At 45.3% G+C, this 57,671-nt stretch carries 53 protein-coding genes and 1 tRNA gene (1 of these 54 running past the window's edge); 14 read left to right on the top strand and 40 right to left on the bottom strand.

Features of this window, described 5'->3' with window-relative positions; translation table 11 throughout:
* Positions 1 to 190: the 3' end of an aminotransferase class IV gene (locus Q3W13_RS06180; RefSeq protein ID WP_302862166.1), read on the top strand. It extends 641 nt beyond the left edge of the window; the window shows 190 of its 831 coding nt (coding positions 642–831); its start codon lies off the left edge, out of view; it ends in the stop codon at positions 188 to 190.
* Positions 191 to 203: 13 nt separating this feature from the next.
* Here the strand turns inward: Q3W13_RS06180 and Q3W13_RS06175 are convergent, their stop codons facing one another.
* A complete protein-coding gene (locus Q3W13_RS06175) occupies positions 204 to 473 on the bottom strand; it encodes a helix-turn-helix domain-containing protein (protein WP_302862165.1) in 270 nt (89 codons plus the stop codon).
* A 115-nt stretch (positions 474 to 588) separates the two neighbouring features.
* On the bottom strand, positions 589 to 816 hold the full coding sequence (locus Q3W13_RS06170) for a hypothetical protein (protein WP_302862164.1): 228 nt from the start codon (positions 814 to 816) through the stop codon (positions 589 to 591).
* A gap of 200 nt (positions 817 to 1,016) precedes the next feature.
* Here Q3W13_RS06170 and rpsF point away from each other — a divergent pair, with 200 nt between their 5' ends.
* From rpsF to mtgA, 4 genes are all read left to right on the top strand, one after another.
* Positions 1,017 to 1,382, top strand: a complete 366-nt coding sequence (rpsF, locus tag Q3W13_RS06165) for a 30S ribosomal protein S6 (protein WP_302862163.1) — start codon at positions 1,017 to 1,019, stop codon at positions 1,380 to 1,382.
* Entirely contained in the window at positions 1,382 to 1,645 is a 264-nt protein-coding gene (gene rpsR / locus Q3W13_RS06160; RefSeq protein ID WP_295672178.1) for a 30S ribosomal protein S18, read from the top strand. Before rpsF ends, rpsR begins: the two co-directional genes overlap by 1 nt.
* Positions 1,646 to 1,662: 17 nt before the next feature.
* Positions 1,663 to 2,106 (top strand): 50S ribosomal protein L9, encoded by a 444-nt coding sequence (gene rplI, locus Q3W13_RS06155; RefSeq protein ID WP_302862160.1) that lies wholly within the window; start codon positions 1,663 to 1,665, stop codon positions 2,104 to 2,106.
* 138 nt (positions 2,107 to 2,244) lie between these two features.
* On the top strand, positions 2,245 to 3,006 hold the full coding sequence (gene mtgA, locus Q3W13_RS06150) for a monofunctional biosynthetic peptidoglycan transglycosylase (RefSeq protein WP_302862158.1): 762 nt from the start codon (positions 2,245 to 2,247) through the stop codon (positions 3,004 to 3,006).
* Positions 3,007 to 3,014: 8 nt separating this feature from the next.
* Here mtgA and Q3W13_RS06145 read toward each other — a convergent pair whose 3' ends face one another.
* Genes Q3W13_RS06145 through Q3W13_RS06125 form a run of 5 tightly spaced genes read right to left on the bottom strand, consistent with a single transcriptional unit; the run spans position 3,015 to position 4,975 of the window.
* Positions 3,015 to 3,629 carry a YdeI family protein gene (locus tag Q3W13_RS06145; protein WP_302862157.1) on the bottom strand — a complete coding sequence of 205 codons (615 nt, stop codon included), beginning with the start codon at positions 3,627 to 3,629 and terminating at the stop codon, positions 3,015 to 3,017.
* A gap of 21 nt (positions 3,630 to 3,650) precedes the next feature.
* Positions 3,651 to 3,938: a YciI family protein gene (locus Q3W13_RS06140; protein ID WP_302862155.1), complete on the bottom strand. Its 288-nt coding sequence runs from the start codon at positions 3,936 to 3,938 to the stop codon at positions 3,651 to 3,653.
* 6 nt (positions 3,939 to 3,944) lie between these two features.
* Positions 3,945 to 4,280: a type II toxin-antitoxin system RelE/ParE family toxin gene (locus Q3W13_RS06135; protein WP_302862154.1), complete on the bottom strand. Its 336-nt coding sequence runs from the start codon at positions 4,278 to 4,280 to the stop codon at positions 3,945 to 3,947.
* Positions 4,280 to 4,471 carry a hypothetical protein gene (locus Q3W13_RS06130; protein WP_302862152.1) on the bottom strand — a complete coding sequence of 64 codons (192 nt, stop codon included), beginning with the start codon at positions 4,469 to 4,471 and terminating at the stop codon, positions 4,280 to 4,282. The genes Q3W13_RS06135 and Q3W13_RS06130 overlap by 1 nt, the downstream gene beginning before the upstream one ends.
* An 18-nt stretch (positions 4,472 to 4,489) precedes the next feature.
* Positions 4,490 to 4,975: an ABC transporter ATPase gene (locus Q3W13_RS06125; protein ID WP_302862150.1), complete on the bottom strand. Its 486-nt coding sequence runs from the start codon at positions 4,973 to 4,975 to the stop codon at positions 4,490 to 4,492.
* A 139-nt stretch (positions 4,976 to 5,114) separates the two neighbouring features.
* Here Q3W13_RS06125 and Q3W13_RS06120 point away from each other — a divergent pair, with 139 nt between their 5' ends.
* Positions 5,115 to 5,504, top strand: a complete 390-nt coding sequence (locus tag Q3W13_RS06120) for a hypothetical protein (RefSeq protein WP_302862149.1) — start codon at positions 5,115 to 5,117, stop codon at positions 5,502 to 5,504.
* Positions 5,505 to 5,632: 128 nt separating this feature from the next.
* Here Q3W13_RS06120 and Q3W13_RS06115 read toward each other — a convergent pair whose 3' ends face one another.
* Entirely contained in the window at positions 5,633 to 6,454 is an 822-nt protein-coding gene (locus Q3W13_RS06115; RefSeq protein ID WP_302862148.1) for a (Fe-S)-binding protein, read from the bottom strand.
* A 45-nt stretch (positions 6,455 to 6,499) separates the two neighbouring features.
* Positions 6,500 to 7,801 carry a (Fe-S)-binding protein gene (locus Q3W13_RS06110; protein ID WP_302862147.1) on the bottom strand — a complete coding sequence of 434 codons (1,302 nt, stop codon included), beginning with the start codon at positions 7,799 to 7,801 and terminating at the stop codon, positions 6,500 to 6,502.
* A gap of 227 nt (positions 7,802 to 8,028) precedes the next feature.
* On the opposite strand from Q3W13_RS06110, the gene Q3W13_RS06105 reads away from it, so the two are divergent.
* Positions 8,029 to 8,101 (top strand) — tRNA-Phe (locus Q3W13_RS06105).
* Between the two features lie 166 nt (positions 8,102 to 8,267).
* Here the strand turns inward: Q3W13_RS06105 and Q3W13_RS06100 are convergent.
* The 24 genes from Q3W13_RS06100 to Q3W13_RS05985 all read right to left on the bottom strand — a co-directional run bounded on the left by Q3W13_RS06100 (position 8,268) and on the right by Q3W13_RS05985 (position 42,320).
* Entirely contained in the window at positions 8,268 to 10,589 is a 2,322-nt protein-coding gene (locus tag Q3W13_RS06100) for a restriction endonuclease (protein WP_302862145.1), read from the bottom strand.
* 277 nt (positions 10,590 to 10,866) lie between these two features.
* Positions 10,867 to 11,352 carry a hypothetical protein gene (locus Q3W13_RS06095; RefSeq protein ID WP_302862143.1) on the bottom strand — a complete coding sequence of 162 codons (486 nt, stop codon included), beginning with the start codon at positions 11,350 to 11,352 and terminating at the stop codon, positions 10,867 to 10,869.
* Between the two features lie 258 nt (positions 11,353 to 11,610).
* Positions 11,611 to 12,141 (bottom strand): Imm27 family immunity protein, encoded by a 531-nt coding sequence (locus tag Q3W13_RS06090; RefSeq protein WP_302862141.1) that lies wholly within the window; start codon positions 12,139 to 12,141, stop codon positions 11,611 to 11,613.
* A 215-nt stretch (positions 12,142 to 12,356) separates the two neighbouring features.
* Positions 12,357 to 13,619, bottom strand: coding sequence for a tetratricopeptide repeat protein (locus tag Q3W13_RS06085; protein WP_302862140.1), 1,263 nt, complete (start codon positions 13,617 to 13,619; stop codon positions 12,357 to 12,359).
* Between the two features lie 258 nt (positions 13,620 to 13,877).
* The gene (locus tag Q3W13_RS06080) at positions 13,878 to 14,099 is read right to left on the bottom strand and encodes a hypothetical protein (RefSeq protein ID WP_302862138.1); all 222 of its coding nucleotides are present in this window, start codon (positions 14,097 to 14,099) and stop codon (positions 13,878 to 13,880) included.
* A gap of 217 nt (positions 14,100 to 14,316) precedes the next feature.
* Complete coding sequence (locus Q3W13_RS06075; RefSeq protein WP_302862136.1) at positions 14,317 to 15,642, bottom strand: ATP-binding protein; 1,326 nt, start codon at positions 15,640 to 15,642, stop codon at positions 14,317 to 14,319.
* A gap of 6 nt (positions 15,643 to 15,648) precedes the next feature.
* Entirely contained in the window at positions 15,649 to 16,563 is a 915-nt protein-coding gene (locus tag Q3W13_RS06070) for a DUF4157 domain-containing protein (RefSeq protein ID WP_302862135.1), read from the bottom strand.
* Positions 16,564 to 16,570: 7 nt separating this feature from the next.
* The gene (locus Q3W13_RS06065; protein ID WP_302862134.1) at positions 16,571 to 17,554 is read right to left on the bottom strand and encodes a tetratricopeptide repeat protein; all 984 of its coding nucleotides are present in this window, start codon (positions 17,552 to 17,554) and stop codon (positions 16,571 to 16,573) included.
* Positions 17,551 to 21,060 (bottom strand): DUF4157 domain-containing protein, encoded by a 3,510-nt coding sequence (locus Q3W13_RS06060; protein ID WP_302862132.1) that lies wholly within the window; start codon positions 21,058 to 21,060, stop codon positions 17,551 to 17,553. Before Q3W13_RS06060 ends, Q3W13_RS06065 begins: the two co-directional genes overlap by 4 nt.
* Positions 21,057 to 22,505 carry a contractile injection system tape measure protein gene (locus tag Q3W13_RS06055; protein ID WP_302862130.1) on the bottom strand — a complete coding sequence of 483 codons (1,449 nt, stop codon included), beginning with the start codon at positions 22,503 to 22,505 and terminating at the stop codon, positions 21,057 to 21,059. The genes Q3W13_RS06060 and Q3W13_RS06055 overlap by 4 nt, the downstream gene beginning before the upstream one ends.
* Complete coding sequence (locus Q3W13_RS06050; RefSeq protein WP_302862129.1) at positions 22,505 to 26,620, bottom strand: PKD domain-containing protein; 4,116 nt, start codon at positions 26,618 to 26,620, stop codon at positions 22,505 to 22,507. Before Q3W13_RS06050 ends, Q3W13_RS06055 begins: the two co-directional genes overlap by 1 nt.
* A 12-nt stretch (positions 26,621 to 26,632) precedes the next feature.
* Positions 26,633 to 29,344, bottom strand: a complete 2,712-nt coding sequence (locus tag Q3W13_RS06045) for a hypothetical protein (RefSeq protein ID WP_302862128.1) — start codon at positions 29,342 to 29,344, stop codon at positions 26,633 to 26,635.
* The gene (locus tag Q3W13_RS06040) at positions 29,341 to 32,670 is read right to left on the bottom strand and encodes a baseplate J/gp47 family protein (protein ID WP_302862126.1); all 3,330 of its coding nucleotides are present in this window, start codon (positions 32,668 to 32,670) and stop codon (positions 29,341 to 29,343) included. The genes Q3W13_RS06045 and Q3W13_RS06040 overlap by 4 nt, the downstream gene beginning before the upstream one ends.
* A complete protein-coding gene (locus Q3W13_RS06035) occupies positions 32,670 to 33,092 on the bottom strand; it encodes a GPW/gp25 family protein (protein ID WP_302862124.1) in 423 nt (140 codons plus the stop codon). The genes Q3W13_RS06040 and Q3W13_RS06035 overlap by 1 nt, the downstream gene beginning before the upstream one ends.
* Positions 33,093 to 33,096: 4 nt before the next feature.
* Positions 33,097 to 33,387 (bottom strand): PAAR domain-containing protein, encoded by a 291-nt coding sequence (locus tag Q3W13_RS06030; RefSeq protein ID WP_302862123.1) that lies wholly within the window; start codon positions 33,385 to 33,387, stop codon positions 33,097 to 33,099.
* Positions 33,388 to 33,394: 7 nt separating this feature from the next.
* The gene (gene vgrG / locus Q3W13_RS06025) at positions 33,395 to 35,146 is read right to left on the bottom strand and encodes a type VI secretion system tip protein VgrG (RefSeq protein WP_302862121.1); all 1,752 of its coding nucleotides are present in this window, start codon (positions 35,144 to 35,146) and stop codon (positions 33,395 to 33,397) included.
* A 2-nt stretch (positions 35,147 to 35,148) separates the two neighbouring features.
* Positions 35,149 to 35,820, bottom strand: a complete 672-nt coding sequence (locus Q3W13_RS06020) for a LysM peptidoglycan-binding domain-containing protein (protein WP_302862119.1) — start codon at positions 35,818 to 35,820, stop codon at positions 35,149 to 35,151.
* Positions 35,820 to 36,008, bottom strand: coding sequence for a DUF5908 family protein (locus Q3W13_RS06015; RefSeq protein WP_302862117.1), 189 nt, complete (start codon positions 36,006 to 36,008; stop codon positions 35,820 to 35,822). Before Q3W13_RS06015 ends, Q3W13_RS06020 begins: the two co-directional genes overlap by 1 nt.
* Before the next feature lie 5 nt (positions 36,009 to 36,013).
* On the bottom strand, positions 36,014 to 36,463 hold the full coding sequence (locus tag Q3W13_RS06010; protein ID WP_302862116.1) for a phage tail protein: 450 nt from the start codon (positions 36,461 to 36,463) through the stop codon (positions 36,014 to 36,016).
* A gap of 4 nt (positions 36,464 to 36,467) precedes the next feature.
* Entirely contained in the window at positions 36,468 to 36,899 is a 432-nt protein-coding gene (locus Q3W13_RS06005) for a phage tail protein (RefSeq protein ID WP_302862115.1), read from the bottom strand.
* Positions 36,900 to 37,023: 124 nt separating this feature from the next.
* Entirely contained in the window at positions 37,024 to 39,045 is a 2,022-nt protein-coding gene (locus tag Q3W13_RS06000; protein WP_302862114.1) for a phage tail sheath C-terminal domain-containing protein, read from the bottom strand.
* Between the two features lie 6 nt (positions 39,046 to 39,051).
* Positions 39,052 to 40,482: a phage tail sheath C-terminal domain-containing protein gene (locus tag Q3W13_RS05995; RefSeq protein ID WP_302862113.1), complete on the bottom strand. Its 1,431-nt coding sequence runs from the start codon at positions 40,480 to 40,482 to the stop codon at positions 39,052 to 39,054.
* A gap of 10 nt (positions 40,483 to 40,492) precedes the next feature.
* Positions 40,493 to 41,677: a hypothetical protein gene (locus Q3W13_RS05990; protein ID WP_302862112.1), complete on the bottom strand. Its 1,185-nt coding sequence runs from the start codon at positions 41,675 to 41,677 to the stop codon at positions 40,493 to 40,495.
* 61 nt (positions 41,678 to 41,738) lie between these two features.
* Positions 41,739 to 42,320: a DUF4255 domain-containing protein gene (locus Q3W13_RS05985; RefSeq protein WP_302862111.1), complete on the bottom strand. Its 582-nt coding sequence runs from the start codon at positions 42,318 to 42,320 to the stop codon at positions 41,739 to 41,741.
* A 379-nt stretch (positions 42,321 to 42,699) separates the two neighbouring features.
* On the opposite strand from Q3W13_RS05985, the gene Q3W13_RS05980 reads away from it, so the two are divergent.
* Positions 42,700 to 43,449, top strand: a complete 750-nt coding sequence (locus Q3W13_RS05980) for an SDR family NAD(P)-dependent oxidoreductase (protein WP_302862110.1) — start codon at positions 42,700 to 42,702, stop codon at positions 43,447 to 43,449.
* A 76-nt stretch (positions 43,450 to 43,525) separates the two neighbouring features.
* Complete coding sequence (locus tag Q3W13_RS05975) at positions 43,526 to 44,107, top strand: TetR/AcrR family transcriptional regulator (protein ID WP_302862109.1); 582 nt, start codon at positions 43,526 to 43,528, stop codon at positions 44,105 to 44,107.
* Between the two features lie 14 nt (positions 44,108 to 44,121).
* On the opposite strand, the gene Q3W13_RS05970 is transcribed toward Q3W13_RS05975, so the two are convergent.
* Together Q3W13_RS05970 and Q3W13_RS05965 are read right to left on the bottom strand one after the other, a co-directional pair.
* Positions 44,122 to 44,751 carry a hypothetical protein gene (locus Q3W13_RS05970; RefSeq protein ID WP_302862107.1) on the bottom strand — a complete coding sequence of 210 codons (630 nt, stop codon included), beginning with the start codon at positions 44,749 to 44,751 and terminating at the stop codon, positions 44,122 to 44,124.
* Positions 44,752 to 44,875: 124 nt separating this feature from the next.
* Positions 44,876 to 45,259 carry a group III truncated hemoglobin gene (locus Q3W13_RS05965; RefSeq protein WP_302862106.1) on the bottom strand — a complete coding sequence of 128 codons (384 nt, stop codon included), beginning with the start codon at positions 45,257 to 45,259 and terminating at the stop codon, positions 44,876 to 44,878.
* Positions 45,260 to 45,396: 137 nt separating this feature from the next.
* Between Q3W13_RS05965 and Q3W13_RS05960 the strand changes: the two genes are divergently transcribed.
* The gene (locus Q3W13_RS05960) at positions 45,397 to 46,095 is read left to right on the top strand and encodes a DUF2461 domain-containing protein (RefSeq protein WP_302862105.1); all 699 of its coding nucleotides are present in this window, start codon (positions 45,397 to 45,399) and stop codon (positions 46,093 to 46,095) included.
* Between the two features lie 807 nt (positions 46,096 to 46,902).
* Here the strand turns inward: Q3W13_RS05960 and Q3W13_RS05955 are convergent.
* Complete coding sequence (locus tag Q3W13_RS05955) at positions 46,903 to 47,559, bottom strand: LysE family translocator (RefSeq protein ID WP_302862102.1); 657 nt, start codon at positions 47,557 to 47,559, stop codon at positions 46,903 to 46,905.
* A gap of 175 nt (positions 47,560 to 47,734) precedes the next feature.
* Here Q3W13_RS05955 and Q3W13_RS05950 point away from each other — a divergent pair, with 175 nt between their 5' ends.
* Positions 47,735 to 49,345, top strand: a complete 1,611-nt coding sequence (locus Q3W13_RS05950; RefSeq protein WP_302862101.1) for an MFS transporter — start codon at positions 47,735 to 47,737, stop codon at positions 49,343 to 49,345.
* A 127-nt stretch (positions 49,346 to 49,472) separates the two neighbouring features.
* The gene (locus Q3W13_RS05945) at positions 49,473 to 49,943 is read left to right on the top strand and encodes a dCMP deaminase family protein (RefSeq protein WP_302862100.1); all 471 of its coding nucleotides are present in this window, start codon (positions 49,473 to 49,475) and stop codon (positions 49,941 to 49,943) included.
* 144 nt (positions 49,944 to 50,087) lie between these two features.
* Here the strand turns inward: Q3W13_RS05945 and cmk are convergent, their stop codons facing one another.
* From cmk to Q3W13_RS05925, 4 genes are all read right to left on the bottom strand, one after another.
* Positions 50,088 to 50,759 (bottom strand): (d)CMP kinase, encoded by a 672-nt coding sequence (gene cmk / locus Q3W13_RS05940; protein ID WP_302862099.1) that lies wholly within the window; start codon positions 50,757 to 50,759, stop codon positions 50,088 to 50,090.
* Positions 50,760 to 50,828: 69 nt separating this feature from the next.
* Entirely contained in the window at positions 50,829 to 51,290 is a 462-nt protein-coding gene (locus tag Q3W13_RS05935) for a GNAT family N-acetyltransferase (protein ID WP_302862097.1), read from the bottom strand.
* A gap of 125 nt (positions 51,291 to 51,415) precedes the next feature.
* Positions 51,416 to 52,255, bottom strand: coding sequence for a sulfurtransferase (locus Q3W13_RS05930; RefSeq protein ID WP_302862094.1), 840 nt, complete (start codon positions 52,253 to 52,255; stop codon positions 51,416 to 51,418).
* A gap of 60 nt (positions 52,256 to 52,315) precedes the next feature.
* Entirely contained in the window at positions 52,316 to 52,789 is a 474-nt protein-coding gene (locus Q3W13_RS05925; protein ID WP_302862093.1) for a ribonuclease H-like YkuK family protein, read from the bottom strand.
* A gap of 268 nt (positions 52,790 to 53,057) precedes the next feature.
* On the opposite strand from Q3W13_RS05925, the gene Q3W13_RS05920 reads away from it, so the two are divergent.
* A complete protein-coding gene (locus Q3W13_RS05920) occupies positions 53,058 to 55,103 on the top strand; it encodes a M13 family metallopeptidase (protein WP_302862092.1) in 2,046 nt (681 codons plus the stop codon).
* Positions 55,104 to 55,192: 89 nt separating this feature from the next.
* A complete protein-coding gene (locus Q3W13_RS05915; protein WP_302862091.1) occupies positions 55,193 to 57,172 on the top strand; it encodes a glycoside hydrolase family 97 protein in 1,980 nt (659 codons plus the stop codon).
* Positions 57,173 to 57,671 lie beyond the last annotated feature (499 nt).

The following is a 57,671-nucleotide window of genomic DNA, read 5'->3' as shown; positions in this document are numbered from 1 at the left end:
CATCGATATAGCCAAACGTAATGACATATCGCTAACCGAGGCACAAATTAGTCCCGACATATTATATGAGGCCGACGAAGTTTTTCTATCCAATGCCGCACGCGGTATCCAAAGCGTTATCGGGTTTGGCGTAAGACGGTATTTTAACGAGATGTGTAAAATACTGTCAGAGGAACTGAATAAGCTGTAATTGAAACGGCGCGTTATTTCCGGTCGCTGCCGGTAAGTTTTAACTGGATGACATTTTCGCTGTCATGGCATACTAAATCAACCAGGTCAATCTCCAGTATTTCGGCAATCTCTACCAACCGGTTCAGTGTTATGCTGCTGTAGCCTAATTCTATTTTGCTGTAAGCGTTTTGTGAAATTTTGAGTTTGGCCGCCAGATAGTCTTGTGTGTAGTTTCTATATTCCCTGATTTTACGAATATTCGTGACAATTTCTTTAGTTTTTGAATCGCTAGTCGACTTCATATACAATTGTTCTGGATTTCTAATCTTATATAAACGAAGTAGAGTTTCCGGCAGATTTCAAAAATTAAAAATAAATTATAATAATATCTTTTTCACTAAATTAATTAATAAAAACTCAGATGTCTTCTTCAGGCAGATGGTCATCATTGTCTTCATCATAAATATCTTCCTCAACTATAATATCATGCAGGTCATCCCTGTCAGCGGCCATATCATCAAACGACTCATCCTCCTCATCTTCCCAGTCGCCTTCCGCGCCATCGTCTTCGGTTGAATATCCGGCGTAGGTATCATCTCCGCTAATAGTTATTATTCTTTCTTTCTCATTTTCAGTGTATAACATAAAAATATGGTTTTAGTTTATTAACAATTTCTCCTATGCAAACGGCGTGCCTTTTTGTAATCGAAGTCGGCAGATATCCAACAACTTCAGTCTGCCGGCGGAATAAAAATAGCGATGCAAATGGTTTGAAAATACAAAAAATATATCTACATTTGCAGCCCCGTATTAGCGGGTAATATATTTAAAATCAAAGTATAACAATGCAACAGTACGAAATTGTGATCGTTCTAACCCCGTTGTTATCAGTAGATGCTGCTAATGAGGCTAACGCCAAGTTCAGCAAAATTTTAACTGATAACGGAGCCGAAATTATCCAGGAAGATAATTGGGGTTTGAAGAAATTAGCGTACCCTATTCAGAAAAAAACTACAGGGTACTATCACTTAACTGAATTTAAGGCTCCGGGTGAATTAATTAATAAATTGGAGATTGAGCTGCGCCGCGACGAGCGCGTACTACGTTTCCTTACCATTGCCTTAGATAAGCACGCTGTTGCTTACAATGAGAAAAAACGCAGTGGTGCTTTCAACAAAAAACCAGCTAAAGCAGAGGAGGCAGCACAGTAATGGCAAACGAACAAATTAAATACGTTACCGCCCCTAAAGTAGAGGACACACGTAAAAAATACTGCCGTTTTAAAAAGAATGGCATTAAGTACATCGACTACAAAGACGCTAACTTTTTATTAAAGTTTGTTAACGACCAGGGTAAAGTATTACCCCGCCGCTTAACCGGAACTTCATTAAAATTTCAGCGCAAAGTGGCCCAGGCTGTTAAGCGTGCTCGCCACATCGGTTTACTGCCTTATGTTACAGATTCGTTAAAATAATCAGGAGGTAAATAGAAATGGAAGTTATTTTAAAACAAGACGTTAAACACCTCGGTGATAAAGACGATATCGTAAAGGTAAAGCCAGGCTATGGCCGTAACTACCTTATCCCTAAAGGTTATGCCATACAGGCTACTGAAAGCGCACGTAAAGTGTTGGCCGAAAACCTTAAGCAAGCGCAGTTTAAGCAGGAAAAAATCCGCAAGGATGCTGATGCTATTGCCGCTAAACTTGAAGGCGTTAAGCTTACTATCGGTGCTAAAGCCGGCGAAACAGGTAAAATTTTCGGCGCCATCAACACCATCCAGGTTGCTGATGCATTGAAGAAAGAAGGCTTTGAAGTTGACCGCCGCCGCATTACTTTTGAAACTGAACCAAAATTTTTGGGCGAGTATGTTGCTAACATCAACTTGCACAAAGAAGTTAAAGTTCAGGTTCCGTTTGAAGTAGTAGCAGAGTAAATTAATTCCGGATTTCGGAATTTTGATTTCGGAAGGCAAAATAAACAAGGTGTTGGGTGAAAGCTCGACGCCTTTTTTGTTGCGAAACATTTGGTGTAGTCACTCTCAAATCTGTAAAATCCTCATTATTTTTAAAACATGAAAGTAACCGGCGGCAAAAAGCCTGTACATGCTAATAAAACTGCGAGCGGCAAACACAAGGGCATTTTCCGGAGCGGCTGGATTAAATTGGTTTTGCGAATTATAAAACTGTTGTTCATCGCTTTTGTTGCAGGCAGTCTTTTCTTTGTCATCCTTTTCCGTTTTGTTAACCCGCCAATAACCTGGTTGATGATTCAGCGGGGTTTTGAGCGTAAAGCCGCCGGGAAAGAATGGAAAATAGATAAAGAGTGGAAAAGCTTTGATGAGATATCACCATCGATGATGCGTGCTGCGGTAGCTGCCGAAGACCAAACCTTCTTAGAAAACCACGGCTTTGATTTTGCAGCTATCGAAAAGGCTATCAAAAAAAATGCAAGCAGCAAAAAGCTGATCGGCGGCAGTACCATCTCGCAGCAGACCGCAAAAAATGTCTTCCTGTGGCCGGGCAGGTCGATTATCAGGAAAGGTTTTGAAGCCTGGTTTACGCTGCTAATGGAGATATTCTGGAGCAAAAAGCGAATTATGGAAGTCTATCTGAACGTTATAGAGATGGGCGACGGCATTTACGGTATCGAGGCAGCATCTCAGGCTTATTTTCATAAACCGGCATCCCGGCTCACTAATCACGAAGCTGCGGCAATTGCGGTGATATTCCCCAGCCCGCTGAAATGGTCGGCAACAAAACCGACAAGATATTTAAGACACCGGCAGTACTTAATCATGAAGAATATGCGGCGGCTGGGACCACTGGAATTTTAGGCCCGACACTATTTTTGATACTTCCAGTTTCTGGATTTGCCCTCGCTAATCCACTCCAGCGCCTGCTCCATACGCTTTTGCCGGGTGGCTTCACTCTTGGCATCAGCAAACCATTCCAGGTACTCCCGTTTTTTTGAGGGTGCGAAATTTTCAAAATGCCCCACAGCGGTGGCATTGGCGCTCAGTAATCCTTTAAAATCATCCGGCATTGGCAGTTCAGGTTTTGAAGCTGTGGCAGGCTTTTTAGGCTCTTTTACTCCACTTTCATTCAAGGCTATCAGCTGGTGTATGAAATCAACAATAGCTTCATCCGGCGGAAGATCTTCCATCTTTTCGATCCGGCCAAAGCTTCCCGCGGCCGCTTCATCATCGCCGCCCTTCAAATAAGAGTTTGGGTCGTTTAACCGGGACGATTTCCAAAAGCCAAAACCTAAATGCTGCTTAAAGGATGCCATCATAGCAACAGGGCCCTTGTATTCAAAAAAAGGCATGCTCCATTTCATGGTTTCCGTGATCAGCGGAGAGGCGCCATGAATTACCTGTCTGATGTGTTTTAAGATTGGCTGTGCAAAGGGGGCGGCTTTATCTATATAAGCATCTACCCTATCGTCATATTGTTGCATAGCTAAAGATAGCCACAAAAATTAACTCAGCAAATCTTTCAGGTCAGGATGATATTGGGACGTTAAAAACTCTGTGATGTCGAATTGGGCGAGCCGGTTGGTGTAAAAGGGGTCTTCTTTAATAATTTGCTCAATGGTTTCTTTACTATCTGCCAAAGCCAAAATGATTCCACCTGTACGCGGGACTTTACGCCCCGATGCTATAAAAATATTCTTATCGTAATACTTATGCAGATATTTTACATGATCGGCCATATGCTGGTCGAGTTCTTCGAGGGGAACTATATAAGTAAGATTGATAATGAACATTTTGGATTAAAGTATATCCTGCATTGATTTTAATAAGCGGGGTTTGTCGATACTACTCTCTTCACTTTTGTCATAAACCGTCAGCATATTTATGACGATGTCGTTGTTTGCTTCGGAAACTAAATAGGTTATCACCCTATAACCTCCCCTTTTTCCCTTTCCTTTGCTTTTTACAGCAAGTCTCACTTTATATAACCCTGCGCCTAAATTGTCTCCTTGCTTAGGATTGGCGATCAGGCTTTGCTCGAGCGCCTCCAAATCGACTTTAAATGAGAGGTGTTTTTTATTAAGGTCTTTAGCTTTGCGAATAAAATGGGAAGAATAGATGACGCGGTTAGCCATTATATATCGTTAAGAGTCAGTGGCTTGATTTTGCCCTCTCTCATTAACTTTACTTCTTCCAAAGCTTCAATTATCTCAGACGTCAAATCACCTTTTTGGGGCAATTTAATAACCTTTGCCTTAAATTTCTTTAAGATGGTTAGCACCATCTCGGCATCACTGTCATTTACTTGTACGGTGAACGTTGTCATAATCAAATTTAGCTAATTCTATGCAGTTATCAAATTACCAAACAATTGGTTGTGCCAGCTATCCTTAAAAGGCACCTCCCACTTGCTGTTTAGCTCGGTCAGGTTTTGCACCAGGTTATTAAACACGATGGTATTTGAGCCGATAGCGCCTTGTTTCAGCAATTCTTCAAATGTGTGACGCGGGGCTGAAAGCACTTCATCATTTTTACGATAGGCAAGATTAAAGCGGTCGAACAGGTTGATGTTAAACTTTGCTTCCAACTGGTGCATAAAGTGTACCGACTTATCAATAGAGCACCCGCTGGCCCCTGCCTGGCTCTCATCTACAAACAGGATAAAAAAACGGTTGTATCGTATCTCGCCTTTGGCCTTCAGCTGGCTGCTGTGGGCGGTCCAGCCGGTAGTAAAGTTATCCAGCAGGATTTTCGCCTGCAATACTTCGTCATTGGTAAGCTCACGGTCGGCCTGGTAAACCCAGACCCTTGAATTTTCAGAAAATTGCATACACAAAATTAGTTAATTTCTTAACTTCGGGTTTATTTTGTTGTCACGTTAACATCAGTTCTTTCCAGGGATGAAGAAAAATAGCATACTTTTCGTTATTCTGTTCTGTGCCGTTATCAGCTTTTGTTTTAAACGCAGCATGACCGAACAAGATTGGCTGCTGTGGACCAATAAATGCCTGATGCAATCATACAACACAGAGGCAGACGCCAAACTAAGGAAATTTGAATTTTCTGTAACTGCAGATGCCTTTGTGCGCCTGCGGAAAACCTATGCCAAAGGCAAAGAAGAGTATTATTCATTCAACCTGCACCAGCTTGGCGATATGGATTATTACGGCAATACTGCAAGCGGCACTCTTCTCTTAAAAACCCTTGCCGACGATATTATCGTACAAACACGTAACGATCGCAAAGGAGATATAGACTCGATGTCCACAGTGCTTAATGTACCCGTAAAAAACATGGAGCCGGAGCGGCTGGACAGTCTGAGGGAAGCTTTTAATTATTTGAAGGGAAAGGGATTGTAATTAAATTTCCACTATTTTGTTATTGCTAAGAGGAATGACGAAGCAACCTCGTCGCCACATCAAACGGACTATGCATAGCGACGAGGTTGCCACGCTGCGCTCGCAATGACAAAGTTCTTAACACTCATTTACAGCCTGTTAGCCCTTACAGTAATCTCTGCAATATCCAATACCTGAATCTCCTGCTCCTTTTCCGAATGTTTAACACCATCTCGAAGCATGGTCATGCAAAACGGACAAGCGGCAGCCACCACGGTAGCTTTACTTTCCAGAATATCACTCATCCGTTCGATGTTGATGTCCTTATTACCCTTCTCGGGCTCTTTAAACATTTGTGCACCACCGGCGCCACAGCATAGTCCGTTGCTTTTGCAGCGTTTCAGCTCAACCAAATCGGCATCTAAAACCTCAAGGGCTTTGCGTGGGGCTTCGTAAACGTTATTACCGCGACCAAGATAGCAAGGGTCGTGATAGGTAATTTTCTTCCCTTTAAAGCTTTCGCCCCCTTCGGCTTTCAGTTTACCTTCATCAATTAGCTGCTGTATCAGCTGCGAGTGGTGTATTACCTCGTAATTGCCGCCAAGGCCGGGATATTCGTTCTTAATCGTATTAAAACAATGCGGACAGCCGGTCACTATCTTTTTAACTTCATAGGCGTCCAGCACTTGTATGTTGGTCATTGCCTGCATCTGGAACAGGAATTCGTTGCCGGCGCGTTTGGCAGGGTCGCCGGTGCAGCTTTCCTCGGTACCTAAAACAGCAAAACTTATCCCAACGTGGTTCAATATTTTGCAGATATCGCGGGTTATCCGCTGTGCACGTTCATCAAAACTACCGGCACAACCAACCCAGAACAATATTTCGGGCTTTTTACCTTCGGCAGCCATTTCGGCCATGGTTCTGATTTTGGGTGCCGGATTTTCTATTCCGGAATTATTTAAAGTTTCCATTCCTTGTTTGTCTTTTAAAACTGCCAGCCGGTTACTGTTAACCGCCTACTCGTTTCCCGCCCAATTAAATCTGTCTGCCGGGCTATATTTCCATGGCGCGCCGTTATTCTCCACGTTGCCAAACATATTGTTCAGGCTGGCCGGGGCCTGCGATTCTTCCATTACAATATAGCGTCGCATTTCGGTTATAATCTCCAGCGGGTTAATATTTACGGGACAGGCTTCCACGCAGGCATTGCAGCTGGTGCAGGCCCAAAGCTCCTCACGGGTAATATAATTATCAAGAAGAGATTTTCCGTCAGTAAAATCTTTGCCATTCCTGTCGATATTTTTACCTATCTCTGTTATCCTGTCGCGGGTATCCATCATGATCTTGCGCGGCGACAAAAGCTTGCCGGTAATATTTGCCGGGCAAACAGAAGTACACCTGCCGCACTCGGTACAAGTGTATGCTTCCATCAGATTTTTCCACGTCAGGTCGGTAGCGTCCTTTACGCCGAAACGCTGGGGCTCGCCGGAAGTTTCAGGAACAAAAGATGGATCGAGCATGGCTTTGACCTCGCCGGTCACCGAAGCCATATTGGTGAATTCTCCCTTAGGGTGAAGGTTTGAATAATAAGTGTTTGGAAAAGCCAGCAGGATATGAAAATGCTTTGAATACGGCAGGTAATTTAAAAACGCCAGTATGCCGATGATATGGAACCACCAGCATCCCCGCTCGATTATTTCGAGGCTGTGAGCGTGATCCGGCAGCAAGGGCGCAATCAGAGAACTCACCGGGAAACTGCCCGCTTTTATATAGTGACCGAAATTTAAAGCCTGCAATTTATAGTCCGCGGCGTTCATGGTGAGAAATGCGGTCATCAGCAATATCTCTATGATGAGGATATAGTTTGCGTCGGATTTTGGCCATTCCGTCATCTCCGTGCCGCTAAAGCGTTTCAACCGGATGATATTTCGCCGGCAAAGGAATACGATACAGGCGATTAGCACCAGCACAGCAAGCCCCTCAAAGCCACCGATAAGCAGGTTGTATAAGCCGCCCAGGGGTTTCGAGAAAATGCGGTGCGAGCCAAAAATACCGTCAATCATTATCTCCAGCACTTCCAGGTTAATAATGATAAAGCCCACATAAATGAAGAAGTGCATTACTGCCGCCAGCGGGCGTTTTACCATTTTAGTTTGGCCCAATGCTATTTTTGCCATCGTTTTCCAGCGCAGGGCCGGATTGTCGGAGCGGTCGGCAGGACGGCCAAGCAGAATATTGCGCCTTACCTTGGCAACATTTTTACTGAATAAATAAATGGCTGCAGCCAGGATGACGATAAACAGTAGTTGTGCAATCATTATGCGTGCATAGTAATTTTGCCAAAGTTATAGTTATTGTTGTAAAGATAAAATGATTTGAGTCCGAAAGTCAGTAAAGTCGAAAAGGCCCGAAGTTGTTTGACCATTTAGAAACATTTTGTATTGCACAACAAATAATTACGCTTTATTTCAGGCACTTACATCTTTTTTGAAAAAAATATAGTCTGAAATAAAAAAAACGCTACATTTGCAATCCCAATCGGGACGGTATCATAGCTCAGTTGGTAGAGCAAAGGACTGAAAATCCTTGTGTCGCTGGTTCGATTCCAGCTGATACCACAAAATATCCCACATGGGATTTAATTTAAAAAAGTTTTTTATAGGCCTCCTGATTATTTCAGGAGGCTTTTTATTTATTATTTGGTGGCTTTGACAAGCGGCATCATTAAATATAGCTCGAATGGCCAGATGGGCCGTCTGCCGGCGCTATAAGGTCATTGGCAAATTATTCTTGTTCAAATAAATCATCGATCATCTTATCCTCACTTGCCCTTTCGGCCATAGCGTCACTGTAATAATCATATTCATCCCCTGCAGCTTCTTCCTCACTTGCAAGGTTATAATCAATTTGCTCCGTCCAATAATTTTCGTCAATAGCTATTCCAAAGTCATAATCAATGTGGGTATAGGGGAAAAGCGTGTTCAGCAAGCTTGACTTTATACTGTCTAATTCATCATAAATCATGTAATTGACATCATCAAAGTCTTTCACTTCCTTACGATTTTGAACTTTTAGGTCGTTTTCTTTTGTACGTAACACAGACCCCACTAAGTGCATCAAATTTTTATTTCCGCTTTTTTCTTCTGAATACTCCTCAAAATCGATCTCGTAATGTGCAAATATTTCGGGAATCTTTTTCGCTTGATTTTCGTCATCGATGCTTTTAATGACCTGGTCGATGATTCGTTTGAAATTTGCGGTGATATAAGCTTGTGTTTCTGGCGCGTCATTCAAGTGGACGAGGAAATAGATGATCCTTTCAACGATGCTGAGCCATGGACTTTCATAACCGATCAGTTGGAAGTGCTTTATTGCAATATTATCAAAATTTACATCTGAACAATATCTACACAGTGTTTCCAATATGATGGCATTTCTTTTATTTTCGGTGAAATCTTTGGTAGTATAAAGGATAGAAAGTTGATTTTTGGCGATCATGTTCCGAATCATCAACTGAAGCTCTTTTTCAAATGGAATTGGAGATTTTTCCGAGTTAAAACGATCTAACTGTTCAATGTATTTTAAACTGGTAACGACGCTTTTCCGTTCTGTGTAAGACTCGGCTAGATAACCGATGAGAAAATCGGCGAGCGAGGGGTTGATAAATTGATAGTGACGAATGGGCGGAGTGGTATCGTGTAAAACCGATGTAATAAAGCCATTCAGCAATATCTTAATTGAATTTTCAAATTGATTGCTTTCGATGATTTGATTGTGTTCGCTCTTTTCATAGGCCAATCGCTTTTCAAACGCAGCGCGTAAGGAAGTTTGATAGCCATTGCCGTCAAAGGTAAATAGTGTCGTCAATAAACATCGATCCAGGTATTCGATTTGGTTATTGAAGGAATAACGCCAGATTTCTTTGGGGTTATTCAAGTTGTTCAAAATATATTGTTGATACGAACTTGGGCTTAAACCTGCAATTCTTGAATGATCTGTTATAAATTCAATAATCCGGGGCGTATAGTTTTTATGGCTGATAATCTTTTTATAAAACTTTTCGTTCAAGATGCTTTCGTATAGAGACTGATCGATCTTTCTAAAATACAAGTGATTGTAAAGTATTTGCGCCTTCTCCAATTTACTGTAATCTGTAAGTTTAATCTCAAATTGCTGATTGGATAGTCTGGATTGGCCAATTTTTTCATACCGTTCGCTGGCCTGATTTAATATGATTGTTCGCGTAGTAAGGATCAAATATTTGTTAGGTGTATTTTTGATACGTTCGACAAAAGAGGTCAGTTGTGTTTCGGTTTTTTGTGCATTGACGATTTCAAAGTAATTCGCGCCTAAGAAATCGTCAAAATAGAACACTTGTTTCTCCTCATCATTGACTGAAATAACATCTTCTGCCTCACGGATATTTTCGATTTTGTAGATATTCATCCCACGCTTTGCCCGTTCGAAAAGAATGATATCGGCAAGCGTTGTTTTTCCTATTCCGGGCTGACCGGTGATCAGTAGTAATTTCTTTTTTTGTAAAGTAGAAAGTGCCTGATCCAGCTTTTTCGTGATCACATAAAACTTAATTTTTTTTTCAATTTGTTGAAGATGGTATTTGGTTCTACCCTCTATCGCATTATATAATACGGCATTTAATACTTCTATACTTGAAAACCATAGCTTAAAATATTTTCTTTCAATTTCCGGATGTTTAATGAGCAACTCGTTCAAATCATCCTGGGAAAATACATCGTTTGCCGTTTGAATGTATGGCTCTAAACCAGCTTTCAGAATATCTTTTTCTTTGACGGAAAGAGCGAGCGACGTGCATACGATATATCGTTGAGGCGATAATTGCGTAATGTTGTCTTTTGTTTCTGGTTTTAGGAGTACGTGTTTGAGCTGGGCAAATCCAGAACCGATATAGTGTTTAGCCTGCACAACAATGTCGTTTTTAAAATTGGCTGTTGATCGTCGCAGATCAATGCCGCCATCTTTTCCGACTTTAAATGCTTGCAAACCGAGTTTGAATTCTGCATTTAATAAATCCCTACATATCTGTTCAAATTCTTTATCGTTTAAAGTTGAAAAATTGTAATTCATGATAAGACTTAATTGCCAATAACAAATTTAGCATTCTGAATCATGTAAATCGGCCAAATAAACCGAGTAATTAGTAGTCATTTGAACCAGTTTCATTTTAAGTCTAAATCTGCCAATCTCTTTAGATCATAGAAGAAATGGTTTGTTATAATTAAAGTCTGCACCACATAAAGACCACGTGGTCAATTTATTCAAAAAAGTTTATTAAGCCTTCAGATTTTCTGAAGGCTTTTTTATTTTGAGGTACAAACTCGTACCAGCTGTATTGCATGATATTTTATTCGTTGGTATATGTTTCTAATGATTTAGAAAATCTAAACGCAAGAAAGTCCTTTTTTTCAATATCAATGTAGTGATCTAATGAGTACTCAACGTCGTTTTTATCCTTTAGATCATATACTGTGGAAGGTCCAGATTTGTCTACCCATTTTTTTATTACGGATAAATCTTTCATTATACGATCGTTCATGTCGCAAACTAAAACTCGCGAGTCTGATAATTTTATTTTGAAATTTTCCTCCTTTTCTTGCATCGAATTTCGATCTAACGCAAATTGAGTATTATTCCGGTCTTTAGCTTTAAATTGTTTAGTTGCCTTAGCCGTGGTAAGCTTAGTAGTTGTAATCACCGTATACCCTTGTTCAGAAATAGCCGATACGGCAGGTTTACTTTCCGTAGTCGCATTCGATTGATTAGTGGGAGGCTCACAACTAAATAAAAGTAGGCTGGCTAATGTCAATAAAAAAAAGTGGTTACATCTCATGTTAGTAAGTGTGATAATAATTTGATAATTGTCTATTGGTAAATTTACATATCTAATTGTAGAAAATTACCAAGAAAGACAATTGAGTTTATTAAGTCGGCAAACAATTTGAACCGTTTTCAATTTAAGTCTAAATCTGCCGATCTTTTCAAATCATGAAAGAAATATTGTGTTCTAATTAAAGTCTGCACCACAAACTTTTGCAAGTAGCTAAACACTTGCGAAAGTTTTTATTTTATAATGATTATAGCGATGTTTCTACGATAAATTAATAAATAAACTTTCTCTTAAGAGCAAACCATATTGTTCACCGTCATCTTGAATAATTCCTTGCGCTATGAACGGCTTATTAACACTCAATAAATTTTCATTCGACTTGTTTTCGAAGAATACGGTCAAGCGCCTTGGGTTACCATTATATGTAACAAGCGTCTCAACATATCTATGTCCGCCATCATTTCCGGTCGATAGAATTTTAAAATCCCGTAATAAAAATTGGGTGAAGTTAGGAGGAGCTGATTCGACAACTCCAATATTTTGAAGAATTGGTGGCCCACCGCCTTGAAATTCGCCTTGCGGATAGGTCAATTCCCAATAACGAGAGTCATTCGGATCAATATAAACAGTTGTCCATCCGTTATCTTTAGAATTAACCTTTATCAATCTATTATTAATTAGCCAATCGATTCTTTTACAATTGTGGTCGCTTGACATTTCTTTGCCATCAAATAGCCAGTTGCCTTTTATTAGTTTATCTTCGGGAGTAAGATCTGTAAGTTGTTCTGACATATATATAAATATACGCACAATATTGAACCAAATATCTTACAAGTCCAAATTCGCTATTCGACGGAAATCAGAGAGGGAGTGGTTTGTTATTTGTGTAGTCTGCACCACAAAAGGCTTTCAGATTAATTCCTGAGGACTTTTGTTTTACCGGCCTGAAGTTTTGTTATTGTTGATGTAAAGGGGCGCTAACCATATAACCGGCCACAGTTCAACCTTTATTTTTGACTATCAATTTCAGGACCGGATACCGGAGCGCTCGGCTCGTTTGCTCCCGGGACAGGCGGCAGATGACGGTGCGCCTGAACAAGCTTTTCATGCATCCAATGTGTCAACCGGTGATGGAGCGGTACCAATACAGAAGCAAGCACCACCAGGATAGCCAATTCAATAATGGGTAAGTGGTTGCTGATAAGTTGTACAAAGGGATGAATAAACAGCGTGATAAATTCGAACGTAAGTAATAGCGAAAGCACACTCAGGAATTCGATCACCCTTCGGTGTATTTTGCTTTTGCTTAACAATAGCACAGCAAAAAACAGTGAAGGAATAAAAATAGCTATCCCTATCAATTGCAGGTTATTTATCCTTTCATCAGCTTCCCGCTGTTTTTCTTCGGCGATTTCTGCCTGGCGGGTGGCTTCATTAAAACTCATAATTTGAATTTGTTTGATCTTTTCCGCATTGAACATGCTGTCTTTTGCAGCAGTAGCTGTTTTAAAGTAAAATAGTTCAAGATGATCATTCTTGCCGCTATATAACTGGGCAAGGGTATTACTGGCGTTATATATGCCAATCGGGTATGCTGATTGCTGTGCTGCCGACAGCGCTTTTTTGGCATAAAAGGTACTTGAGTCCACTTGAGAACTATTTTTATATAATAAAGCGATGCTGTTATAGGTATCGGCTAAATCGCTCCAATTATTATTGGAAATTGCATAAATCGCGCTTAACCGGTAATAATCAAGAGCCAATGCCCTATGGTTCATTTTGTAATAAATATCTCCTAATATGGACAAAGTACTGGGCAGCATCGTATGGTCGGGTAAATTTTGCTGCAGTGTGTAGGCATTCATTTCATAAGTGAGCGCCAGAACGATTTTGTTAAGCTTGCTGTAGCAGTTGCCGATATTAGATAAAACTATGCTCAACCGTTTTTTGTCACGCAGCGATTCGGCGATTGCCTTAGCCTTGAAGTGGTAAGTTAAGGCTTTTATATTTTCATTTTGATCTGAATAGAGGATCCCGATATTATTTAAACAGGCCAATTGCCCTCTCAAATCTTTCCGGGCCTCTCTTATTTTTAATGAGGCAAGCAAACACTGCAAAGCACGGTCATATTTGCCGTTTTTCCATAAAACAACACCCAGCCTGTTGAGGCTAATGGCTTCGGCGGCTTCGTTATGGGCATTTCTTGCTATCGTTAGTGCTTCCTGCGCAAAAATGAACGAGCTGTCGGGATGCGACTGCTGTAATTTCATGCTTTTGTTAATCAGGAATGCAATCCGGGACGAGTCGCCGACACTCTTAACATCAGGCGTTAAAATCGTGACAATCGCTTTGTTAGAGCAGCCCTTCGCGTGTTGAATTGAAAAAATAAGGATAAAGATCAATTGTGCATAACTGAATTGTCGCATAGCTACTTACACAATTATTTTTATTAGAATACATGTTATGTTTTACTGAAAAATCAAAGACAAGATCGTTCAATAATTGTCAGACCAAAATACGCCCGGTAATTAATCTATCGGAGTGTTTTTATCGCGCGTCAGGCCGGTTTTTGTTTGTTCCTCTATAGTTATGTCTATCGGGGTGTTTTTATCGGGCGTCAAGTCCGTCTTTTGTTGTTCCTCTATAGTTGTATCTATCGGGGCGTTTTCATCGGCAGCGGCTTCGGCATCTTCCGGGCCTGAAGCAGCCTGGCTTACATCAGCGTCCATTGGTTTATTTTTATCAATCATAATCCATGAGATTAAATTATTGAATAATTAATAATGCATCTGATCAGCTGTGTAAATAATTAAAATAAGCAGCGACTTAGTTGACTTTTATGGCCTGTAAGTAAATCTAGGTATTTATTTTCCGGTAAAAAGCGATAATTGGGAATTGTATAGCAAAATGTATAATAAGCTATTTAATTGCACATATACTGCGCAATATTTTACATATCAGTATAATTTACCATACCCGGTTTTCTTTGGTGTACTCGCGTTCAATGCCGGATATAATTAACTCACCGGTTACGTGATCGGCCTTTCCGGCCAAAGCCTGCAGGCAGACATATTGAACTACGTTTAATATACCTGAGCCGCTTAATTCATACCTTCGGGCGATATGTTCAAGGTTAACATCACCATTAAGCCTGGCTTTTTGCGGGAATAGATTTTTCCACATGCGATAGCGTTCGTCGGCATTGGGCATTGGGAAATGAACTACCGATTGAAAGCGGCGCATAAAGGCTTCGTCGATATTGTTTTTAAAATTAGTGGCCAGTATAACCAACCCATCGTGTTGCTCAACGCGTTGCAGAAGGTAAGAAGCTTCCTGGTTGGCATATTTGTCATGCGAGTCCTTTACGTTGGTGCGCTTACCAAACAGGGCATCTGCTTCGTCAAAAAATAAGATCCAGTCCTTATTTTCGGCGCGGGCGAAGAGCTGCGACAGGTTCTTTTCTGTCTCGCCAATGAATTTTGAAACGATCATTGAGAGGTCGATCCGGAAAACGGGCTTATTGGTATACTTGCCGAGCAATGTAGCTGTAAGCGTTTTGCCTGTGCCCGGCGGACCATGAAACAGCGCCCGGTAGCCGGGCTTAAGCTGCCGTTGCATACCCCAATCGTCCATCAACACCTTGTTATAGCTTACCCAGTGCTCCAGCTCGGCAATTTGCCGGCGGGTAGACTGGTTTAGCACCAGGTCGTCCCAAAGCAGTGGGGTTTCCAGATGTTGCGCCGGAAAATGCATGCTTAACCGGGGAATTGCCTGCCTTCCTGTTGTGAGCAATTCTATATACTCGTCGTGCAAAATAATGCGGCCCGATAACATTGGCTCGCCTTCTGTAACATCGCCGAGGCTCAAAATATGATGCCTGCTGAAAACATGTTCATGATGAAACAGGGCCGCAACTTCAAGCGCTTTTTCCAGATCGTTGCCGGCTATGATGAAAGCGGCGGTTTGCCCGGTAGGTAAAAAATTGCGCCCGGTATTGCTGCGAACGCCCCCGATCTTCTGAAAATCGCCCGATTCGGTCATGTAAGGCTGTATTATCTCATCAAAAAAATCAACTTGTAAATGCGGAGCAAGTGCCAGCATCAGCACAATAAGTTCATTAATACCCAGGTTGTATTTTTCAATCAGCGCATCAATGCCTTCTGCCGGTTTTGTTATCCGTGGCGGCAGGTCAGGCAAATAGGCAGACTGTTTACCAAAGGCAAGATCCAGCCTGGCTTTCAGGCACCCTGCTGCATATTGCAGATAGGTTTTTAATTGTACAACATCTACCATAAAACATTATTTTCCGGGGCCGTTCTGCTGTATTACGTGGGTAAGCTCATGAACAAGCAGTGTCATGCCTGATGTGCTCCCGGGGTCGAACTTAGCCGAATTGAAATAAATGTCGGCGCCGTGGGTAAACGCCTGTGCTTTTGACAGGTTGCATAGCTCTACTGCATCCTGGCCCGAGTGTATGCGCACTTTTTCAAAATTGGCATTCATCTGGTGCTCCAGCTGGCTTCGCACCCTGGCCGGCAGCGGTGAACCGCCACCTTTGCTTTCGTTTAGCAGGCGTTCAAATTTGGCGTCACTACTTTCAGGCCTGCCCTCGGTTTTTTCTACACCGCCGCCAGGCTTTTCCTCTTTTTTCTGCGGAGCCGTATCCTCTTTTTCATCCTTAGCCTCCTTCTTTTGTACATCTTTATCCTTTTTGTCCTCGTCGTTTTTTTTCTGCACGTCCTTATCTTTGTCGTCTTTAGCTTCTTTTTGCTGCACTGCTTTCGCATCTTTTTCCTCGTCGGCGCTCTTCTTTTGCACGTCCTTATCCTTGTCGTCCTTCGCCTCCTTTTTCTGCGTATCTTTATCCTTTTTATCTTCTTCGCCTTTTTTTTGCACGTCTTTGTCCTTATCGTCTTTTTGTTCTTTCTTTTGAGTGGCTTTGGGGTCTTTTTCTTTGTCGTCGCCTTTTTTCTGCACCCCCATTTTGCCCATGGTTTGTGCCGACCGTGTAGTTTGTTGCTGCTGGCTTACTACCTGATGCGCTACAGCGTCCGCTTCATTTTCAAGCGCACTATCCTGGTTGCCGTCAATTTTCTTTGCCTGAAAAAAAGCATCGCGGCTGTCTCTCTTCTGTTGACTTTTTCCCAGGAATGGCTGATCGGTTTTTTCGGCCGCGTGCTGTTGAAGCGGGCGGCGTGTTTGGGTCGATTTCATGTTAAAATCAATTTAAGTTTTTCAATAGGTCCAGTTGCCGTTTGGCATGCGCCGCCCACTCTGTACCCCCGTTTTTTATCAGTTCTTCAAATACTTCTGTGGCATCACCGCGTCGTTGCAAATGGCCCAGCGCAATGCCTTTATATAGCTTGGCTTTTGCATTTTCAGTTTTTGTGCCCAGGATATGCTCAAATTGTTGCAAAGCATCGTTCCAGCGGTTAAAGCTCAGGTAAAGCACACCGGCATTAAGCCGCACTTCCTCGTTGTCCGGGTCAAGCCTGATGATCATCTCATATTCCTTCAAGCCGCCGGTTATATCTCCGGTTTGTATCAATGCAACAGCCAGGTGATTGCGCACCGAAGTATCATCCGGCTGTAATCCTAAAAACTGCCTGAAATAGCCAATGGCCATACCATAGTTTTTATTAACAAGGCTGGCCAGCCCTGCCGTTTGCAGTGCCCGGGCATGTTGTGGTTCTGCCGAAAGCACCTGTTGCGCAATCAGCATGGCATCATTTACCTTACCGGCCGACAGATACACCTGGGCTAACCCCAATTGCAGAGCGGCATTGGCCGGCTGCAGCTCAAGTGCCTGCTGCCAGCAATTGGCGGCGCTTTCCATGTCGCCGGCCAGCATGTACAGCTTGGCCAATCCTTCCCACGCTTCAAAATTGCCGGCATGTTTATTTAAGCTCTGTTTATACGCATGCAGCGCTTCTTCGTACCGGCCAAGCAGTACCAGCGTATTGCCCATATTCAGCCAGGCCGAAGCATTACCGGAATCAACCGTTGTCGCCTGCTCAAAATAAGGCAAAGCGTCCGCAAACTGTTGCTGCTGATAATGGAGCATGCCGATATTATTTAACAGGGTAACATTCCGGCTATTCACTTCCAGCGCTTTTAAGTAGGTTTGATGTGCGCCGGCAACGTCCCCACGCAATTGCTGCATGGCTCCCTGGTTTATCAGTTCTGTTAACTCGTCGGTAGTCATAGTATCGCATTTTTAACCTGATCAGCCAGCCCGCCGGCTATCTCAGGAATGTTTATATCCGGATAAGTTACCTGTATGTCATCTGTTGATATATCGAAGGCTTCGCCGTCTTTGTAATGCACCGGGAATGTAACCCTCAGCTGCAGGTCCGGACCATAGCTGAAGGATACCAGGTTATGCCGCCACTCTTTGCTCAGACTGGTGATACCCAGATCAAGCGACGCACGCAGCAGCGCATTTACATCAAACGTAAACTTTGGATGAACTTCTACTTCGCCTGTAGCGGTAAATTCAAAACCTGCCGTGGGCGACCACGACAGATCCACCGAAGCACTTGCTTCGCCTTCCAAACCTAAACCGCCCCTGATTTCAATACCGCCGGTAACACTCGCTGCGGCGATACTAAGGCCGATACCCAGATCGGCATGCAGTTGCAGCCCAGCGTTGGCCGGTATAACAAACTGTGCCCCGCCACTGATGCGTGTCTGGTCCGGATGTGAGGGGTTAAACTGTATCTCGCCAAATACATTGCGCAGCTGGCCAGGGCCTATACCTGCCTCAAAATCGAGGCCGCCGTTAATGGTAGCCACCAAACCGATACTGCGCGGACCCAGTGGTATGGCAAACAACGGAATTTGTATGGTGGGCGCAGTGAACAGGTTTTTATGAATAGACTTGCGCGGGAACACATCCACCGCCGAAGGCAGTTCCAGCCGCCCTACCACCTCAATTTCGCCGATTGGAGTTACGCGCACTGTGGCACTGGCTTGCAGCCATTCTGTTACGCGCAGCGTAAGCGTGCCCGAACCATAGGCAGTAAAATTATCGCCCGCAGGGCCTGATGGTGTGCCATCGGCCCCGATAGCCCGGTTGGTGGCGCCAACGGTAACGTTGCCCGACACCCTGTCGGCGGTGTAAGAAGCGCTGCCTTCAACAGTAATGGCCCCGTCGTCATAGCTGATGGATAGCGAAGTGTTGATGTTGGGTATTTTGGGCACTGCTGTGCCATTAGCCTGTACACGGTAAGTTCCGTCAGCCGTGCGGGTAACCTGTACATTACCATTACCGCTTTGTATGCCGGGTATGTTTTCGTCTAACTGGAATGCCCCGCCGATAGTAAGCTGATCGTTACCATATGTTACGTTTATTGAGGCTTCCTTGATACCCTTCATATCCGGCTCGGCCGAGCCGGAGGCGGTCAGGGTACCTTCGGCATAACCAATATTGATGGTTGCGCTTTTGAGTCCGCGTATTTTACCGGCGCCGATGCGGGCTTCGCCCTCAACCGAAAACTGCTGGTTCATATACCGCGCGGTAATGTTTGAATCGAATACGTTCGGATCGAAATCGAATTTTCCCCTGAGACCAAAGCCCGTACCCGTTGCGCCAATACCCGTCAGCTCGCCTGTGCCAAGGTTTTGTATCTCGAACATAATCTTACCCTCAACACCCAGGCCCCGCTGTGTACTTGCAAAAACACTTACGCTTATATCCTTAACTGTAAATGGCGCCGGGAAATTTCTTACTTCGCCTAAATCAAAGGTTTTTGATATGGAGATATCCTGTCCTTCAACCAAAAGATCGACATTTGCACCCTGCAAAATGGGTATATCGGTAATAATACGCCCTCTTATTACCATTCCTTTTGTATCGTTCAGTTCCATCATATCAATTTCAATAGGGCTCAGTCCTACAAAATTGAGCATGTTCCGTGCTGCCGAGAGCGCCCGGTTGAAAACCAGATTTCCGGTATTAAGCAAGCCTGCAGTTTTGTTATAGGGAATAGTAAGCGAGCGCCCGGCCCTTAAGCTATTGGAATAGGCTTGATTTAGCTGCAGGGTTATCGTACCAAAATTTGCTCCATCAGCTGCATTTGGAATATTAGTCATACCTGTCAGGTCAAGTCCGGGTATCCAGTTATTAACTACCCCGCTAAAACCGATGGGTATTTTGCGGGGCGTACCCGCGTGTTCCGTAACGTAAATGGCCAGTTCCTGCGCGCTGCCCTGTGCGTCGGCAACTTCCTGCGCGGTCATCCCCCGTAGTTGCTGTAAGTGGGTACCTGCCTCAATCTCTGTTTTATTCCAGTACACGGCGCCGTTCCCGGAAAACGCCAGGTTCCAGTTATCAATCTCCTTGAACATGATGATATAGCCGGACCTCAGCTGGTTAAATGCAGGCACGCCGGGTACAGCAGCTGTGGTCAATTCGGTTATCCCTGCCCGCATCCGGGCATACCGCTCATTCTGTATGCCGGTGCCCGAGGTATTGTTGGCTAAAGCATCAGTTAGTTCATAGTTATCCACGCCATCTGCGCCACCCAGCTGCATCTCCAGTATATGGTCAACCTGGTGGCTGTTGGGCGCGCCCAAACGGTTCCACCGCGGGATATACGATTCTTCCTGTATCTGCTCGGTTGTTCCAAATACGGTAAAGCGGCTTTGCCGGGATTTGAGAAAATAGGTTCCCTGCGGCGTACGCTGAACATTTTGAAGAAAAGCAGCGACGCGCGCATTAACAGCGCCTCGCACTGCGTTTTGCCAGTTAGTAACCTGGTTAGTTGGAGGCCGCCCTTCCAGGCTGTGCAGCGGCCAGGTAAACTTGCCTGAATTACGTTGTTTAAAACTTGGCAGAGAAATTTTAGGGATCTTGAAAGTTCGCTCTGTGGGGTCAAACTCGTAATTATTTACTATGTATGGCGGACCGGGCGGCGGCGTAGCGGCCGGCGCCGGGGGTGTAGTGCGCTGAATAGCCGGCACCCGCTGAATACTTTCTCTTTTCCTGATCCCGCCGCCCTGTTGTACAGTATGCGCTAACTCATGCGCCAGCAGGTGCTGACCGCTCTGGCTTTGCGTATCATATTTGCCTGCACCAAAATAAACATCGTTTCCATGAGTAAAGGCCTGGGCCTGCAACTGGTTGCTCAGGCTGACGGCTTCGGCGTCGCGGTGTATTCGTACCTCGTTTAAGTCGGCGCCCATAGCCCCTTCCATATCGCGGCGGATATTGGCAGGCAACGGTTCGCCGCCGCCTCTACGGCTTGCAATGCGCTGCTGCGTCTGTACAGGCACGTCGGGAACAGCCGAATTACTCTTGCGTTTTAACGTATCACCCTCGTTCGGGTCGGCATCGCTTTCAAATATAGGCCTGCGCTGAATGTCTTTGTCGCCTTTTTGCTGTTCCTGTTCCTTTTTCTCGTCTTTAGCCTCCTCCTTTTTCTGCACTGCCGGCGTGGCCGACGCTGCAACAACTGCCGGCTGAGCGGGCTTCGGCTGATTAAGACGTTTAACCACGCGATCCGCCACCTGGTCGGCCTGCTTTTCAAAATGATCGCCCGGCTCATTCACTGTCATTTTACGCCTTACCTGCTGTGACTCAAAAAATGGTTGCTCCTGTTGCTGATCTAAGTCATGCCCGGCCGAAAAGAAACTGGCCTTTTCGTTCACCCCGCCGGCATTTTTTGCCTGCCGGGTATTTGCCGGTGCTGCTTTTTGCGTGTTTGTCATGACCATTCAACATAAAGTATTTTTGGCATCCAGGGTAGCTTTACCACCCCTATGCCCCATGGCAGTGATGCCAATAGTATATCCAGGCTGGTGTTCTCAACTATCAGCCGTGGCATCTCCCCGTTGGTTATCAGTTTGCCGTTCCGGCTTAAAAAGCCTTCACGCAAACCGTCCGGCGACGTGTTTTTCAGCGCCTTCCAATGCTTTATGACTGCACGCAACAGGTTGTCGGCTTCTGTTTGCATTCCTTTTGGCAGTTTTACGCGGCGTTCTATAGGCTTTTCGTCAGGCCATCCGCATAAAAATTTCTCCATTTGCAGGTCGTGCTCAAAAGCCTCAGTTTTACCGGTGGCCATGTAATGCAACAGATGCACCGCCAATTGCCGGGCAGGTTCATCCGCAAAATCATCTTCATGCACCAGCGCGAAGTCTCTAAAAAAATATTCGAGGAAGGGATGCAGGATGATTACACCTGCCTGTTTTACAAACAGACCGTCAACGTCTTTAAGCGCATCTCCTTTACCAGGCGCTTCCACCTGCGGCTCTTCCGTTTTAGTTGGCAAAGTGTTTGTTGCATGTTCTTCAATAGCGTCTGCTAGTAAGGGCAATATATTTTGCCTGTTTATTGTTGTTCCGGTTTCATACTGCTGTCGCAGTAAAGCAGTAAAGCGTTTTAAAATATGGTTAAGCTGAATATCGCTAATAACCTTAAAGTCAATTGCGCAAAGCAGCATAAACAGCGCAATGGCATCAATATCGACCCTGTTAAGCAACGCCTCTAAAGGGCTTTTTTCGCTGTTGCTGAAACCTGCATTGATCATTTTTTTTAATGACAGGCTCTTCCGTCTTAAAAATCCGGCATCGATGTTTAAAATTGTCTGGGTGATCTGCCGGATGAACTCCACGCTAAATTGCGCAAACAACCGCATAAGCGACTGGGGTGATGACGCCAAAAGGTTTAACAATTGGCGGCTTTTACCTGTCCCGGCAGTAATGGCGGGCAGCAACTTATGCAGCCATTGTTGTTCATGGCGCAGCCATTCCGCCTGCGTGCCGATATACCAGGGCAAACTGCCTTTTTGCAGAAAGTAGAGTAATGCTTCCAACGCCAATTCGTCGCTACCTAAACTGAGCGAACGTTGAGTTTCTTCCTCTGGATTATTGCTGATCGCATCGACGATAGTCTCACCAAATCGCTGCAAGGTTTCTCCGGGCAGTTGGCAGGATAATAGTTCCCTGTCTAATGTCCCCAATTCTAACTCCAGCCGCTCAATCAATATATGGCTGTCGTTATCAAGGTTATCCAGCAATTGTTGTAGCTGAGGTAATATATCGCTATCCCAGCAGCGCATTACCTCATCCTGTATGGATTTAGCCATACCGCGCGCCGGTACTTCAATTTGAAGCACCACGCGATGGATGATATGTGCGCCTTGTATCGGCATTATTTAGGCGGATTACTTTTTTTAACCGGCTTCTTTGGCTTTGCTTTGTCACTGGCAGACTTAGCAACAGGCTTGGCAGTCGTGCCGTTATCCCTGGTCAGTTCGGTAATTGCCCCTCTTGCTTTTTGGGCCAGGCTCCCGGCGCTGCTTTCAATGTTTTGCTCCAGATTATCAATGGCATCGCCGGCTGTTTTGCGCAGGTTGGTTAGCATATCGCCCGCGTTTTTAATGATATTGTCAAACCCTTTTATGTTTTGCTCAAAACCGGGTATTAAAATTTGCTTCGTTATTCTTGCTGTGCACTTTTTATCGTTTTTATTTATAGCGCTCAATACAACATTGATAGCACGGCCGCGCGGATAATCTGCCATGTTGAACTGCTGCTCCAGGTTCACGGTTTTTATTGGCTTTCCATCGCCCAGGTCCCACACGAAGGCGAAGTTTTCCGCATGCGCCGTTTTGTTCGCTATCTGCATTACCACGATGCGGTTCTTTGCGTCGGGTTTAAACCTTGGGGCATCCATGGCTGGTGCAGGATGCTCGTGTATTGTTATCTGGCATGTCGCATCTGCCAAACCATTTACTTTGAAGTCTTTAATTGCCTTTTCAAAAGGGCCTTTTGAGGGATCTATTACCCATTGCCCGCTTTGCTTTAATACCGTTGCCGTAGCCGACGTTATGTTGCCCCCTGTGGGCTGAACCGTGGTGAACGGCACATAGCCGCCATCAGAGCATACCTCATCCGCAGCCAGTTTCAAAACCGCCTTTTCAACCGGGAACTCTATTTGCAAGGTACAGCTCTGGGTGTTGCTTATCCCCTGGTTTGTGGCAGTCAACCTAAAGGTCAGCAGGCCATCCGGATGCGTATTCTTTACATCAGCATAAACAAACGACGGCGCAGTTGCAGGGGCCGGCTGAGCAAGGTTAGTCAAAATCCGCCCGTCGCCCAGATCCCAGCTATAAATAAAATTATCGCCTGGCTTTTGGTTGGTGGTCGCCGTGAGTGTTACCGTAAATTGCTGGTCGGTATGACTGAGCAACCCAGCTTTGGGCGTAATCTCAGGGTATTTTATCACAGTTATGGTACAGTCGGTAGGCTGATCATTCAGTGTAAAATTAATCACCTTGCCAAATGAGCCGTCCTTTACTTTCGATGGATCGAAGTAATAGCCATCGGTCTTTTTAACCACGGTACCCTCAAAACCGGCGGCAGGTTTTACCGTCCCGTCTGCCGGATCAGCGGTAAACGGCAATGCCGGATCGTCAGAACTCGCCATGGTTTGCGGCAACTTTAATGAAAGTTTAGCTTTTGGTGTAATAAAGGCGATAGGCGGACAGTCGGAACAGCACAAATATGGCAGGCAAAAATCAGCAATAATGGTGTCAGGCGATATTGCGCTCCCTGAGTTTCCAATGCCATGTCCAAATGAGGGGCCTCTTTTTTCTTTGCTGCCAGTTGCGATGTCAGCCAATTGCTTCGCTATTTTTTCCAGCTTAGCCGGGGTGTAGGATCGCCCGCTTACTTCCGAGTAGTAACGAAGCGCATCTTCGGCTTCCTCTGGCGAAATTACCTCGGCCAGCGCCCTGAGTATGCCTGTATCTGTCATGATATCCAACCTTCCGCTCTCCCTTAATTTTGCAAAAAGCTCATCTAACCTGCTTTTTAAGGTTGACGTATCTTTTGGCGGCGTCTTGGCGGAAGCTCCTGCATATACCAGTACAAAGGTACCTCCGCGGTTTACACCTGCCTTATGTTCTAAACCGGGGTGTTTAGCGGCATACGCAGAAAACGTAAGCTGCTGCAGTATCTTTTGTTTGCGCTGTCCTATTTCTTCCAGCAATACCTGCAGTGCCTCGCCCGAGCAACAGTTTTCTGAAAGCTGCCATAAGGTAAGCTCGTAATCCTCCTCAAAGCCCTTGCGGGTATAGTTGCTTTTTGCAAATATGGCCCGGCTCTGTGCTTGCGCCTTTTTTACCATTGCGCATAGCTCATCCATACGGGAAGTGTAGTTATTGATCGTATCCTGATCTATGTCAACCAGCCTGTCAGGCAGCCACTGGCTGATATCGCGTGTGCCGGCCAGGATACGAATAGGAATATCGACAGCTATGGTTTTTTCATCGTCGGTCAGGCCGCCGGTATCAATGCGCCTGGCCGCTTCATCAGCGTAGTCGGCTATACTGGATACGTTATACTCTTTGCGGATATAATCAAAGGCCGCACCCAAAGCCCCCTCCCCCATCATCAAGTTTTGATCTACTACTTTAGGGCCTGAATACATCATCTTTATCTCAGCCGGCATTATTATATTCTGCTGACCTTCTTTTGCAGATGCTGCGGCCGGACGGGTTCCGGCTTTTTCCGTCTTTGGCGCAGGTGCAGCAGCTTTTGCTTTGAACTCGCGCCCTATCACCTGGTTCATTTCTTCGGTTTTGAAAACGGCGCCTGTTTTAATATCGAAATTGGAAAAGAACCTGCTCATGGCCGCATAAAGGCAGTTTTGTTCTGCTTTAAATGCTTTCAGCACAGCTTCCAGGTCGTCAAACTGGCAAGCGTAATCGTCTATGTTAATATCTGACAGGTCCGCTTCGCCAAGTCGTATTGCCACAACATCAAAGGGCAGGTTAAAATTATCGCGCTGGTTGTTGATCTCTTCCAGGGCGTCGGCATACTTTTTACCGATGTGCCCTTCTATCCTAAAAAAATTGTTACTGTCAATCGAGTAATTCAGTGGATTTAATACCATATCGTTACCATTAGCATAAGCGAAAGCATTGTAACCCGGCACCTGCCTATCAGTACCGCGCTGCCAGCGCCCAAAGCTCCATTTGGCGGCGATGGTTGCCGCATTGCTGTAATAAAAAGGGATAGCGCGGTCTTCCAGCAACCGGTCATAATCGTACGACGGAGTAATTTTGATGTCGCTGCCGCCGTTATTTGGCGCAGAAAAATTCTGCACAAGCAAAAACAGGCGCTCCATTAAACTAACTGCGTTTTTTAATTGCAGTTTATCATCGCCTATAACAGGCGAAGGATAAAAACTATGGCGGTAATTAGCAGGTTTGGCAGTAGCTGCAGCATTAAGGTAGCCCAGCATAATATGTTTCGGAAAAGCATAAATGTCGGGGCAGCACTGGTAAATGATATCAACCAGAATGGCACGCAACTCGTTATAAGCCGCAATCAGATCTTTATAAAAATCATAGAAATACTGCGCTTTATAGGGTGATATGCTTTGCGCAAACGTAGCGTTGAAAGTATTAACAATGGTGGTAATATTCTGGTTTGAATTTTTGTCGAGCGCGAACTTAAACGTGTCATACAAACTCTTTATGGCATTCACCAAAGCCGTTGTGCCGGTTTTGGCCGTATTGATGTAGGCGTTTGTTAACTTATCGGCCGTGGCTATATTAGTACTGGTTAAAAACACCCTTTTAGCGCCCAGTACTGCAAAGTCAATATATTGAGTATAGGCGTTGTAATAATTTTTATAAATGTCATCGGCAATAACCTCGGCATTGGTGCGGTTTATCACCTCGGTCATGTTGGTTGGGGTTAGCAACAGTATTTTAGGTTTGGCCACCTGTTTCTTTCCCTGGTTATCGCAATCAATGGCGGTACAGGCATCAGGGTCTTTGGTGTAATATTCCAGGTACAGCAGGCCCACCATCTGGTCCACGGTATTACCGGCCTGCGCGGCAAAGCTGCTTAACGGCAAGCTGTCTGCCGGCAGGTTCCCGTCGCCATCAGGTACAACCAGTTCCCACAGATTCATTTGCTGGCTGCTGGTTCCCAGCGGATAAAACGGCGGGTATTGTATCTTGCTGTTATCGTACTTTCTAAAATTTTGGTAGGTGGTTTGCTCCAGGTACAACAGGTCGCCATCGGTAGTAACACCGCAGCCTTTATCAACCGTAATGCCATTGGCATCGCCTTTAAACCCAAGGCCGCAAACCAGCCCGACACCTATTAAGCAGGTTCGCGTAAGGCGCTGCTGGTCCTCAAAAAACTCCACAATGTCATTAAGCTGCTTGGCTGTAAGCACCTGGCTGTCCACAAACGAATTATACTCCAGTGTAATATCGTTGAGCTTTATGTTGTTTACTGGTGGCATAGCATTAATGTTTTAAATGTTGTTGGTAGCATCATTTTGCAGCGAGCCTAAACTGCTTTTATTTAATATGATCGGGTTTACGTCAGTCTCGTCGCAAGTACTTAAATGGCCTGCCTGATATACAGTGTACAGCTTTTCAAGCAGATTGATAAAATCGGTATTGATGGTGGCATCCATAGCTGTGTTGTTGCGTACAGATGTATGTTTGGCATCCAGCCATTTTTGGTATTGCTTTTCAAAATCAACCATCTGGTCATGCCCTATAAAACATATCCGGGGCAGCACGTGGGCCGGGGTTTCCATTCGTATCAGCTTTTCGGCATAAATACGAAAAGCGGTATCACGCAGGCGGATACTATAGCCGGGCAATATCACTGATATACGGAATGAATAGGGGTCGAGCGGCTTGCAATACTCACCGTTAGCGTCAATGCAAACCGGCATAAACTGGTGGTGGGTAGCGTCGTCGCCGGTATAATCAAATGGCGGGCGCAGCAATATATTCTCTATTACATACAGGCCTTCCATTTTAAAATCATTGCACAGGTAGCCGATCAGATCGCTGATATACTGTTCAACCTGGGAGCCGTCAATCTCCATATCGTTCAGCGTCAGCAGTGTGCCTTCGGCATTGGCTATATCGTAAATAACCTTGCCGGCAGTAGGGCCTGGTTTTAGGTAATAGTTCTCACGGTCGCAGGCCAGCACGGCAACGCTGCCAAGATCTTCATAGGCATCAATTTCCTTTGTAAAAGTACCGTTGCCTTTAAATATAATATCAGCGCCCTTTAGTATCGTCCAGTTATAGTGCGTAGCATCAGGCTTAAAAACGGCGTAGCTTTCCTGACTCAGTGCCTGCCGTTTGTAATTTGTAAAACCCAGCAGCCGTGATACCCGCTTTTCCATGCCCGATACATTTGTGGCATCCTGATCTGCAGTTTTTTGATTGTACAGATCCATCGCGCTGCCGCGACAGGCGCTCATCTGATCGTATTCTTTTAAAAAGTTTACCTTATGCCTGATGATGCTGCGCTGGTAATCCTCGCCATATACCCGGTACATCAGGAACACATACTCATTAAACTGTTCGGCAAAGCGGGCCAGCAGGTGATCAATAAACTTATTTTTACGTTCAATATAATTGTCGAGCCCCGTCTGTGCCATAACCTCATCAACCATTTGCTGCCATTGCGGCGCCTGGTCAACCAGCTTGCCGGCATCGCGGATGCCGTTCACAACATTGTTAAAATAAGTTTTTCGGACGGTGTCATCAGCACTCAATAACACCTTTACGTTGGCCAGCTGCGAAAAATAATTGGCCAGTACCTGGTCAAAAAACAAAAGATATCCTTTTAGCTGCAGGGCCAGCGCCTGGCGTTCTTCGCCTGCTGTTTCCGGTAGCCCTGCGGGCGATATGCCATAATTTTCGGGGAACTGGTTTTGCAGCGTTTCGTAATGCGCTATGTCGCGAAAATCGCCTTCAGGAATTGGGAGATCTTCAATCAGTTTGTTTTCGATACCGCTTTTTTGCTCATCACGCAATTGCTGCAAATAACCGTCGGCCAGGTCCTGCTTTAGCGGCATGGGTATCACATCCTTATAAAAAGTAAATGACGAATTGTCTTCGCACAGCACCGGCTTACAGCCCGGTGCAACGCAAAGCAGCCACGCGTTGGAATTGTAAACCTGCGATGCCACATCAGCCGGAGTAGCAGTACAGCCGCAAAAGGCGAATGCTATTTTCTTTACCAGTTTAACGCCATCAATGTTCATCACAATACGGTACAGGTCGGATAACCGTACCTCGGTACGCAATTGTGACGCGGCCAGCTCATCGGCAACCACAAAACCCTGTTTAGCAAACGGAACAGGCAGGTCAATACCCTGTAGTCCGGCGAAATCAAAAACCGGCCCTTCAAAAATCTCATCGGCGGGGATACCCTTTTCCAGCATTTCCTTTAGCGAGTAAAAATGAATTTCCGGGTTAAGATATTGCTCTATTTTAAACATTATCTCCGCCCAAACCTGCTCAGGATTGGCCTCTGCCTTTAGCTCAATTTCGGCGCATATTACAATCTCTTGTTTGTCAACCGCCTTTATTTGATCAAGATCTTCGCAAAGGTTACGGAAGTAATGATAAACGGACCTCACCTGTTTAATAATGCCGTTCTGTTTGGCCAGTATCGCACCGGCATCGCCGTTCAGTTCCGGAAATTCTTCAAAATCAATCAGAATATTATTTATACCCTGCAGGGCAAATTCAATTTCCTTGTCGCTTTCAATTACCTCAGCCGGTTGCTTGTAATGCAGCAGCGGCGTACCGTCGGGTTGCTTGTAGTTGGCAACAACGCTGTGTGCCGATTTGGTTATCCAGGCGTTGCGTACACCGTCTATGCGCACAAATAACTGGCGGTAATCATCGGCCGTAACCGGATAAGACGGCAATATCTTTAATGCCGACAGAAACTGCCGGTGCATATTCTGATCGTTATTTTCCTCTGCCGCCAGTATGTTTTCAATGGGCAGGGTAACGCGGTAGTTCAGATCGGTAAGGGCATAACACAGCATTTCCAGGATGGTAACGCCCGGATCGTGCACGTTGTAATCAGTCCAGATGGCGCTGGCCAGGTTGCGGATGTGCTGCATGCCTTCCGCCCGTAGCAAGCTGTACTCCGGCCCAAGGCCCGCGTCAATCTGTTTCGGTAGGGTTAACTCGTTAATCATGGGCAAACGGGTATGGCTGTCGTATCAATAATGTGTTGTTTGGCCGAAACCAGGATGGCCTTTGAATTGGTAGCCTGCAAAACGTCGGGGTCGGCAGGCGAACCGGTGAAATACATCCTAAAGTTGGCTATATAATCAACATAAGGCAATTCTTCAATAAAGCGTATCACTACGCTTTTATAAAGCGTTCCGCCAAAATCTATTTCTGCGTCCTGGTTAAAGGCCCAGGGCGAGAGGTAGCTTATCACATCTTCGTTCAGTTTTTTTGCGTAAAGGTTTTTATCCAGGCCACCATAAAATTTCACGCCGAAATCAAGGGTTATTTCCTGATATTCCGGGTTAATCACCTTTAAGTCTACATGCAGGTTTGCCAACGCCGAAAGGTATTTTTCAATCTCGCTTAGGGTATTGGTGCTTACCATGGGTTTAAAAGGGTCGAAAATATTCTTATTATGAATGTCTGGTATCACTACCACGCGCACGCTGCCGGGAGAAACCTCGCAATAATTAGTCTGGTCGGAATATGTGTGATTAAGGCATTTTACGCGGTAAACCTGGGGAAAGTATGATAGCACCAGGTGCTCGTAATCCCAAATATTAACCGGTCTGTGTTTATGGCGCAGGCGCTCGCTTACGCGGATGCGGAAAGCATTATCTTCTTCGGGCAATGCACCTCCAAAGGATGCGTAGGGCTGCGAAACCGATTTTATCTGGGGTAGCCGGCTAACCAGTTTGGCGATGGTACCCGGAGCAATGCCATCCGCAAGGTGCGAAAGCTCGTTGTCATTATCGGCAAACTGCGCCAGCGCAGCCTGGGTATTTATGCTGATGAATTTGCAGGTAGAATTAATATTTACCGATGCCGGTAATTCTACTGCCAGCCATGTTAAATTATTGTCGAGGAAAGTGTTGGCCGTTGAAGCGCCCTGCGGTATCATAATCTGAATAATACCGGGACGCAAAAAATTATTGGTATCATCGCTTACTATGTCCGTTTTATCCATCGTCAGCCATTCATTGCCCGACAGGAAGTACCACGCCGGTTTTATAGCAGATGAGAATGAAGGGGCCGTTGGATCTTCACTTCCTTCAGCTACCTGGAACAATATACTTACTATCGAGCCATTGACTATACCGGCTATACCGATATATAGCGCTGCCAATGCAGGCGACTGGGGCATTACTGATATGCTTTTGCCGATAAGCCCATCCAGCTGGCTTTTCAGGAACGGGTGCTGTTCTTTTTGCCCGAAAGGGGTTTCATGGAAAAACTGCACTTCACGCTGTAAATAATCCCCCAACAATACATCTGGGGCTGTTGAAAGGTTGTTCACATCATTACCTGCCGAGGCTGTATAGTCAACTGTGAGTGCTGATATCTGCGGTGTATAAGGTTCATTAGGTAACAAAGCAGCGTCGCCGCTTTTTGACAGCGCCGCTGCGTACAGTTTCGGATAAGCGCTGTGCAAAAAATCGCGGGTAAGCGTGATGCGTATAAAATTATCTTTGGCGCCTGCCGAAAATGTGCCTGTTTGTGTTTGCAGGCCCGAGCCGAAACTGATAAAACCAGGGAAGCCAAGCACCTGGTACGCCGTGCCTTCACTGTATTGCGTCATCATGGCCTTTTCGTTCTGGCCCTGCTGGTAGGAGCCCGAATTACCACCCGTGTAATTATAAGATGTTGTGGTGAAGTAAGTTATTAAGTTAGCAAACAGTAAGGGATCATTACTGGCCTGGCTCACGCCGTCAGGCTCAATGGTAATGGCGCCGCTAAATAATTTAATTTCTTTATCTGCGCTGTCATCGGGATACCATTTACCATCGCGCAGATAAGTCACATCAGCCGTAAAATCGTCAGACGATGTAATAACCTGTCCGCCCCCTGTACTCGCGTTGCTTTCATTGTCTGCGGTAATATCATATTTGGCAGCGCTAAATGCTTTTTCGAGATAATCTTTACGATAAGCGGTGTAATAGTCAGTCAGATCGTCCGGAACGTTCTTCCATGAGATATTGGGAGTAATTTTGGTCCAGTGTTTCTGGAATATCTCGGTACTGCCGATGTACAGGTTTGAACCGTTGCGCGGCTGCGCCCCAAATGCTGCGAATGGTTTAGAAGGGTCAACCGGGCCGTTGTCATTTTCAACCACCAGATTTTTCATCCCGGTAACGGCTACATCAATACCGATTTTTGATAAACCTGCCGATGCCATTTGAACATATAAGTCGTATGCGGCACCCTGAGCTTTAACCAATAAGCGCATTACAGGCAGACCCGTGTTATAATTTTCCTTATGGATAGCTTTGTTATAGGGTACTATCGCCTTCTCTTTAGGTGGGATCACTACCTTAATTGTTAACTGATAGGGTGCTGCGGCAGTTTGCTGAAAGGCATCGGCGCCGGCAAAACTTGCCTGCAACCAGTCTTTTTCAGAAGTCAGGAACACCTTAAACATTCCGGGCATATCGGCTACCGGCAAGGTTCCGGGCGAGGTATCAAAGGTAAGCGTAAGTGTGATGGCGCGTTCCCCTTCGCTCAGCAACAGCACTTTGGAAGCCACGGCAAAACCCATGGTAGCCGCCGGCCAACCATCATTGCCAAAGGCATTCCATTTTGGCGGATCGTCCTTTATAGGCGTACCCAGTCCATCCAGCGAGTTTGTAACATCGGCATAAGCAAGCTTATTGGCAGATGCCGAACGATAAAAGCTTTTCAGGGCTGCTATGCTGGCTTTATTTATGGCCAATTCACTTTCGGTAGCAAAGGCAAGCGGCCTGGGTTTGGCACTTTTGTCTTTCCCCGCGTCCAGCAAACTGCCTCCCTCCAGCAGATAGCCGCTCAGGTTTTTGGCCAGTTCAAAAATTACATGCACTTTATCTGGTACCTCGGGCCTGTTACGCAATTGCAACACCTGCTTATAATAAAAGTCCAGGTGGCGCCCGGTAAGCTCGTTTAACGAGTCGGCAGAATGTTGCAACAGCAGCACAAAACACATAAACAGGGCCAGGTGCGGCTCAATGTCAGATTTTATACCCGCGTCGGCAAATCCCTGCCGGGCATTCTTTATTTTGTCTTCCGCCTGTTTTACGAATGTGTCCAGTTCACCGGCGTCTTCAATAAAAAACGACGACCAGTCGCCCTGGGGATGGTTGCTATCGGCTACTGAAAAATAATTGACCTTTTTGGCATAAGCCGCGGCAAACTGCAGCCAATCGCGCAACCCAAGCTCTTCAATGGGCGCGCTGGCGGGATCCAGCGCCTTTAAAAAGCGCTGCGACTGGCTTGCGCCATCACGTTGTAGCGGATTTTTTTCGTTACAGGCCATTATTTAGCGGTCATGATATTATTTGCCTCGTTAATATAAAAAGGGAATACATAGTTATAGCGCGAATTGGTGGTACGGATGGTATAATCCAGCTTTATCATCAAAACACCTTCGTATTCCATGCTGCTATCAATTTCAGTACTGTTAAGGGTTATCCGCGGTTCAAAATATAACACAGCAGTTTCTATCATATCCTTCAGGTAAGTTTTAAGGGTGAGATTCATTGCCTCAAAAACCATGTTCTGCATGTCGCAGCCGTATGTGGGCTGCATAATACGCTCGCCCAGCCGGGTGGTGAACAAAATCTCCAGGCTGCTTTCAATATCGGCCTCGCCGGTAAGCATTTCTACCTTTTTTGCCGATTTATCAAAACGCGGCGGGAAACTCCAGCCACTGCCCACAAATGGTATTTTTTGTTCCATACTCTTAACCTCCAATAATTACCGTAGCACACCCGGCTACAATACTGCCGCCGTGCGCCGTGCTATCGCCCATACGGGCTGCGGGTTTACCGCCAATCATTACCGTTGCCGACCCCGCCACAATACTGTCGGGCGGGCCGGTACAGGTGCACATATCGCCCACACAAACGGCCGGCATACCGCCAATAAGCACCGTTGGTACTCCCGGCCCGATTACCGGACCGCCAACGTGAGGCACTGTGCCGTTAACCATCGGGCAGATATGCATGTCTGTAAGCCGGGCTGCTGCTCCCATAATTTTGTTAATTTATCTGTACTATCGCCCCCCTTAAAGTTGCCGAACCACTTGACTTTACTTCGAGGCTGCCCGTGCCCTCTACCGATGCTGATGCATTAGCTTTCAGGCTGACGTTCATGCCCTCCACGCTAAAATCCTGCTGAGCCTTTAAAGTGAGTGTTCCTTTTGTTTCGATGGTGATCCCGCTGCTATCCATGGTGATGGAATTATTGTTTTCATCCTGCATCTTTATTACTCCAGCGTTTTCATCAACAGCAAACTTTTTACCTGCGGGCGTTTCAAGCGTTACTGATTTTTTGTCGTCATCAAAAATCAGCTTCATTTTGCTTCGGGTAACAAAACCTTTCTGATTGTTATCGTCGGCCGCGGTTAAAGGGGCTGATTTTGCGCTGCTGTTAAGCATACCTAAAACAACTGCCTTACGGGGGTCAGCATTTAAAAAACCAACCACAACCTCATCGCCTATTTCAGGCAGGAAAAAACTGCCCCGCTGGTCGCCCGCGTCAAGGGTGGCCACACGCGCCCAGGTGCCCTGCTCGTCCGGATCAATAACCGGCATGCGCACCAATATGCGGCATTCACCGTCGGGGTCATTCTCCAACTGGGTAACAATGCCGATCTGCAAGCCGGGAACTGCCTGTATCAACGCTGACGCCGGTTTAACACTGGTTTCATATTTTTCAGTAAACCAGTTGGGGTCAAGACCGAATTGTACGTCCAGTTGCCAGTCGCCATGGGCTATGTGGTGCTGTATATGCGCAACAAAAGCATTCCCATTAATGCGGTCGCTAAGGTTATTCAGCTTTATAATGTTGCCAGGCTTTACATTATGTATACCCTGAAAACGCACGCGTCCCTTTACTTTGGAGAATACCTGTTTCAATTTTAGCGCATCGGTCCAGGCCTGCAGTTCGGTTTGCAGCAAGCCGCCGCCGTGATTCAAATACAGGCTGCTTTCGTTAAATACCCCCGCCAGGTCATCGGCGGACAGGTTGCCGTTGAGCGTGCCAGAAGGCGGAGCAGCATCCACACTATCAATTTCCTGCGATGAGGCATTCCAGGTACGGCCGGTTATCGATGGATATTGCAGGCGCGAATCTATCTCTGCATCCAATTCCAATATAGTAGCCCCAAAAGACAGTTCGACAACAGGCTCTGATGATGCATCAGGAGCGCTAATACTCAGCGTGCCATCGTCGGTAAAAACCAACATACCATTTAATTCAGCCCGGGCTACTATAAAGTCCCAGTCGGTGGCTTCGTATTGTACCAGGTCGCTGGATGTGATAGTCATATCGGCAATGTCGGTTTGCAGGCCGCTGTATTGTCCGGCTATCTGGGTTATGGCATCGCTGTCTTTTATATTCTCGCCAAAGTATTTGTTGCGGCGGGCCAGGGTCATGGCTATTGCTTTGTCGCGGCATTCAACCACCAGTTGCGAGCCGCTGCCGCGCAGTTTTAAATTGTGCTTGATAATGACCCCCTTAAACAGGGTGTATACATCCGATTGATAGCCACACAATATTTCAATATTTTTCCCGGGGATAAAAAGCGCATCATTACTTGCTGCAAACTGCTGTCCGGCGGCGTCGCCGTCAATAATTATAAATTTGGCAGAAGCTATGCGGTTAACTCCCTTATCAATCACCAACCCTTCCACCTGCAAAGTACGCGGAATCTCCGTGCCCTCAATTTTAATCACTGGGGTAACCACGGTAGCCGGGCGGGTGGTTTCTATGGTTCTGCTGTCGGGCATGTTTATTTGGCAATAGGTGGGAAATTAATTTTTGAGCCGGTTTTGAGGTAGCGGAAATCGTTCAGATTGTTGGCACGCGCCACCTCGATGTAATATTTTGAATCGCCATATATTTTATAACAGAGCAAGGGCAAAGTATCGCCTTCATTAACAATGCGTACACGGGTAAGGTCCGGCGACTGGGCATTCTCCTGTGCTACTCTTTTTTTGTCTTCCACCGAACCCATAAAAGCGGCTTTCACCACCGCCCGTAAGGGAGCACCCTGGCTGTTAAACAGTTTGTAGCTGATCTCCATACCTGTTAGCACTCCGTCAAACTTCAGCGTGCCCCAATATATACTTACCATGCGCGGGCGATGGCTTTCGCCCTTGTACTCAATAATGAGCTTTTGCAGGTTATCGATATCCTCATCCACCCCCATTTCGCCGGCGGTTGCGCCATTCACTACCCCCGTCCGATCAAACATCAGCTCAAAATCCATCTTCTGCGGGTCAATCCTGGTAAATTTGGGCAACTTGCCCGAAGTACCCTGCGCCTGCTGATCGTCATACTTAATTTCGATCTTCTGACTGTAGCTTTCCGGGTTGATCTGTACCATCATAGAGCCTTCTTCCGTCTTGTTCTGCGGATCGGAATAAGCTACTATCTTCATTTTTGATACATTATCAGGCATTACCGTTCGTTTTTATTTTTTAATATTTCCAGGATCTGCTCCACACATTCAGCCACTATCTCCTCTTTAGAAGCGCCCCCCCCTCCACCGCTGGTTTGCTGCCCTGCCGCGCCTTGCGGCCGGTTCTGGCCTGAAGCGCTTTCACCAACGCTTACACGAATAACTAGTTCTTTGATCTCTATAGGCATAAGTATCAGGTTTGCAGGGTATAGTATTGGTATTGAAGTTCAAAGGTTTCAATAGCTATGCTGTTCTGTTCGGCATTCAGATCGCTCAGGCTCCATTTTTTTGGCCAGGCCTGCACCACGTTCCAGGTCAGCAACGGCTCATGGTCGGCATTCAGCAGACTAACAGTAAGGTCTTTAGGTTCGATAATAAAATTATTGAACACATTATTACACCAGTTAACCAGCAGCTGCGATTTGGTTATGAGGCCGCGTTTAAGCACCAACGCGGGGAACTTAGCCCTGACCGGTAAGGCATACTCGAACCTGTTTTCGCCGCCTTCCTTTTTGGCTTCGGTTTCCATTTCCATAGACAGGCCCGAAACGTTTTGAAAGCGGCTGTCGATATTCTCATCGCCAATGCCGGAAAACGTAACTTTAAAATGAAAGCCTACAGGTGGATAGCTTGCATCAGCCATTTACTTAACCGTTTTTAATGGTTAAACCTTCGTGTGCCACCTCCAGCGTTTCAATTGCAGCCTCGTTGGCATCGGCCTTAAGATCCGCCGACTGTATCTTTACCGGGAAGGCGTTCTTAACCGACCAGGTAACAACCGGCTGATGCTCCTCATTCAGCAGGTTAATAGTAAGGTCGCGCCGTTCAATAGTGTTCAGTTTAACGGTGTTCATCCAGTCATAAAATTCGTTGTCGTTGGCAAAGGTGCCGCGCTTTAAGGTGATGTTTCCAAACTTGCGCATCCCCGGCATCTTTACTTTATTGTATTCCTTGCTGCTGCCTTCACGGTACTCTATCACTTCAGTTTCAATTTGCAAACCGGTTACTTCAGTAAAACCGATGTGCGTGCCACCCCAGTCAACCTGGAAATGGAATTTGGGTAGAGGATAATTTGCCATTGTGTGTGTTTTAAGTCCAAAGCAAAAAGCTGAAAGCCCAAAGCCCGGAATGGTTAATTATTTATTATTTTTTGTTCATTTACTCCAGGCGTTTACCCGGACTTTGCTTTATGTTATAAGTCAATTAATTTTCCTGCATTTTGTGGCTAAAGCGCAGAATGATAAATTCTGCCGGGCGTACCACAGCCATGCCAATTTCAACTATCAATAGCCCGTTCAATATATCGTCGGCCGTCATAGTTTCATTCAGCCCAACATGTACATAAAACGCGTCTTCGGGTTTGGCGCCCTGCAATGCTCCCGCGCGCCATTGCAGCGTAAGGAAGTTTTGCACCATCATGCGAAGTTTAGTCCAGGTATTGGCGTCGTTATTTTCAAAAACGAAAGGATAGGTTGCATTCCTCACTGATTCTTCGACCATGATAAAGAAGCGCCTCACGGGCACGTAACGCCATTCGTTATCGTTACCGGCCAACGTACGGGCGCCCCAAACCAGCGTGCCTTTTCCGGCAAATGCCCTTATAGCATTAACCGATTTGCCGGTGGAAGTAACATTCATATCATCCTGGTCAATATTGTCAATCTTTACAGCGGGGCCTATTACGTTGTTCAGACTAACATTTGCAGGCGCTTTCCACACGCCGCGGGCAGCATCTACAGCAGCATAAACGCCGGCTACTGCTCCTGATGGCGGGATGGTGCGCATGCTGGCCGTTACAGCCTGGCTAACACCACCAAAAAAGCTGTGGCCGGTAAACAGGGCCTGTTCTGCCTGGCTTTCGTAAAAGAGGGCAGCATTTAACAAAGCGCTAAAGGACGCCAACAGGGTAGTGACCGGCCCGGCCAGATCATTGATAATACTGGCCACATTCACCACCAGGCTGGCATTATTGTAAGCCGTATTGGTTTTGGCAACCGAGCCAAACGACTCGCCACCCAGCCAGTCTGACACTGCCGAAAATTGGGTGTAATGCGTTGACGCTGTACGCCCGGTTAGAATATTGCCAACTTTGGTATTTTTCTCTATGGCAATGAGCGCAATAAGCGCCTGCTGCAATTTGGTATCAGCTTTTAATTTTTCAATGTCTTTGGCCAGCGGAGAGGAAGCTGAAATGTCGTTTTCGGCTTTCGGAAAAGCGGTCGCTACTGAAGCCAGCAGATCCATATACGCGGCCAGCTTTGTATCAGGTTTATTAGGGGCAGGCAGATTTTTAGCTGCATCTGCCGAAAAAGCGCCCAATTGTCCGGTTATTTCAGCAGTGCCATTCAGTCGTAGTGAGTCTTTGTCAGCCTGTGAAGAAAAAACCTCACCCAGTACGGTATCAGTATCAGCTATTTTTGCGGCCAGGTCGTTAACCAGTGTTTTTTCGGCATCGTTAACTGAGAAACCCGTGTTATAATTAGCAGGTGAAATGACTGCATTTGCATTATTTCCGTCTAAAAACACCAGCTGTCTGAAATCGACATCTATCCCGTAGCTGGTTATTATCCATGGGTAATAAACCGCCCCGTAGTTAAGATTATTTATACCTGTTTGGTCGCGAAAATCGGCTATCGGGTCAAAGCTTGCCGCCGGATCCTTCGGTTTGTCGCCCTGCAATACATCAAAAATGCTGAACCGGTCCTGCAGTTTGGCGCAAACGTCCAACGCATAGTTCTGCAGCTGGCCAAAATTTACCTTGTCGGGTTCGTTAGAGGCATTCAGCAGTAAAACTGCATCAGGAAACAGTATTAACGTAGGTTCATCATATGCCTTTACTGCATCAATACCGCCCTTAATATCATCAAAAGCTATTGCATCGCCGTAAGCGCCTACCGAAACAATATAGCATGGCCCGCCCCCATTATCAAAGTATTGCATCATAGAGGTATACAGCATATACCGTTTATCGGGCTCAATATTGCTTATCTGTTTGCCTTTTACCGTTACGGTATATGTTTTTTGCTGGTAAGCGCCGCCAAAAATACTTTGATATTCTATAAGCGAGCTGATTCGTACAGGCACGTTGGTTAAGTCGCGACCGGATACGGATGTGATAAGTTGTGTATAACCAATAAATGCCGGTATGGCTGTTGCTACCTCGGCTACCGAGGGCGGAAGCAGTGCAATCTCCTGCACGTATACTCCCGGGGTTTTGTACGCCATATGCTGTTATGATTGAACGAGTTTATGACTGAAACGAAGTATAATGAACTCAGCCGGACGGACCACCGCCATTCCAACCTCTACAATGAGACGGCCTTCCAGTATGTCAAGCGCTGTCATGGTTTCGCCTAGTCCCACGTGTACAAAGAAAGCGTCTTCAGGTTTAGCTCCCTGTAAAGCGCCCGCCCGCCATTGCAGCGTAAGGAAGTTGGCAATCATGCCGCGTATTTTCGACCAGGTAGTACCGTCATTAGGTTCAAAAACAAAGGGTTCAGTTGCTTTTTTAACTGATTCTTCTACCATATTGAAGAAACGCCGCACTGATATGTACCGCCATTCATTATCGTTACCGGCCAGTGTACGGGCACCCCAAACCAAAACGCCTTTGCCGGTAAATGTTCTGATAGCGTTTATAGATTTGCCCGTTCCGGTAACGTTCAGGTCGTCCTGATCGGCATCGGTAATTTTTACGGCCGGTTCTATCACCATATTCAGGCTCACATTGGCAGGCGCCTTCCACACCCCCCGGGTGCTGTCCACCGTAGCATACACTCCCGCAATTGCCGATGCCGGAGGCAGCGTAACCGAAAGCGCGCCTATCTGTTGCTTAATGTAGTTGTACAGTTCGCCGTTATTATGATAGATTGATTTACTTACGTTTACGGTGCCTTCAGGTAATCGTAATACGGCATTGGCCGGCACTTCTGAGGCGCCGACATTGGTACCTGCTATAATATTTATGCTGGCCTCGTCAACTTTGTAAGGGATGGTAGTGCGCAGGTTTGGATAGTAGGCTGCCGCATAACTGAGGTTATTATTTCCTATTTTAGTACGGAAAGTAGCCACATCTGTATTATAAAGATCTACAAGCACCACCCGGTCTTTAAGCAAAGCTGCCTGCGCCATTGCCTTTGCAGTGTATAATCCGTAATACTTATCAATGTCGGTAAGCGCAATGGCATCGGTGTAGATCAACACCGTTGGTTCATCTTCTTTCTGTACGGCATCCATTGCCGCCCCCAGCTCAACGTCTGAAACCGCCCCCCCGCTGGTGGCGCCTGCCGAAGCAATATAACATGGGCCGCCGCCGTTAGCAAAATACAGTTGCAGGCAATAATACATCCTGAATTTAATAGTTGCGGAAGGGTCGGCCAGGGCTGCATCAAGCGAATAAACGCCGTTCGCGTCCTTGTTAATCTTTATTCCCCCGGCTGTTCCGGTAGTATTAAAACTCACGTTGTCCGTATCACCAAAAATCTGCTCATACTCTTTGAGCGACTTAATGCGCACAGGTTTGTTAATAAGCGATTGACCGTTATATGTGGTTTTTTGCGTGTAGCCTATAAAGGCCGGAATAGCCGTTTCCACTTCGGCTACTGAGGGTGGAAGCAGCGATACTTCTTCCACATAAACGCCCGGGTGATGGTATGTTGCCATATTACAGTTTTTAAATAAATATTTCCGAATAGATCTGATTGGTCTCTGGTTTTATCATGGCTGCCGTTGCGTTGGGCAGGTCATCCGCAGTTAGGTTGTTATTTTTATCTTTCACCTTTACTTGTATAAAGCCCTGCCTGGTGAGCGGTAAAGTATCGCCCGTGACGGAGGCTGGGCCAAAGGCCGCGCCAACGTAACGCCAGAAAGTAGCCCTGTTTTTAAAATGCAGATTAAACACCGGCGATTTAAGCGATCCATCTGTTTTAAGCAGGTTATAGGATGCATTGCTGGTTTTTACCACCACATCAATTATGCCCCATGCCGTGGTATTAGTAGTGTAGTAAAAAGCAAAATCGTCGGTATAGCTTGCGTCGGCGGTAGTAATATGCGCGTAATATAGCCCATGCGGTAGTGCGCTTATATCAGCCTTAATGGTGTTAAAGTCGCCGGTTTCAATGTTGCTTATAACCGGCAAAGCATTGCCTTTACGGTCTGTAATGGTAAGCAGCGGCATTTTATTCGCTACAGTGGGCGTATAGATAAATATATTTCCGCTACAACGTATGCTATCTGCCGCACTGGCGTATAAAAGCGGTTTTCCGCTCACCAGCGGATCGGTGTCCCAATTACCTGCAGGGCCGCCCGAAGGATTGCTGCTATTTTTTTTCCGGGCTATATATAATTTGGTTGGTGCAGTGTGATTATCCACCAGCATATCGCCCGGATAATAGGTGGTACCGCCCTGGTACACCCGGGGAGTTGCAGTTATAAAAGGAGCAATACGCTGCGCGTATGCAGCATCGTTGGTGAAATAAAATATCCTGTCAGGCGCCGGCTGCAGCGGAAGCATGGTATAGTTCACAAATAAGCCGTCTACTACGTTCAGATAAAAGGAAAATACAGAATCATCTTCCGGGGCAACTTCAGGCAAGTTAATCCCGGTTTCGCTGCTATAGCGTATGCCGGTAATAAATCCGCCGGGGGTTGTTTTGAAAACCGCATGGCAACCTGCTAAAAGAGAATGTGTGGCTGCGCTGGGTTGTATGGATAAGAAATCACCTACGTTGTAGCGTAGTTGCAGGGCCAGCTGCCTGGCGGCACTAAGCGTATCAAAAATACTGTCGCCATCATCCAAATGGTAATGGTGTTTGATAGCCAGCTCGAATAAAGTCTCGTAATACAATTTCAGGCTCATAGGGTTTTGTTTTAACATCACCCTCACATATCAGCTTTCACAAAAGTTTATCTAACATTTATTAGCTTAATTTTTCGTTCAGATCGATCTGTTTTATTACACCACGGCTTTCTGTCACATTATTCCTGAATATTTCCACAAGCCGTACCCTATATAAAATATAAGGGTGCTGTTTGCCGCCCAATGTACTCCACAGGTAGTTGGCCTGTTCAAATGTGGGCGAGTAGATATCCAGCATCAGGCGAAAGTCGCCAAGCCCATCCTTTAAGGTCGGGCTGTTTTGTTTAGTAAATGTGTTTTTTCCCTGAAAAAATGTTACGATGTGCGAGAGGTACTGGAGCGCTTTAGGGTACGAATCATTAAAACAGGTGAACAGCACATATAAGTTTAAATAAAGCGGCGCATTACGATAGTTGATAGCCTCACCATCGCGGGCGAAGTTCGGTTGGTTTTTGAGCGTGAACTCCTCAGAGACATTGACCAGTGTTAAAAAAACATGGTCAAGACCTATCAACTTATCCTCGGGAATATGAGCAATGTTTTTGAGCTGCGTAAAATCCGCGCTTATGCTGCTGTTCCCGTCGGTAGTTTTGAGATAATTATTCACCTGCTCAGCCAAAAAGCCGAGTGAATCATATATCATAACGCCGAGAAAAATAAAGTGAAAATGGTGGTGTTTTATAATTAGGTGTAGTAAAAATAATCGCAGAATATATAAAATGCAAGAAAAAAGAAAAATAAATTGCCCTTTCATTAAGATATTAACCAGATATTTTAATATTTAATTATAAAGAATTTTATTTACAAATAAGTATTGAGCCAACTAAACCAAAGCACTTCATGACGGCAGAATCAGTTTCTGATATCTGATTGTTCCCATAATTCTCCATCGGATAAATTAAAGGCTGCAGCATATTGTCATCTCTGGCTAATATTTAATTTTAACCGGAACGATTGTTCCGGATTTGAATCTATATTTGCGGAACGATTGTTCCGAATATATAATTAAAATCACGTCAAGAATGAAAAAGTTAGAAAACAAAGTAGCTGTAATAACCGGTGCATCAAAAGGAATTGGGGCAGGCATAGCAAAAAGCCTGGCAGCAGAGGGTGCAGCGGTAGTAGTAAATTATGCTTCATCAAAAGAAGGAGCAGATAAAGTTGTAGCCGAGATTGTAGCCAATGGCGGCAGGGCTGTTGCCATACAGGGCGATGTATCAAAAAAGGCCGATGTAACCCGCTTATTTGCCGAAAGCGAAAAAGTTTACGGAGGGGTAGATATCCTGGTAAATAACGCCGGTATTTATAAGTTTAACACAATTGAGGAAGTGAGCGAAGAAGAATTTCACCGCCAGTTTAATACTAACGTACTTGGTTTGCTTTTGGCAACACAAGGTGCTGTAAAAAGCTTTGGTGAGAAAGGCGGCAGCGTTATCAATATTGGCTCGGTAGTAAGCCGTATTACGCCCCCCGGCAGTTCGATATATACAGCCACCAAGGGTGCTGTTGATTCGATAACACAAGTATTATCAAAGGAGCTGGGGCCAAAAAAGATCCGCGTTAATTCGATTAACCCCGGAATGGTTGAAACTGAAGGCACTCATGCAGCCGGTATTATCGGCAGCGACTTTCAAACACAAACCGAACAAACTGCACCTCTTGGCCGCATAGGTCAGCCGGACGACATTGCGCCCATAGCTGTGTTCCTGGCTTCTGACGCATCAGGATGGCTTACCGGCGAAACGTTGTTTGCAGGCGGCGGCGTAAGATAATTTGATTTGCCCGCATCAGTGGGTAAATTGTCGCAAAATAGATAGCTTTGCCTTTTATAGGCAAGGCTTTTTTGCTATGGCAAGAACTAAAGATTTTAATGAGGACGAAGTGCTGGCCAAAGCGGTTTGTATTTTTTGGCACAAGGGATATAACGGCACTTCGATGCAGGATTTGGTAGACGGCCTGGGAATCAGCCGCTCAAGCTTGTATGATACCTACGGCGATAAGCACTCGCTGTTTATCAAAGCCCTGGAGAGCTACATGGAGTCGGGCTCAAAAGCGCTGTGCAGCATCATCAGCGACAATATACCCGCGAAAGAAGCCGTAAAAAAGCTGTTTGAATATACAACGCGTACTTTATTGGATGACAGCCAGCATAAAGGCTGCTTTATGGTAAATACCGAGGTTGAAGTAGCTCCGCACGACGAGGAAGTCAGCCAAATTATCTGCCAAAATGAACGACAGGTTGAAGATGCTTTTTATAAAGCCATTAAAAAAGGCCAGGATAGCGGCGAGATCAGTGAGGAAAAAGATGCCCGTGCTATAGCCCGGTTTATCTTTAACACAGTAAAGGGACTGCGCGTTACCGCAAAATCAACAACTGACAAGGCGGTTTTTGATGACGTTATCCAGATGGCACTTTCTGTGCTTGACTAACTCCCCGGGGTAAGCTACATTGTTGTTGTTCCCTGTTTAAAATCAAATCCGTCCAGATAAGCTATCTTCCACTTACCTTGCTCTTTTTGAACTTTAAATCTATAATTAAACTCTTTCCAGTCGGGCGACATATCAGCTTTCAGTTGTCCCCACGTCCAGGAAAATTCGCCCTTTTGTTTATTCAAACTGACAACCTTTACTTCAACTAAGTCCCACGGGTTTGGTTTGTCGTATGGCTCATCCTGGGAATCGCACCACGGATCAACATCGTTGGCAAAATTAAATGGAGGCAATTCGTCTGTCACCCATTTGAATTCGTTATTTTTAACTTTTCTATCGAGTGTTAAAATGATTTGTTTGTAATTATAGATAAACTCAGGGGTGAAAAATTCAGTAGCTTTTAGCACCTGTAAATTTGTCTCAAGCTTTTTAAGGTCAAAGCCAATACAAAGACTATCCTTGCTGTCAGTTAGCTCCGGAACAAGCTTTAATGTCTTCTGTGATTCAGCCCAATTCAGCATCTTCCTGATAAGGTCCCGAATTTCTGTTTTGTCGTCTTTAGCCTGCCAAGCAGCCAGGACTAATTCCGTGGAAGTTTTGGTTGTTTTGTTCTTATGCCGGTCTCCATCGCCGCAGGCTAACATAACTGGCAGTATGAAAAACGCAGTATAGTTTAAATATTTCACGTTCAACCTGTATTAAGGTACTAAGCTTAAGGGAATTAACACGAATATAAGAAATTTCGTAGCAGTGATTTTATTAATCTGTTTAGATGATAACTTTTGAGCTATCTTTCATCGCTGCCAGCTTACTCTGAAACATCACCGACATCAGTACGGCTTTATTTTTTATTTCTGTGGCATTTGGCCCTTCAAAGTGCTCATCCACGGTTTGATTGAAGAGACTGATCCACCTGTCAAAATGTACCGCTTCAACAGGCAGCGGCGCATGCCTGGCAAATGGGTTGCCCTTATAACCGGGAACACTGAACAGCGCGGCATTCCAGAAAGCGTACATCTTCTGAAGGTGGGGCTCCCAGTTGTCCTTAATTACCGCAAAAAATACCGGGCCAAGCCTGTCGTCACGGCGTACCTTATCATAAAAGCTATCCACCAAAATCTTTATCGAGTCTAAGTCTTTCAGGTCTTCCATAGCGCGCGTTGTTGTTCAAAGTTACGGGTAATTACCTGCAAAAGAACTGCCAGTTGACGGTAAGAGTGGCAAAGTTAAACGAAATACAATAAAAGCTAGCCGTGAAAAGATTGGTTAACAAAGATTACTTTTGGACTATGTCAAAGCAGCATCCAGCACAAATAACCCCGTCCAGCTTTTATTTTTTGGAAACCTTAAAGAAAAACAACAACCGCGAGTGGTTTGCTAAAAACAAGGAACTGTTTTTGAAAGAGCAAGCAGTTATTGAAGAATTTGCCGAAGCCCTGCTGCGGGAGCTTAACCGGCACGATGTGATTGAAACGGCATCCGGTAAGAAAAGCCTATACCGGGTTTATCGTGACATCCGTTTCTCTGCCGACAAAACACCTTACAAAACTCATTGGAGCGGCAGCTTCAGGCGGGCTACCAAATTTCGCCGCGGTGGTTATTATTTTCATATCGAGCCGGGCAACAACTTTATCGGGGGCGGTTTCTGGAACCCCAACCCTGCCGACCTGAAATCGATCCGTGATGATATTGCGTTTGATTCCCGTCCGCTAAGGGCTATTTTGAGCGATACCAATTTCATTTCATCCTTTCAAACCCTACAGGGCGAAAAAATAAAAACAGCACCCAAAGGCTTCCCTGCCGACCATGAAGCTATTGAATTATTACGCCACAAACAATTTTTGCTGATACGCCGCTTTACCGACGACGAGGTATTAGGGCCCGACTTAGTGCAAAAGGCAAGCGACGGATTTAAGCACATGCGACCGTTTTTTGATTATATGAGTGAGGTGCTGAGTACCGACGTGAACGGGTCAACCTTATTATAAAGACCTTCCGGGTTAAGGTAAGGTTACGCACCTACGGAGCGCTGGTATTGTTGTTTGTGTTTTCTACCAATATTTCGCTCCTGACGGAGCTGCCCCTTCGATTTGTGGCCAAATCAATCCCTATTTTATTTCATTGCCGGTGCTGAGAAAACAAAATGAGCCACCAATTTATCAAGGAGTACGAAAAAGCTATAATGAGCGGGATACCGGCAACCTTGTTAATGCAGTGCACAAATCTTACCGATATATGGTCGAATAGCTTGTTGGCGTTAAAAGTCGTTCAATATCGCTGGCCCCGATAGGGCTATGATATTGGTAGAAAAAAACAAAAGAATTTTCCGCTCCGTAGGTGCGTGACCTGCGTGCTATTTGGCGCACCTAACGGAGCGCTGACATGGGTAATCGTTTTTCTACCAATATTTTGCTCCTAACGGAGCTGCCAGAAAATCATGTATTTAAAACGCAACAGGTATTAAATCAATATTAATTGAAGACTACTTCATTGCCGGTGCTGAGAAAACAAAATGTGTAACCAGTCTATCAGCAACACAAATGAGGCAATAATAAGTGCAATGCCAGCAACCTCATTAAGACGGTGTAGAAATTTTACCAATATACGGTTGCGCAGCTTATTGGCATAAATGGCTTTAGTTAAAAGTCGTCCAATATCGCTGGCCCCGATAGGGGTCTGATATTGGTAGAAAAAAACCAAAAAATTTTCCGCTGGTATTGTTGGATGTATTTTCTACCAATATTTCGCTCCTGACGGAGCTAAAGCTTCGATTTGTAGCCAAATCAATCCCTATTTTATTTCATTGCCGGTGCTGAGAAAACAAAATGAGTCACCAATTTATCAAGGAGTACAAATGAAGCAATGATAAGTGCAACGCCTGCAACCTCGTTGAGGCGGTGTACAAACTTTACCGATATACGGTCGCGCAGCTTGTTGGCGTAAAAGGCTTTAGTGGTATCAAGCCCGAACTGAACGATCAGTATCGTTAAAAACATGATGGCTATTTTAAGCGACCGGTTTGGTACGCCTTCATGGTAAACGGTACTTGCAGCGCCGATGACGATTGTCCAGTGAAAAAGTATAGTGGGATTGAAAATGCACATTACAAAGCCCTTTAAAAAGTAGCCCGCGCGGTGCAGTTTGGTGGGGATGGTGTTGTTATAATTGATCTCGGACTTTTTGAACATGTAGTATATGCCGATGGCAAATAACACAGCGCTGCCAATGATTCCGGCGTAGGTTTTATCATGGGCAGTAACGTCAAAATATTGAGAGCCGAACAGGATAGCGCCAACAAAAACCATGTCGCTGCAGACGACGCCCAATGCAAGCGCGACGCCAGCATGAAAGCCTTTTTCGATACTGGTTTTTATCAGGGCAAAGAAAACCGGGCCGGTTAAAAACGTAAGCACTAACCCAAATCCGATACCTGATATTATAGCTTCTATCATTAATTTAGGCTTCCTCGCCGGTTAATTTTAAAAAAGGGAGCACGAATATGCAATTTTATATGGTAAACAACCAAACTTAAAATTGTGATTTATTAATTAAAAAATATACCGGAATTACAAAAATTAGCTATGTTTAGTGTTTCAATTACACTGCTTTTATAAACCTGACTAAACGATGGAACAAAAAAACACAAAAAGTTACGGCACAGCGCTGTATACCATTATTACCGTATTTTTCTTTTGGGGGTTTCTCGCGGCCTCGAATGGCATATTCATACCTTTTTGCAAAGCACATTTTAACCTGACACAATTTGAATCACAATTAATCGACTTTACTTTTTACGGCGGTTACTTTATAGGTTCATTGGTGTTATACTTTGCATCGCAGTTAACCAAGGTTGATATCCTGAATAAGTTAGGTTATAAAAACGGTATCATTTATGGCCTTGTTCTGTCGGCGGCTGGCGCGCTGATAATGGTTCCGGCTATAAATTCAGGCTCATTTGGGTTTATACTTGGCGCGTTTTTTATTATCGCACTTGGTTTCTCGTTGCAGCAAACTGCCGCTAATCCATTCGTTATAGCCCTGGGAACACCCGAAACAGGCTCCAACCGTCTAAATCTTGCCGGTGGTGTAAATAACTTCGGTACATTACTCGGGCCGGTTATCGTCAGTATTGTTTTATTTGGCAGTGCCAGTAAGCTGATACCAGCTGCCGAGGTGAAAATAACGGCAGTAAACACGCTCTATTTTATTCTTGCAGGACTATACATAGCAGTAGCGATATTTTTCTGGATCTCAAATTTACCAAAGGTTACCAGCGACGAGAAAATTGAGGCAAGTCATAAAACCAATATGCCCCTATTTATCATTTTTATCGCGTTCTGCCTGATTTTAGCGGCTGGCCCTTTAACAGAGCTTACAGGTTTGTCCCGGGCTTATTTTGTTTATGCGTCGCTTGCAATTATATTGGTTACGCTGATGATGTCACTGTCCGCCTCGAGTAAAAGCACCGAAGGTTGGGGCGCAATGCATTACCCACAGCTTATCTATGGTATGATTGCAATTTTCACCTATGTGGGTGTGGAAGTAACTATACAAAGCAATATGGGCGCCCTGTTAAAAACAGCCGACTTTGGCGGATTCAAGGAATCGGAAATTGCCCCATACATTTCGCTCTATTGGGGAAGTTTAATGATAGGCCGCTGGACGGGCGCCATTGCAGTGTTTAATCTATCCAAATCAGCCAAAAACATATTAACCGTTATTGTTCCGCTATTTGCATTTGGTGTGGTATTGCTGGTTAATTACCTTACAGGTGTGAATGTTTCGAACTTGTTTATTTATGTAGTATGTGTCGCTATAGTAATTGCTGGTTTTTTGATCGGTCAGCAAAAGCCTGTGCGTACGCTTACATTATTCGGCATACTGGGCGTTTTGGCTATGGTGGTTGGTTTAATGTCGACCGGCCGCGTAGGTTTGTTTGCTTTCATCAGTGGTGGTTTATGCTGCTCCATTATGTGGCCGTCTATATTCGCATTGTCAATTGCTGGGCTTGGAAAATATACCAGCCAGGGCTCGGCGTTCCTGATCATGATGATTTTGGGCGGCTCTATTATTCCGCCGGTTCAAGGAATTTTAGCTGATACAAGCGGCATTCATTTATCTTATGTGGTTCCGGTATTGTGTTTCGCTTACCTGGCGTTCTTTGCATGGAAAGCAGGCGCCGTATTGAAAAAACAAGGTATCGACGTGGATAATCTTGATGCTTCAGGCGGACATTAATATTTTAGAATCCAGAGGTTGGAGACCAGAGATTAGTTGGTTTCTAACCTCTTTTTTTTATAAAGCCTGGACATCAGCCCCACTATATTTCTTCTACGTCTGATTTCCAATAACTAATCTATATCCCATGGCAAAACCAAGCTTCGACCGTATATATATGAACCTGGCTACCGACCTGGCCATGCGCTCGCATTGCGTAAAAGCACAGGTAGGTGCTGTCTTGGTAAAGGATACACGTATTATTTCTATAGGCTATAACGGCCCGCCTGCGGGCACCCACAATTGCGATGAGGAATGGCCTGAAACGGGCTGCGCCCGCGACTCAAAAGGAAGTTGCTCACTTGCCCTTCATGCTGAACAAAATGCCATACTTTATGCCGTAAAAAACGGCGCAAATCTTGAAGGAGCTACTTTATATTGCACCCTCTCCCCTTGCCTGCCATGTGCAAGACTAATTTTTTCAGCGGGGATTAAAAAGGTTTTGTACGATAAATCGTATGCTGCCTATAAAGGCATTGGTAGCGACGAAGGAGTTGACTTTCTAAATAAGTTTGGAGTGCCTGCCGAAAGATTTATTGATGAAGACTACACCGATTAACGAAGGACAACACCGATTTAGAAGTTTGATTATCGATTTGTCCTTCCCTTTTTTGCGATTAATGAATCGGTGAAACGGGGCAGCCTTCTTGAGTGCCGCCGAAAAACAGGCAGAGGACGAAAAATCATCCTCTAATCTGTGAAATCATAGTAATGGCTCAACCTTGCTCAGCGCAAACAGCAACTGCTCATCTGGCGTTAAATCGGTATTATCCAAGATGATGGCGTCTTCGGCACGTACAAGCGGACTTTCTGCCCGTGTGGTGTCCTGGTAGTCGCGGTGTGCCAGGTTTTCGAAAACATCTTCCAGGGTAATATCGGGGTTCTTTGGCTGCAGCTCTTTAAAGCGCCTTTCGGCGCGGACAAGCGGATCGGCAGTCATGAAAATTTTAATCGGGGCATCGGGGAATACAGCGGTACCGATATCACGGCCGTCCATCACTATATTTTTTGATCTGCCCATGCGCTGCTGCTGTTTTACCATCTCATGCCGCACCTCGCGGATAGCTGATACAGCGCTCACCGCTTCTGATACAGGCATCTGCCTTATTTCATCAGAAACTTCCTCATCATTTAAGGTGATATGCGTTTGGTAATCGCGCGAATGAAAATTAAGGTGAATATCTTTAAGCGCTTCGACAACCTGCTCGTGGTTGTTGATATCGATATTATTACGAAGAAAATAAAGGGCTACCGCCCTGTACATTGCGCCGCTGTCAACATAAATAAAATGAAGCTTTTTGGCTAAAGCCTTTGCCAGGGTGCTTTTTCCGCAAGATGAATAACCATCTATAGCTACGATGATGTTGTTGCCCATGTGCAGCGAAGGTAGGGAAAAGTTGGCAGTCGGCAGTGTGCAGTTGGCAGTTTGTTAAAAAGTTATAGTTTATAATCCCAGCCGCATCTCGAGTAAATTTGGCGTAAAGCCGGCTTTTTCATAGGCCCTGACGGCCGGCTGATTGTCGTTATAAACTTCCAGCCGCAATTCATTTATGCCCTGGCTTTTAGTCCATTGCTTAAGGGCATCCAAAACCTTGCTATTTACCCCTCTGCCCCGATATTCGGGTTTTACGTACATGAAACCCAGGTAGCAATGCCGGTCGTGCTTAAGATAGTTCTTTGATTGCGTTACCCGGGCATAACCGGACCCGATTACCTCGCCATTCAGTTCGGCCACTATTACCGCAAAGTCGGGGTCGTCAATCAGTTTCGCCAAATCGTAGTAATGAATTTCGCCTTCTTTTAGGGTTGGATCAAAAGGGCGTTCGGCGGCGACGATGCCTTGTTCGAAGAATAGTAGTGTTTCAAGGTCGGAGGGCTGGGCCTTGCGGGTGATAATTTCATTCATAGGTATGTTTCGCTTATAGAAACGCAATGCATTGTGTCTTACGAGAGCAGCCGGCTTGACATTTTCAGACCTGTCCTGTGGGAGACGCGATGCATCGCGTCCCTGCGGTGAACAATTTATTATCTTTAATACCTTTGCGCTCCCGCCATCGGTAAATCCCTTCTCGACCATTCACTCCACGAGCCCACGTACAATTTCGGTTCCGTTATACCTGCATAAGCCATCCCCAGTAAGGTATGACAAGCAGTCACGCCCGATCCGCAATGTACAATCACATCTTCCGGCGCTACATTGCCAATAGTATCATTATAGAGACTGCGCAAAACATCAGCGGGCAAAAATTTACCATCGGCATCAAGATTCAATATATAAGGCAGATTGACAGCACCGGGGATATGACCTGCTATTAAATCTATGGGTTCTGTCTGACCGAGATAGCGCGGCTTCTCACGAACGTCGATCACCAACCTGCTGTCATCCTGCGCGGCTTCACCTGCTTCATCAATATCAACCGTGCCTGCATAATCGCCGTGGGTATGGTAAGGTTTAACGGGTACTGGCGTGTATTCTTCGGTGTTTAAAGTTATGCCGGCCCTGTTGGCAGCCTGTAATCCTCCGTTTAGCACCTGCACTTTTTCATGCCCCAGCGCACGCAGCATCCACCACAAACGGGCTGCGGCAAAGGCAGCGCTTTTATCGTCGTAAATTATTACATGACTCTGGGGAGTAATACCCCAACTGCCGAGCAGGGCCGAAAATTCACTTACATCCGGCAGCGGGTGACGGCCGCCTTGTGAAGCATCGGTAACTTTTGCCGCCAGGTGTTTATCCAGGTCGGCGTGTATGGCGTTTTCAAGATGACCGCCAAGGTAGCGTTGGCGGGAATCCTGCCCACCCCGCGCATCGATAAGGACGATGTCCGGGTCGTTAAAAGCAGGGTCATTAATTTCAATTAGAGGCGACATAAGTTTGTATCTGATGTATAAAAATCAAATATAACTATGCCGGAATTGTTTTCAGTAATTTTACTGAACGATTTTGTTGGCGCAGGCCGAGCTGGCAAAGGCCTCGGGTTTAGCTTTAAACACAAAGCCCATGCTCAGAATATAACCCATGGCCTCGTGCAGGGCCTGGTTGCTTTTAAACATCGGGTTGGTGTTAATATCGGCATGTACCTCCAGATCAACATCATACAAGTCCAGCAGGTCACAAAGCTTATAGGCAATATCTATTGACTTTTGTACCTCGGTAAGCATCCTTTCTTTAATGCCCATTTTTTGCGAGGTACGCTCCTGGTGGATAAACATAAATCCGCCGCGCTGCTCACGCAGAAAAACAATTACTGTAGCAAAATCAGTGATGTTACCTTTTACCTGCGAATCGGTGCCGATACAAACTTTGAGCTTGTTGCCGAGGGCGGTTTCCCGTTCAATTGTGCGTTCAACCTCCTCCATGATTGGCGAGCTGATGACCTCGCCGCTAAATTTTCTCCAGGTCATAAATTCAATTTTTGAAGTTAAATTTTACCTGACCCGCTTTGGGTCTATAAAAATAAGCGATAACGTTCCATATAAACGTCAATATAATATGATTTATTTGTTAACATTTAACTGAATATTAACAGATTATATTATTGGAGTCCATAAGCAATACACCATAAACCATAGTTAGAAGTTATCATTTAAAGATTTTTTCTTTTTCAAAGGACTATGCTCTCGTTTATGGACTATTAAAAAACACTATCTTTAACGTACAAACCCTGTAACTATGAGATTAACCAAGTACCTTTTATTAACCATACCTGTAATTACGGTTGCCGGATGCAGCCAACCGAAAACATCTTCGACAGAACCGGCGAAGCGCACTGTTTTTTTTGATAAATCGGGAATGGACACTACCGTAAACCCCGGCGACAATTTCTTTTTATATGCCAACGGCAAATGGATAAAGGATACTAAAATTCCGCCAAGCGAGAACAGTTGGGGCCTGGCTAATATGCTTTTTAATGATAACCAGAAACACCTCCACCAGATACTGGAGGACGTTGGCGTGAATGATAACCCGCAGGGCAGCAAGGAACAAAAAGTTGCGGACTTTTATAAGAGCGGGATGGATACCGTCACTATTGAAAAATTAGGCTACGAGCCTGTTAAACCTCTACTGGCAAAGATTGACGCCGTTGCGGATTATAAAGAACTGGTAACCTTAGCTGCCGCCGGTTTCAAGGATGGCGGGGGTTTTTTATTTGGCTTTTACGTAGCACCTGACGACAGGATAGCCAATAAAAATGTGGTGCATTTCGACCAAACCGGCTTAACCCTTGACGAGAAAGGGTCCTACTTAAAAACCGACTCCGCTTCTGTGAACATCAGGAAAGAATATGTAAAATATATTGCGAAGCTGTTTACCCTTACCGGTGTGGATGCTGCAACCGCAACCGCTAAAGCCAATGGCATTTTAAAGCTGGAAACCGAAATTGCCAGGTCGCACTTAAGTCCGGAAGAGCTGCGCGACCCTGTGCGGAATTATAACAAGTTTACTTCAGCTGATTTTCAAAAACAGGTACCTGATATTGACCTTGGGGGCGTATTCAACCTGATGGGATTAAAAACCGATACGGTGCTGGTTGGTCAGCCCGGCTATTATAAAGCTTTGGACGGTTTATTAAAAAGCCAGCCAATAGCCGTATGGAAAGACAAGGCTGCCTTTGGAGTGCTCAATGACGCAGCGACTGCACTCAGCAAACGCTTTGTGAACGCCCACTTTGACTTTTACGGCAAAGTACTGAATGGCCAGAAAGTGCAGAAGGAACGCTGGAAAAAGATGGTTGATAAGGTGGATGATTCGCTGGGCGACTTGTTGGGTCAGCTTTACGTAGAGAAATATTTTCCTGCGGATGCCAAAAAACGAATGCTCAGCCTGGTAAATAACCTGCTGAACGTGTACCGCGACCGTATACAAAAACTGGACTGGATGGGTCCTGAAACAAAACAACGCGCGCTTGACAAGCTGAACGCCATCACCAAAAAGATCGGCTATCCGGATAAATGGAAGAATTATGATGACGTGGTAATAACGAAAGACACTTATTACAAAAACCTGCAGGCTATTGCCAGGCATAACTATAACGAATCCGTAAAGAAAATTAACAAGCCTGTTGATAAAACAGAATGGGGAATGACGTCGCCCACTATCAATGCATCTTATAACCCGGCCTTTAACGACATAACTTTCCCGGCAGGCATACTGCAATGGCCATTTTTTGACAACAACGCTGATGATGCCATTAATTACGGCGCAATCGGCCTGGTTATAGGCCACGAGATGACCCATGGTTTTGATGATCAGGGCCGCCAGTATGACAAGGACGGGAATCTGAAAGACTGGTGGACCAAAGAAGATGCTGCCAAGTTTAATGCTCGTGTAAAGGTGGTAATTGATGAATATAACAAGTACACCGTTTTAGACACCTTACACCTAAATGGCAATTTAACGCAAGGCGAAAACCTTGCTGATATTGGCGGGCTCGCTATTGCTTACCAGGCCTTTAAAAACACTCCGGAAGGGAAGAGCAATACCAAGATTGACGGCCTGACGCCCGATCAACGCTTCTTCCTTTCGTGCGCCCAGGTATGGCGCGCCAAACGCAGCGACCAATTAACCCGCCGCCTGGTTAGTATCGATCCGCATTCGCCGCCCATGTACCGTGTTAACGGCCCGGTATCAAATATGCAGCAGTTTTACGATGCATTCGGTATAAAACCAGGCGCCAAAATGTACAGGGAGGATAAGGACAGAGTGAAGGTTTGGTAGGAATCTGATTTTGAATAAACGCAATGCCATCTGTAACCCGGGTGGCATTTGCTATATTTACTACTGCCAACTTATAAATCTACTCCCTGATGATGAAAAGATACCTATTAACTGCGTTCCTTCTGTACTTTACCTTCTATGCCAGGTGTACTGATACCTTGTCTGTTTGTTCTCCTTCGGGAAAAATCTGCGTAAAGATATGGATGGATAAAGCGTTGAACTATTGCGTTTATGAAGACAACAAAATAGTATTGAAGCCCTCGGTGGCCGACATGCTATTATCCAATCGTCAAAGCTTCTCATCAGATAACAGCATCAAATCACATACGGCAAAATCAGTCACTAATGAAATCGTCTCTCCTGTCCCGGAAAAAAGAAGGAGAATTAAGGACGATTATAATTTACTCTCGATAACATTCAGGAAACCTTATAAAGCGGAATTCAGGGTATATGATGACGGCGTTGCTTACCGGTTTTCTACATCATTTAAAGATTCTATTACTGTACAAAACGAAATCGCTTCGTTCCATTTCCCGGCATCTTCGGCCGCTTATTTCCCTGCCATACATAAAAGGGACGACGCTGATGTTTTTCATACAAGCTTTGAAGAATTATACCCATTAAGGCGGCTTGACTCGATAAAAGACACAGAGGTGGGTTATACACCCGTCCTGGTAGCGCCGCCGGTTAGTCCTAAGATTGCAATTATTGAATCTGACCTGGAGGATTACCCGGGGATGTTTTTAAGCGGAACCGCAGCCGGCGTTTTAGAAGCGAAATTCGCCCGTTACCCGTTACAGGAAAAATTAACTGCAGGTGATTATCCGCAAATGGGGGTTACAGAGCGGGCAAATTATATAGCCAAAACAAGAGGTACAAGAACCTTTCCCTGGCGTGTGCTTATGATTGCCGGTGAAGACAAGCAATTACCTGGTAACGACATAGTTTACAGACTGGCCTCTCCAACCCGTATTGGCGATGCCTCCTGGGTGCATCCGGGCAAAGCCACTGACGAGTGGATCATAAACGTCAATTTGTTTAATGTTCCTTTCAAGTCTGGCGTCAATACGGCATCGTATAAATATTATATCGATTTTGCCAAAAGGTTTGGGTTCGACAGGATAATGATGGATGCTGGATGGAGCGATAACACGGACCTTTTTAAAATTAATCCCGCTATCAACATGGATACGATAGTGGCCTATGCCAAAGCGAAGAACATTAAAATAAGCATGTGGACACTGGCGCATACGTTGAACAGGCAGCTTGACAGCGCCTTAAACCGTTTCAACAAATGGGGCGTTGATTTTATTATGACGGATTTTATAGACCGCGACGATCAGAAAACGGTGAACTTTTATTACAGGATCGCTAAAGCCTGTGCTGAGCATCATATCATGATCATGTATCATGGGGCATATCCGCCAAAAGGATTCAACCGCACCTTTCCCAACAATATTACCAGGGAAGGTGTACTGGGCTCAGAGTACAATATATGGACCGATAAAGTAACGCCACAGCACGACGTGACGCTGCCCTTTACGCGCATGCTGGCGGGTTCTTTCGATTACGAACCTGGCATCTTAAACAACGCCACTCAAAAAGGATTCAGGCAGATAGAAGGCATGGTAATGAGCCAGGGCACACGCTGCCACCAGCTGGCCATGTTTGTGGTGTATGATAACCCCATGCAAATATTTTCAGGTAACCCGTCGCAGGCCTGGCTGGAGCCAAAATTCACAGAGTTGTTGGGCAGCATCCCCACCACCTGGGACGAGACAAATATATTAGACGGCAAGGTAGGAGAATATATAGTAACCGCCCGGCAAAATGGCAGCAACTGGTTTATTGCCGGCATGAGCAACTGGACACCAAGGGATATAACCGTTAATTTTGATTTTCTGGATGCATCTGGCGCCTATAAAGCCACCATTTGTAAAGACGGTGTAAATGCGGACCGCTATGCAGCCGATTATATTTTAAGTGATGCTACGGTAAAAAAGGGGGACGTTATTAAAATACACCTTGCGCCGGGCGGCGGATTTTTGGTGAAGTTGGTGAAGGAATAGCATCCTATGATGTATTGCCGAATACGTGGCGAATAGGTTGCGTACCTACGGCACGCTCGTCCTCTTTTGTTTTTTTCTACCAATATTTGGCTCCGATGGGGGCCCGGGAAATGTAATCACATGCGGCCAAGCATCGGTTGCCATACGGGCGGCTCCGTTAGGAGCCCAATATTGGTAGAAAAAATAGTATAATATATTCTCGCCCCGTAGGGCCGCAACCTCACAAATGATGCCCGCTGCAATGTGCTATTCCGGCAATTTGAGAGTATGCCCTACCCCAATCAATCATTTGCCTGGTTACATGACGTATAAGTGGCGTACCTACGGCACGCTCGTCCTATTTTGTTTGTTTTCTACCAATATCGGCCCCGATGGGGCAGGGAAATGTAATCACATGCGGCCATGCATTGGTTGCCATACATGCGGCTCCGTTAGGAGCCCAATATTGGTAGAAAAAATAGTATAATATATTCTCGCCCCGTAGGGCCGCAACCTCACA

Source organism: Mucilaginibacter sp. L3T2-6 (genome assembly GCF_030519355.1).
Lineage (GTDB): Bacteria > Bacteroidota > Bacteroidia > Sphingobacteriales > Sphingobacteriaceae > Mucilaginibacter.
This window is presented reverse-complemented; position numbering and strand designations above follow the sequence as displayed.

What these genes read in the sequence shown, in the direction of transcription:
- Q3W13_RS06175 (WP_302862165.1), bottom strand. Translation starts at nt 473, where the DNA reads ATGAAGTCGACTAGCGATTCAAAAACTAAAGAAATTGTCACGAATATT.
- Q3W13_RS06170 (WP_302862164.1), bottom strand. Translation starts at nt 816, where the DNA reads ATGTTATACACTGAAAATGAGAAAGAAAGAATAATAACTATTAGCGGA.
- rpsF (WP_302862163.1), top strand. Translation starts at nt 1,017, where the DNA reads ATGCAACAGTACGAAATTGTGATCGTTCTAACCCCGTTGTTATCAGTA.
- rpsR (WP_295672178.1), top strand. Translation starts at nt 1,382, where the DNA reads ATGGCAAACGAACAAATTAAATACGTTACCGCCCCTAAAGTAGAGGAC.
- rplI (WP_302862160.1), top strand. Translation starts at nt 1,663, where the DNA reads ATGGAAGTTATTTTAAAACAAGACGTTAAACACCTCGGTGATAAAGAC.
- mtgA (WP_302862158.1), top strand. Translation starts at nt 2,245, where the DNA reads ATGAAAGTAACCGGCGGCAAAAAGCCTGTACATGCTAATAAAACTGCG.
- Q3W13_RS06145 (WP_302862157.1), bottom strand. Translation starts at nt 3,629, where the DNA reads ATGCAACAATATGACGATAGGGTAGATGCTTATATAGATAAAGCCGCC.
- Q3W13_RS06140 (WP_302862155.1), bottom strand. Translation starts at nt 3,938, where the DNA reads ATGTTCATTATCAATCTTACTTATATAGTTCCCCTCGAAGAACTCGAC.
- Q3W13_RS06135 (WP_302862154.1), bottom strand. Translation starts at nt 4,280, where the DNA reads ATGGCTAACCGCGTCATCTATTCTTCCCATTTTATTCGCAAAGCTAAA.
- Q3W13_RS06130 (WP_302862152.1), bottom strand. Translation starts at nt 4,471, where the DNA reads ATGACAACGTTCACCGTACAAGTAAATGACAGTGATGCCGAGATGGTG.
- Q3W13_RS06125 (WP_302862150.1), bottom strand. Translation starts at nt 4,975, where the DNA reads ATGCAATTTTCTGAAAATTCAAGGGTCTGGGTTTACCAGGCCGACCGT.
- Q3W13_RS06120 (WP_302862149.1), top strand. Translation starts at nt 5,115, where the DNA reads ATGACCGAACAAGATTGGCTGCTGTGGACCAATAAATGCCTGATGCAA.
- Q3W13_RS06115 (WP_302862148.1), bottom strand. Translation starts at nt 6,454, where the DNA reads ATGGAAACTTTAAATAATTCCGGAATAGAAAATCCGGCACCCAAAATC.
- Q3W13_RS06110 (WP_302862147.1), bottom strand. Translation starts at nt 7,801, where the DNA reads ATGATTGCACAACTACTGTTTATCGTCATCCTGGCTGCAGCCATTTAT.
- Q3W13_RS06100 (WP_302862145.1), bottom strand. Translation starts at nt 10,589, where the DNA reads ATGAATTACAATTTTTCAACTTTAAACGATAAAGAATTTGAACAGATA.
- Q3W13_RS06095 (WP_302862143.1), bottom strand. Translation starts at nt 11,352, where the DNA reads ATGAGATGTAACCACTTTTTTTTATTGACATTAGCCAGCCTACTTTTA.
- Q3W13_RS06090 (WP_302862141.1), bottom strand. Translation starts at nt 12,141, where the DNA reads ATGTCAGAACAACTTACAGATCTTACTCCCGAAGATAAACTAATAAAA.
- Q3W13_RS06085 (WP_302862140.1), bottom strand. Translation starts at nt 13,619, where the DNA reads ATGAAATTACAGCAGTCGCATCCCGACAGCTCGTTCATTTTTGCGCAG.
- Q3W13_RS06080 (WP_302862138.1), bottom strand. Translation starts at nt 14,099, where the DNA reads ATGATTGATAAAAATAAACCAATGGACGCTGATGTAAGCCAGGCTGCT.
- Q3W13_RS06075 (WP_302862136.1), bottom strand. Translation starts at nt 15,642, where the DNA reads ATGGTAGATGTTGTACAATTAAAAACCTATCTGCAATATGCAGCAGGG.
- Q3W13_RS06070 (WP_302862135.1), bottom strand. Translation starts at nt 16,563, where the DNA reads ATGAAATCGACCCAAACACGCCGCCCGCTTCAACAGCACGCGGCCGAA.
- Q3W13_RS06065 (WP_302862134.1), bottom strand. Translation starts at nt 17,554, where the DNA reads ATGACTACCGACGAGTTAACAGAACTGATAAACCAGGGAGCCATGCAG.
- Q3W13_RS06060 (WP_302862132.1), bottom strand. Translation starts at nt 21,060, where the DNA reads ATGACAAACACGCAAAAAGCAGCACCGGCAAATACCCGGCAGGCAAAA.
- Q3W13_RS06055 (WP_302862130.1), bottom strand. Translation starts at nt 22,505, where the DNA reads ATGCCGATACAAGGCGCACATATCATCCATCGCGTGGTGCTTCAAATT.
- Q3W13_RS06050 (WP_302862129.1), bottom strand. Translation starts at nt 26,620, where the DNA reads ATGCCACCAGTAAACAACATAAAGCTCAACGATATTACACTGGAGTAT.
- Q3W13_RS06045 (WP_302862128.1), bottom strand. Translation starts at nt 29,344, where the DNA reads ATGATTAACGAGTTAACCCTACCGAAACAGATTGACGCGGGCCTTGGG.
- Q3W13_RS06040 (WP_302862126.1), bottom strand. Translation starts at nt 32,670, where the DNA reads ATGGCCTGTAACGAAAAAAATCCGCTACAACGTGATGGCGCAAGCCAG.
- Q3W13_RS06035 (WP_302862124.1), bottom strand. Translation starts at nt 33,092, where the DNA reads ATGGAACAAAAAATACCATTTGTGGGCAGTGGCTGGAGTTTCCCGCCG.
- Q3W13_RS06030 (WP_302862123.1), bottom strand. Translation starts at nt 33,387, where the DNA reads ATGGGAGCAGCAGCCCGGCTTACAGACATGCATATCTGCCCGATGGTT.
- vgrG (WP_302862121.1), bottom strand. Translation starts at nt 35,146, where the DNA reads ATGCCCGACAGCAGAACCATAGAAACCACCCGCCCGGCTACCGTGGTT.
- Q3W13_RS06020 (WP_302862119.1), bottom strand. Translation starts at nt 35,820, where the DNA reads ATGCCTGATAATGTATCAAAAATGAAGATAGTAGCTTATTCCGATCCG.
- Q3W13_RS06015 (WP_302862117.1), bottom strand. Translation starts at nt 36,008, where the DNA reads ATGCCTATAGAGATCAAAGAACTAGTTATTCGTGTAAGCGTTGGTGAA.
- Q3W13_RS06010 (WP_302862116.1), bottom strand. Translation starts at nt 36,463, where the DNA reads ATGGCTGATGCAAGCTATCCACCTGTAGGCTTTCATTTTAAAGTTACG.
- Q3W13_RS06005 (WP_302862115.1), bottom strand. Translation starts at nt 36,899, where the DNA reads ATGGCAAATTATCCTCTACCCAAATTCCATTTCCAGGTTGACTGGGGT.
- Q3W13_RS06000 (WP_302862114.1), bottom strand. Translation starts at nt 39,045, where the DNA reads ATGGCGTACAAAACCCCGGGAGTATACGTGCAGGAGATTGCACTGCTT.
- Q3W13_RS05995 (WP_302862113.1), bottom strand. Translation starts at nt 40,482, where the DNA reads ATGGCAACATACCATCACCCGGGCGTTTATGTGGAAGAAGTATCGCTG.
- Q3W13_RS05990 (WP_302862112.1), bottom strand. Translation starts at nt 41,677, where the DNA reads ATGAGCCTGAAATTGTATTACGAGACTTTATTCGAGCTGGCTATCAAA.
- Q3W13_RS05985 (WP_302862111.1), bottom strand. Translation starts at nt 42,320, where the DNA reads ATGATATATGATTCACTCGGCTTTTTGGCTGAGCAGGTGAATAATTAT.
- Q3W13_RS05980 (WP_302862110.1), top strand. Translation starts at nt 42,700, where the DNA reads ATGAAAAAGTTAGAAAACAAAGTAGCTGTAATAACCGGTGCATCAAAA.
- Q3W13_RS05975 (WP_302862109.1), top strand. Translation starts at nt 43,526, where the DNA reads ATGGCAAGAACTAAAGATTTTAATGAGGACGAAGTGCTGGCCAAAGCG.
- Q3W13_RS05970 (WP_302862107.1), bottom strand. Translation starts at nt 44,751, where the DNA reads ATGTTAGCCTGCGGCGATGGAGACCGGCATAAGAACAAAACAACCAAA.
- Q3W13_RS05965 (WP_302862106.1), bottom strand. Translation starts at nt 45,259, where the DNA reads ATGGAAGACCTGAAAGACTTAGACTCGATAAAGATTTTGGTGGATAGC.
- Q3W13_RS05960 (WP_302862105.1), top strand. Translation starts at nt 45,397, where the DNA reads ATGTCAAAGCAGCATCCAGCACAAATAACCCCGTCCAGCTTTTATTTT.
- Q3W13_RS05955 (WP_302862102.1), bottom strand. Translation starts at nt 47,559, where the DNA reads ATGATAGAAGCTATAATATCAGGTATCGGATTTGGGTTAGTGCTTACG.
- Q3W13_RS05950 (WP_302862101.1), top strand. Translation starts at nt 47,735, where the DNA reads ATGGAACAAAAAAACACAAAAAGTTACGGCACAGCGCTGTATACCATT.
- Q3W13_RS05945 (WP_302862100.1), top strand. Translation starts at nt 49,473, where the DNA reads ATGGCAAAACCAAGCTTCGACCGTATATATATGAACCTGGCTACCGAC.
- cmk (WP_302862099.1), bottom strand. Translation starts at nt 50,759, where the DNA reads ATGGGCAACAACATCATCGTAGCTATAGATGGTTATTCATCTTGCGGA.
- Q3W13_RS05935 (WP_302862097.1), bottom strand. Translation starts at nt 51,290, where the DNA reads ATGAATGAAATTATCACCCGCAAGGCCCAGCCCTCCGACCTTGAAACA.
- Q3W13_RS05930 (WP_302862094.1), bottom strand. Translation starts at nt 52,255, where the DNA reads ATGTCGCCTCTAATTGAAATTAATGACCCTGCTTTTAACGACCCGGAC.
- Q3W13_RS05925 (WP_302862093.1), bottom strand. Translation starts at nt 52,789, where the DNA reads ATGACCTGGAGAAAATTTAGCGGCGAGGTCATCAGCTCGCCAATCATG.
- Q3W13_RS05920 (WP_302862092.1), top strand. Translation starts at nt 53,058, where the DNA reads ATGAGATTAACCAAGTACCTTTTATTAACCATACCTGTAATTACGGTT.
- Q3W13_RS05915 (WP_302862091.1), top strand. Translation starts at nt 55,193, where the DNA reads ATGATGAAAAGATACCTATTAACTGCGTTCCTTCTGTACTTTACCTTC.